Source organism: Arthrobacter sp. Bz4 (assembly GCF_003075455.1).
GTDB lineage: Bacteria > Actinomycetota > Actinomycetes > Actinomycetales > Micrococcaceae > Arthrobacter_D.
The window spans coordinates 1-56415 of record NZ_QDAE01000019.1; the positions used below are offsets into that span (position 1 = coordinate 1).

Genomic DNA, 56415 nt, shown 5'->3' on the forward strand with positions numbered 1-56415 from the left:
TGTTAACGCCGGCCGAAAGTAGGGCCAGGAACGCCAACTGAAAATAGGGCCACCGACCATGATGGAAGGTGATCAATTTGGATGATTGGGCGAAGATACGCCACCTGTTTTCGACGGGTCAGCACTCGAAGCGTGAGATTGGCAGGATCGTGGGGGTTTCCCGCGGAACAGTGGATCGGGCGTTGGCATCGGATCGGGTGCCGAAGTATCAGCGGGCGTCTGGGGCGTCGAGTTTCGACGCTTTCGCTCCGAGGGTGCGCGAGTTGTTGGTGAAAACCCCGACAATGCCAGCGGCGACACTGGCGGAGCGGGTGGGCTGGTCTGGATCGGCGTCACTGTTCCGGGCCAAGGTCGCCGCAATCCGGCCCGAGTACGCGCCGCCGGACCCGGCGGATCGTCTGGTCCATGAGCCGGGGTTCCAGGTCCAGTGTGATTTGTGGTTCCCGCATGAGCCGTTGCCCGTGGGCGAGGGCCAGCACGACACTCCGCCGGTGCTGGTGATGACGTCGGCGTTCTCGGGATTCATCCAGGCCCGGATGCTGCCCTCCCGGACGACCCCTGACTTACTTGGCGGAATGTGGGCCCTGATCCAGGACGCGCAGGCGGTCCCGGCGCGCCTGTTATGGGATAACGAATCCGGTATCGGCCGTCGCCGGCCTACGGAGCCGGTGGCTGCGTTCGCCGGGTCTCTGGGGTTGGAAGTTCGGTTACTTCCACCGAGGGACCCGGAGTCCAAGGGCATGGTGGAGCGGATGAACAGGTTCTTCCGGCAACGCTTCATGCCGGGCCGGAACTTCGCCTCACCAGCGGATTTCAACAACCAGCTCGATGAGTGGTTACCGACGGCTAATCACCGGTATTCACGTTCCCGCCATGGACGACCCGATGAGCTGATCATCCTGGACCGCCAGAAGATGCGCCCGTTACCGCCGGTGACCCCGGGCACGGTGTTCGCCAATACGGTCCGTCTGCCACGGGACTATTACGTACGGGTGTTCTCCAACGATTACTCCGTTGATCCCTCGTTCATTGGGCGGATCGTTGATGTCATCGCCGATCTGGACACGGTCACGGTCACCCATGAGGGCGTCGTCATCGCTTCGCATGCCCGGGTGTGGGCCCGGCACCTGGTGATCACCGATCCTGCCCATGTGGCCCGGGCCGCGGTGATGCGCCGGGACTTCCATACCCAACGAGCCCACAGAGTCCACCGCCCCGACATGGTGGAAGCCGGGGTGGTGGAGTCCGTGCAGGTCCGCGATCTCGGTGTCTATGACGAGATTTTTGGCACCGATCACGACCAGCAGCCAGCGCTGGCAGAGGTGGCCTCATGACCGGCACGCCAGCCCAGATCGAGTACTACGCCCGGGCGTTACGGGCCCCGCGGATCAGTGACGGGTTCCGCCGGCTCGGGGACCAAGCCAGGGACGCCGGGTGGTCTCACGAGGAATACCTCGCCGCGGTCCTCTCCCGTGAAGTCTCTGAACGCGAAGCGTCGGGTGCGGCGACCCGGATCAAAGCCGCGAGGTTCCCCGCGCATAAAAGCCTCGAGGAGTTCAACTTCGATCATCAGCCCTCCGCGGACCGGAACCTGATCGCGCACCTGGGCACCGGGGTGTTCCTCTCCGAGGCTAAGAACGTGGTCCTGCTCGGCCCGCCGGGGACCGGGAAAACCCACCTCGCGGTCGGTATCGGGATCAAAGCAGCCAAAGCAGGGCATCGGGTTCTTTTCGATTCCGCGACCGGGTGGGTCGCCCGGCTCCAGGAAGCTCATTCCCGCGGGAAACTACCCCAGGAAATGGCCAGGCTACGCCGCTACAGCCTCCTGATCATCGACGAGGTAGGTTATATCCCGTTCGATCAGGACGCAGCGAACTTGTTCTTCCAACTCGTCTCCAGCCGCTACGAACACGCCTCCCTGATTCTGACCTCGAACCTGCCCTTCGCCCGCTGGGGTGATGTTTTCGGGGACCTGACCATCGCCTCAGCCATGATCGACCGGATCGTTCACCACGCCGACGTCATCAGCCTCAAAGGCAACAGCTACCGGCTCTCAAAGCACCAGCCAACAACCAGTACGGCACAATAGAACGAACAACCAGTGGCCCTGTTTTCAATTGGCACTAATGGCCCTGTTTTGGGTTGGCGTTAACACGTGGCGTTGCACAGAACAACGGAGTTCGATAACAGCACGGCAAAGACCCGATGGCGCCGTATCGGGATGTGAAGAAGCACTTCCGGGATCTGGTCCTACAACACCCGAACGTTGTGCCCCTCTTGGTCACCCGACCGCTATCCACCCCTCTGGGCTTGCGCCCTCCCCGCGCGCTTCGCCCCATCGAACAGCTCCTGGCGCCATTCTGAAGGCCGGCTTCGACTCGCGTGGGGCTTTGCACGTATCCCGAGGGGGTCTTGAGAGCAGCCTCAGGAGAACGCTATAGCCTGATTCGCTTGAGGCTGGGCCGCAGGTGGACAAGCAAACAGGTCAGGGCCTTGATCGCGCCCAAGAATTTCATTGGTGAGAGCACAGGAAATCAGGCCGGGTATCTTCGGGAGCATCGGGTCTATGGTTAAGTCAGGACGGAAATCTGAGAGCAAGCTGGAGGAGATAGGGCTGTTATCTATGGGCGACCCACCATGCCACGGTGCGCTGCGCCGGAGGAGTCATGCCTGAGCTATATCCGGCGCTGGGTTCGGATAGTGCCCAGCTATGCGCTCCCTATCTTGAGTTATTGCCCATCACGGGTGCGTCAATCTCCGTGTTCGGTGGATCTATGCACGAGACCTTACTCCATGCCAGCGATGCGGTAGCGGCCAGATTAGACGAACTGCAATTCGATCTCGGAGAAGGTCCTCGGTGGGAGGCTCTTCGTACCCGCCTTCCGGTGCTTCTACCTGATCTACGGTTCGGGGATCAGCATTTATGGCCGGTCTTTGGGAAGGCTGTCGCCGAGACGGGCGTTGCGGCGATGTTTGTTTTCCCGCTGACCATCGGGGCAATCAATGTTGGTGTGGTGGAGCTGTATAGAACCTCACCTTGGACCCTGAGTCGTTCCGATCTAATGACTGCGTCATCGCTCGCAGAAAACACGTCGTGGACGGTCTTGCGCCAGTTACTGAATGACAACGCTGTTGACCATAACGGATCCGTTCCAGGAAGTTCCCTAATATCCCGGCGGGAAATCCATCAAGCCACCGGTATGGTTCTCGCCCAGGCAGCCCTGTCGGCAGCCGATGCACTGCTGCTTCTACGCGCTCATGCGTTCGCCAACGGCAGCACGCTAGCGGAAATCGCTCGAACTGTGGTTGCCCGTGAACTGGATTTCTCCCCGCCCGACGAAAGGAACGATCAGCATGTGCTGGAGTAGAGTGGGCGCATCGTGACTACATCGCGTTCGGAACAGGTCAGCGCCGCGTTTGTGAAACTGGCAGAGACACTTGTCGCCGACTATCACGTCCTGGATCTTCTGCAAACCCTCGTTGAGGAGACAGTCAGCCTGCTCGATGCCGCTGCCGTTGGCCTATTGTTGGCCGATCCACACGGAGAGCTGCAAGTGGTCGCCTCTACCAATGAGGAAAGCCGGCTCGTGGAAATGCTTCAGCTTCAGGCCGGTGCCGGTCCATGCGTCGAATGTTTCAAAACAGGCGTGGTGATAACCATCGACAGCATCGATTCCATGGGCCCACGCTGGCCCGAATTCCAGGCCGCGGCACTCAGCCAGGGGTTTCACTCAATACACGCGGTCCCGCTACGGGTGCGTGACCGAACCATCGGCGCTATGGGATTGTTCGGCCGGGATGTCGGTGCCCTGACTGCGGAGGACTCAGCCATTGGCCAGGCGTTGGCAGACGTAGCGACCATCGGCTTACTCCACGAGCGCACCATCCGTGAAGGCACCCTAATCAACGATCAACTACAACGTGCGCTAACCGGCCGGGTCCTCGTTGAACAGGCGAAGGGGGTGATCTCTCAAACCAAGAACGTGGACTTGGATGAGGCCTTCAACATGATCCGCCGATACTCGCGTTCACACCACCTTGGATTGCAAGACACGGCACGCAAAATCGTCAGTGGTTCTCTCACGCTTTAGGATCGCTGGATTGCTGGTCCCTACGGTCAAGTTCCTCAGTCAGCTCCTCCAGGCGCGTACTTGTTTCGGGGTCCGGCTCGGTATCGCGGACATATTCCATATCAAGTTGACGACCCGTTCTACTGTTGAGGACTTCTACCTGGAGAGTGTCTAAATCGGTTAAGTCCTCGGGGAACTGTTCCTCGGGTGCAAGCCGGCTCGGGGCCGAAGGCTCACTGCTGGCACCCACTCCTGCCAACGGGTCTGGCGCTGTTTCGGAAGCGGCACTGAGACCGGGCGATGCCGGGTAGGTGGCTTGCCAGTTTGAACCTGCAGACAGATGGGCTGCTCTCGAGTCCGGCCCAACCTCCCTGGCGGGCTGCGGGGGAGGCTCGATGACCGACCACGCAGGATAATTACCGAGCCTTTTCACGGCCTCCGGATCGACAGACCGCGCCCCGCTGAGATCGATACTCATGCTGAGATCCGGTGCCAGATAGCTCGTGCTCACAACCATTCGGATCAGGGCATCACTATTAGTCTGCGTCAGTGATCCGCGGACGACCACGGTCGCAAAGTTCAGGTCGGTATTGACCTGGATGAGTGCGCTCAGCCCCAATTCCGGCGCTAGGTGTCTAACCTCTTGCCCGGCGGACAGCCCTTTAGAAATCGCCATGATCTAACCCAACACTAGTAGATGTCCACATAGTCCATGCAGGCGTGCCGGGGTCCGGGGCAACACCCCAACAGTAACGCGCGCGAAGGTGTCAGTCCACCGGTTTCTGCTATCCAGGGCTGACTAGCACTGTTGATAATAAACCCAGCTGACCCAGGTCTTCGACCTTGCCTCGTGCAGCACAGTGAACGGGCGTGAGGCACTCAGCAACGCCGGGCAAAGGTATCCCGGATTGAGCAATCGAGACGCCTCATGTGAACCCAGTACGAGCCGTCCGCAACACCTCTTGTGTTCATATCATAAGCATGCTTACATTGAGTACCGGCGGTGGTTCCCAGAGACGTTCACCGAACGTAGATTTCAGGGACCACGCCAGCACTTGAGATTACCCAACACAAGGTTCCATCCGTATTTCAGGTTTCGATGGCCCAGACCCTGCTACGGAATATGTTTCCGCATCCCAGCGCCGTTTCTGCCACACCTACCCACACTTCAGTCTCAGACCATTTAGCCGCCATTCGATCCAGCGATAGATGGCCGGTGCCCGGGGCAGCAAAGGATGTCGCGCGGCCCGCCGGTAGCGAAGCTAGGAAGCACGCATCTCTCTCTAGGAGGAAAATCATGACCGCTCACAATCACCAGCTCGACAGCACCCGCGAGAAGACAACCATGCAGAAAGCCGCAATGGGCATGGGCGCCGTTTTTCTACTCGTCGGCATTCTCGGGTTCATTCCGGGGGTCACCAGCCAACACGATCAGATGGACATGGCAGGACCCGAATCTGAGGCGTTGTTGCTAGGCATTTTTCAGGTGTCGATCCTACACAACATCGTTCACCTTCTTTTCGGCGTCGCTGGCCTGGTCCTTGCCCGTAGCTACTCGAACGCCAAGAACTACCTCCTCATCGGAGGAGTTATTTACCTGGTGCTCTGGATTTACGGACTGGTCATTGATCAGGATTCCACCGCTAACTTCGTCCCACTGAATGATGCGGACAACTGGCTACATCTGTTCCTGGGCGTCGCGATGATTGCACTAGCGCTGATCCTTCGCCGGAAGCGGGACCACAACACAGGCAACCGCACCTAAAGAAAAAGCAACACCCTCCGACGGGGTCCTGCTCGCGGGCAGGACCCCGTCGGTTCCAGTACCGACCGTGGGGTCTCGTCCAGACAGGAACATCAATCATGAGCACTGAGGCCCCTACCCGTAGCGTGCGCGTTGCTAAGCCGAACGACGTCGTCGCCTCCTATGCGACGCTGCTGAAGCAGGTACGCAAAGAAGGTCTGCTGAACCGTCGCCGCCGCTTTTACGTTTCCGTCTTCGCTGCACTGGCGTTGACCATGGGTGCCGCCTGGACCGGTGTCGCCCTGCTGGGCGACACCTGGTTCCAGTTATTGATCGCCGCCGTGCTCGGCGTCGTCTTCACGCAGATCGCGTTCCTGGCCCACGAGGCCTCCCACCGGCAGATTTTCAAGACCCGCGGGGCCAACGACTGGTCCGGACGGATCCTGGCCGCCGGCGTCGTCGGCATCAGCTACCAGTGGTGGATGAATAAACACACCCGCCATCACAACGATCCCAACGTGGTGGGCAAAGACCCGGACATTGAGATCGATACCATTTCCTTCACTGAGGAAGACGCAGCCAAAGCCAAGGGACTCCACGCCTGGATCACCCGCCGCCAGGGCTACCTCTTCTTCCCGCTGCTGACCTTCGAAGGTTTGAACCTGCACGCCAAGTCGATCGGCACCCTGTTCCGGCCCGGGGCTGTCCAGGGCCGCTGGATCGAACTGGCCCTCCTCGCGATCCGGTTCGGCGCCTATCTCGGCGTCCTGTTCTGGTTCCTGCCCGTCGGCATGGCGTTCGCCTTCATCGGCGTTCAGATGGCCGTGTTCGGCATCTACATGGGAGCCTCCTTCGCCCCCAACCACAAGGGCATGCCGATCATCCCCAAGAACAGCAAACTGGACTTCTTCCAGAAACAGGTGCTCACCTCACGCAACATTCGCGGCGGCAACTTCATCAACAACGCCTTCGGCGGCCTGAACTTCCAGATCGAACACCACCTGTTCCCGGACATGCCCCGCCCACACCTCCGAGCAGCAGCACTGATCGTCCGCGAGCATTGCGAACGCCTCAAAGTCCCCTACACCGAGGTCGGCGTCGCAGCCTCCTACGGCGCAGTAGTGTCCTACCTCAACCGGGTAGGCCTCGCCGCACGCGACCCCTTCGACTGCCCCATGGTCAACAAATACCGGCACCAATAGCCCGAACGACTTCTTGAGGCACCATGACAAGGACCTATAGCCATGTCGGACCTGGATCAATGGCCAACCAGCCGACTCCTTCTCACCGCCACCCGACCAAATGAAAACGCCTGGAATAAGGAACTCGACGGCAGCGGAGTAAAACGACAGGAACTATCCGATGGATGACAGTGAAGCAAACCAAAGGTTCTCGCTCCTTCCCCATAGCGGAGGCTATATCGAAGTCCAGTGGGACCAAGGGGTAACTGTCTCGAAAAATGACGCCATGGAGCTCGTCAGAAGCCTTGCGAAAGTATCGCCAGCTCTGTGTCTACCAATGCTCGTCCACCTCAACAAAATGATCTCCCTCAGTAGACCGGCACTGTACGCCTTCGCGTCGGGGCTCAACGTTTCTGCACTAGCGATCGTCGGACCGACAGCCGTCGACCGCGCCATCACCACCTACTTCAAAGAAGTGCACGAACCGCCCTATCCCACCCAATACTCCGAGGAGGTCATCTCTGCTGAACGCTGGCTACTTGATCCGCACAGGAATCTGTCGGGTTGATGGACGCACGACAGGCCATTGGCGGAGTCGTTGGCGACTGCTCGGTAGATAGAGCAAAATGGGTGAATGCCCACGATTCATCCCCCAACCAGGCCAGTCCTCGAGGGGAAAACCATGATGGCGATTGTCACTACCGGGGTTGGTGGCTACGACCGGCTCGAGGTGAGTCGGGTTCCAGTCCCGGCGCCAGCCGAAGGTGAGGTATTAGTTCAGGTGTTGGCAGCCGGCGTCAACAATACCGAAATCAACACCAGACTCGGTTGGTACTCGTCATCGGTGGCGACAGGCACCAATGACGCAGCAGAGAACGTTTCCGGGCAGACGGTGACGCGGCCGGACGGGGGTTGGAACACGGCCACCCCGTTCCCCCTAATTCAGGGCGCAGACTGCTGCGGACGTATTGTCGCCGTCGGTCGCGGGGGCGACGAGTCCTCGGTTGGGGCTCGGGTACTGATCCGCGCATGTATGCGCACGCAGGGATTCTCCTCGATGGAAACCAGTTGGTTAGGGTCGGACCGGGACGGAGCGTTCGCTCAATTCGTTGCTGTCCCCGAACACGAGGTTTTCACTGTGGACTGCGACTGGAGCGACGCCGAATTAGCCACCATTCCTTGCGCCTACGGAACAGCGGAGAACATGGTCCGCCGTGCAGGTGTCACTTCGGGGTCGCGGGTAGTGGTGACGGGTGCCTCCGGTGGCGTTGGCTCGGCCGTCATACAACTCGCCAAGCGACGTGGCGCTCATACCATTGGCATCGCCAGTGAGGCCAAACAGGATCGGGTCCGGGCCCTGGGAGCGGATACAGTCCTCGGGCGGGACGAGGCGCTAAGCGTGCTGGGATCGGAAAGCGCCGACGTCGTGATCGACAACGTGGCCGGCACCGGTTTTCCCGCGATGCTCAGTCTCCTCCAGAGGGGAGGGACGTACGTATCCTCAGGCGCCATCGGCGGACCTCTTGTCGAACTGGATATGCGGACCTTTTATCTGAAGGATCTCACCTTGATCGGGTGCACAGCGTGGGACGACGCGGTATTCCCTAGCCTCATCTCCTACATCGAGCGTGGGGAGATTCGGCCTCTCCTAGCCAAGGTCTTCCCACTTGACCAGATCGCGGCCGCTCAACGTGAATTCCTCGATAAGGTACACGTGGGTAATTTCGTTCTTATTCCACCCGCTCCCCTGTAATTGAGGCGTATTCTGCCGATCGCCGACGTGCCGTAGCTATTATGATGAAATGTGCAATTACCACCCCAAGGTGAAGGGAAGCTTCGATGCCTACCGGCAGAATGCGCAGAAGCAGTGGTGTGGATAAAGGCTCCCGCGGGCCTGGCTCGGGGCTTGAACGGCGCGTCGTTCTCTCCGGTTTCCTTTTCGGGTGCGGGGTCGCGGCATCGATTATTGACTTGTTTATCTTCCATTTGGGTTTGCAGTGGCACCACTTCTATGACCTGTCCACCACCGAGGTCGCGCTGACCGCTGACGGTTTCTTTCACGCGTTCGGTTGGTTTATTACTATTTGGGGCCTGTTCGTTTTGGCTGACATTCGTCGCCGCGCCGAGGTGAATTGGAAGCGATGGACTGGGGCGCTCATTACCGGAGTTGGGTCTTTCCAACTTTTTGACGGCGTTATTGACCACAAGGTCCTGCGCATTCATCAGATTCGTTATGACGTGGATTTGCTGCCCTACGACGTGATCTGGATAGGGTCTGCCATCGTGCTGTTACTGGTCGGGGTGTTCATTCTGTGGCGGACTCGACCGCCACAGACATCGGACTGAAGGTTCAGCCAGTGGATCTGCAGCATCAACACGACCATAACTCTCCCAGCAGTTAAAACGACGACGTTTATGCTCTCGGATGGATAGCTTTCGATGCCCTGGTTGTGCTGCTCCTGGTTGCGGCCGCGGCGGGTTACGCCCTTGCCCTCTGGGCGGCGCGGGACCGTGGACGGTGGCCCATAGGTCGAGTTATGGCTTGGTACGCGGGTCTGCTCTGCATCGGGGTGGGACTAGTTGGGCCTATTGCCGCTGCTGCGCGCACCACTTTCACTGCTCATATGACTGGTCACCTACTCATCGGAATGGCTGCTCCGCTGCTACTGGTACTCGCGGCGCCCCTTACTCTGGCACTGCGCGCTCTGACGGTGAGACGGGCGCAGGTCCTCACCCGCTTTCTGAGGTCTCCGCCTCTCCGGTTCATCACCCACCCGACGGTCGCAGGCGGGCTCAATGCGGGAGGACTATGGGTTCTCTACACCACCGACTTGTACTCACTAATGCACACTTCGGTGCTGCTTCATGGAGCGGTACATATGCATATCTTTCTGGCAGGCTACCTTTTTGTTGCGGCCTGATAGGTCCCGATCCCAACCCACACCGGGCCTCGATCCAGATGCGCTCCGTAGTCCTCATCGTATTCATCGCCGCTCACTCCATCCTGGCTAAATGGCTCTACGTCCATCCTCCGGCCGGTGTCGAGATCTCCGATGGCCGGACAGGAGCGCAGCTGATGTACTACGGCGGTGACATCATCGATATCACCCTTATTGTTCTCCTTCTGGCTGGCTGGTTCCGAGCCACCCAACCACGGGTAGCTAGACCGGGTTAACTACTGAGGGCGGCCAGGGCCTTACGCAGGCGGCTGCTGGCGTCGTCGGCGACCTCTTTGACCGCTGGCGCATCACTGAGCTGAACCATGGTCTCCGGGTCGATGGCCTCGATTGTGGTGATGTCTGCGGCTTTGCTTCGACGGACCACGACGTTGCAGGGCAGGAGCGCGCCGATTTCGGGCTCGGCCGCAATGGCCCGGCTGGCCAGGGCCGGGTTGCAGGCACCGAGGATGGTGTAATCTCCCACGGCGTCCGCGGCTTCGGTGCCGAGCTTGGCTTCAAAGGTGGAACGAACATTAATCTCGGTGAGTATTCCGAAACCCTGAGCTGATAGTGCTTCCCGGGTAAGTTCCAGGGCTTCAGCCCAGGGAAGCGCAATGGTGGTGCTGAGTGTGTACGTCATGGTGCTCCTGGAGTGACTCGTTGACGGATTCGTCCGATAGGTCACCGGACAAGTTTTCCCACGTTCTTCTAGGGTATTCGACGACACATTCCGACCGCCGGTGATCCTTTAAGGTGATTCTATGTCCACCTCGTTTGTCCTGACCCTCTCTGCCGTCGCATCTCTGCTGCTAATTCTCCGTCTGGCGGTCCCGTTCCTCCCCCTAAAGCGGGTTACCCGACGGTTGACTCCGCTGGATCTGGCCCTGACGGTCGTGGGTGTGCTGGGGTTGATCCTGCATTGCGCGTCAATGTTTTTCCGCTCGGTAGTGGCCGCGATACCAGGCAGCGGAAGTGTGATCGACCAGATCAATTCCATGGGAACGGCGAGCATGATCTGGTACGCGGTCCCCGCCCTCATGGTTCTGATGGGATTGCGCCGCCAGCATTGGATCGCCCTGATTCTCCTGGCCGTATCACTCTTGGCTGTAGGCATCACCATGTACAACGGCACCGCGGTGTCGACCCATCTGGTCACCATCTTCGCCGCGGGTGTGACAATCGCCGCCACAGTCTTCCTCCTCAGCGCGCCGCCCTGGTCCCGGAAACCAACGCCGGACCTTCCCTATCCCCCGGGTTGAGTCCCGGGACGGACCGACCCCCCGAGGCTGACGAGAAGCCAATCAGATAGTCCCCCACGACAAACCCTGAGGAAACGGCAGTACACAGGGCGCCCCAGTTGAGAACCATCCGCATTATCGGTATCTTAATAAGAACGATAATCAATAATGGTGAGCTGGGGTGCGTGGTGAGTTTGGTCTTGCAGGATCTATCGATCCGTATTGCCTCCCAATACCTGGTCAAGGGCCTGTCGCTGACTATCTCCCGCGGTGAAGCGGTAGCCCTGGTGGGCCCCTCCGGGTCCGGTAAATCTCTGACCGCGGCAGCCCTGAGTGGGTCTCTTCCCGGAGGTGCGATGGTCCGGGGCGAGCTGGAGGTTGACGGACAAGCGGCACCTTTGGAAGACAGAACCCGTCCTGGTATCGCCGCTGTACGACAGGACTCGCTCACATCCCTGCACCCGTTGGTACGGATCGACCGCCAGCTCGTCCCTGTGCTTCTTCGGTCGAATGTAGCCACCACTCACGCGGCCGCATTGGCGCGGGCGGAATCGATGCTCGAAGAGGTAGGTTTTACCGATCCCAGACATGTGTTGCGCAGCTTCCCCATGGAACTGTCCGGAGGCCAGAGACAGCGGGTCTGCATCATTCAGGCGCTCGCATGTCGGGCGTCGTACCTGATCGCCGACGAACCAACCACAGCCCTCGATGTTGTCTCCCAGCAGCTTGTCCTGTCCGCTTTGCGCGCGGCAGCTGAAGCTGGCGCGGGAATTCTTTTCATCACCCACGACGTCGTCGCCGCGGTTTCCTTGTGTTCACGGGCCGCGATTATTGACGGCGGGTCGATCGTCGACCAGGGTTCTTTTTCCCACCTGGCCAGCGAAGCGGCCCATCCCGTCGCGGATGCGCTCACCCGGGCAGCTCGACAACCAGCCACATCAGACAAGCACACCACCGCATGACGGCCACTCTTTCGGCCAGGGATCTGCGGCTTTCGCTAGCACGGCCCGGGCAGGCGTTCCGCCGGAGCATGCCCACGAAGATACTTCATGGAGTATCTCTTGAGGTCTCCAGTGGGAGTAGCCTGGGGCTTGTCGGCAGCTCGGGTTCCGGTAAGTCAACGCTGCTCCGAACGCTCCTTGCTCTCGAGGAACCAGCCTCAGGTTCGGTCACCTTGCAGGGCAGACCTGTCCAACCGGGTTCGTTGAGGTCATTGCGTTGGTTCCGGCGCGAGGTGCAGTACGTGCCTCAGGATCCGGCGAGCAGCCTGGATCCTCGGATGACAGTGGGTCAGCTGCTCCGTGAACCTCTCGTTTGTCTGGGAATCGACGGACAGCACTCCACCATCATTCGTGAAGCGCTCGGGCGGGTGGCATTATCCGGGTCCACCGTTGGCAAGAGACCGTTCGAGTTATCCGGCGGGCAGAATCAACGTGTAGCGATCGCGCGTGCGCTAGTGGTACGGCCATCAATTCTTCTCGCAGACGAACCGGTGAGCGGACTGGATTTACCGCTGCGCAATCAGGTGCTGGAAGTCCTGCAGCTACTTGTCAACGAACAGGGCCTGGGAATGCTGTTCGTATCTCACGACCTCGACGCGGTCGCCGCCTTGTGCGCCGAGACTGCCGTCCTCGCCGATGGCCGAATCGTCGAATACGGACACACTGTTCACCTCCTCAACCGCCCCCGGCATGAGGCGACACGAGAACTCAATGCGGCACGGCTAGCGCGGAGCGTCACCGCACAATGATCGACGCCGCCCTTCCGAGGAATCCTGTCTCGGTGTCATTGGTCCTGCCCATCCAATTGGTCTTCAATATTGGCTTCTACGCGGTAGTACCGTTCCTGACACTCGTGATGACGGATGACCTGGGTCTCGGTGCTGCCGCCGTCGGGCTTGTCCTTGGCGCACGTACGTTCAGCCAGCAAGGAATGTTCCTCTTCGGCGGGGTGATCGCCGACCGCTGGGGGCCGCGCCGGAGTATCCTGACGGGTTGTGCTGTCCGCGCAGCGGGTTATTTGGGGCTCGCAACGTCTGAGAGCTTCTGGACTTTCCTTGGCAGCGCGGTGCTGACCGGCATCGGCGGCGCATTCTTTTCCCCAGCCGTTGAAGGACTAGTCGGTACATTGGATCGCGCCCAGTCTACGAATGGCAGCAGGCGCAACCTGTTCGCGTGGCTTGTCTTCGTTGGGGAAATTGGTGCCGTCGCCGGGCCTCTCATTGGGATCGGGCTGCTGCCCAACGGGTTCCCGGTTGTTGCCGGATCGGCTGCACTGCTCTTTCTCGGCGTCGGCATCGCGCTCTGGCTAATCCTGCCGAAACACGGTCCTGCCTCGATAGTCGGCGGCGAACCCCGCAGTCGCGCATCGGCATTACGCGGTGCGTTCGCCTGCCTGGGGGATCGCCGCTTCGTCTGTTTCGCCGGCTTCTTCAGCGTGAACCTCCTGGCCTACAACCAGTTGTACTTCGCGCTGCCACTTGAACTCGCCCACAGTGGAGCAGGCGGCGGCACTTTGGCTGTGTTGTTCACCCTGGCTTCTGTTCTGACTATCGCTCTCCAACTGCCGCTGTCGGATGTAGCTGCCAGGCTGGGGCCCGCAGCCACGCTAAGAACAGGATTTGCCTGTATTGCCGCGGCATTCGCGGTGATGGGCCTGCTTGGCACAACCGGCATGAATCTCCTTCCTGGACTTCCCGCAGCGAGCGGCCCCGTTTCCTTCGTTGTCCTCCTCTGCCTGGGCCACATGCTCGTCGGTCCGGCAGGGATGCAGCTCGTGCACCACTTCGCCGGACAGCGGCCGATGAGTGCCTACTACGGGCTCCTCGCCAGTTGCGGCGGCATCGCGGTACTCATCGGCAACACGCTGTTCGGAGCATTTCGTGATGTCGCCGGCGGCTTATCCAGTTGGGTCCTCCTCGTCGTTCTGGCCACCGTAAGCGCGTCCTTCCTCCCCCATGTTCTTCCCCTTCCCCAGCAGAAAGATCGCTCATGAACCGCCCCACGCCACTAACCGTTCTCGCCGTCTCGACCATCAGTTGCTTTGCGCTCACAGGCTGCTTCTCCCCCGGGCCCGATGGCTCGCCGCCGGCCTCCGGAGAAGATGGCGACGCGCGGATCTCGATTGCCATGCTGCAGCCACCCCGGTCGGGTCTCACCCCTTTGAGCGACGACGCCTTCAAACTCTCCCGCTGGTCCACGGCCGAAACCCTGGTGGTCCTGAACCACCTCGCGGAGGCACAACCTTCGCTAGCCACAGGGTGGCAGCAGACCACGCCGACCGAGTGGACCTTCACTCTCCGCGAGGATGTCACCTTCCACGATGGAACCCCGCTGACAGCCGACGACGTCGCCCGATCGCTCACGACAGCGGCGACCGCCTCACCAACCCCTCGCATCCTCGACGGCGTCGACCTGACCGCCGTCGCCAGCGACGACCTGACGGTGACTGTGACCACGGCGGTAGCCGATCCATTGGTGCCCCAACGGCTATCCAGCCCCCAGCTCTCGATCCTGGCTGCCAGCGCCTACGACGACGACGACGCAGTCGACCCGGTCGGCACTGGTACCGGGCCCTTCATCCTTACCGCCGTGGACGGGACCTCAGGCGCGACTCTGGACAGGAACAACGACTATTGGGGTGATCCCGCCGCTGCTGCAGGAATCGACGTCCAATTCGTGCCGGACGGCACCGCACGAGCTGCGGCACTGCGAACCGGAACGGCTGACGTCGTCGAGGCCATCCCGGTGGGCCAGGTGGCACAGATCGACGAGGATCTGATCTTCGAGGTGCCCATGCCACGAACCAATACTCTCTACCTCAACACAGAATCAGGTCCTTTCGCGGACCCCCAGGTCCGTGCCGCCGCTCGCGAAGCTATCGACCGGGCATCGATTGTCTCAGGGGTCTACGAGGGCCGGGCCGACGTGGCGGAAGGCCTTCTTGGACCTGCACTTCCGTGGGCTGCCGACGCACGCGCCGACGAGTATCGGGAGATTCTGGAGCAGCGTCCTGAACCGGCAACGGTCGACGGCGTCAGCATCAGTCTGGGAACCTTCACGGACCGGGCGGAACTCCCCGAGGTCGCGGTACAACTTGAACAGCAGCTCGAAGCCGCTGGCTTCATCGTTGAACAGGATGTGCGCGAGTACCAGTTCATCGAGGCGGATGCCCTCGACGGCACTTTCGATGCCTTCATCCTGTCCAGGGCGACAGTGCTGGACTCCGGCGATCCAGTGGCCTATCTGTATAGCGACTTCGGCTGCGACGGTTCCTTCAACCTCTCCCAGTTCTGCGATCCGGCGGTTGACGAGGCCCTGCGGGTCGCGGCCGCGCTGCCCGCCGGGCCGGACCGCCGCGAGGCCATTATGGCGGCTGAAGCCGAGATCCTCAGTCGCGACGCAGCTATTCCGATGCTGCACGAAAGGGTCATCCAGGGTGAGGCAGCAGGGACCGAAGGGGCAGCGCGTGACCCGCGGGAGCGGCTGCTCATCACCGGTGACACCCGCGCCGACCGGTGAAGCGGTTTCCTACCAGCGGGCTCCTGGTAAGCCTCTCGCGAGGTGGAGCCCTGCTCGCCGTCGTCATGGTGATCGGTTTGCTGCCCTGGCTCTCCGACCAGAGTCCCGAGTACACCGTGCTGCGGGCCGGCTACGCGGATCTGGAGGTGACGCCTGAAGCGCTGAGCATGGTGCGGGACGAGCTGGGCCTGGACCGGGGTCCAATTCTGGTGTTCTTCACCTGGTTCGTTGGCGCCCTCTCGGGTGACTTCGGTCAATCCTGGATCTCCCATGCGCCGGTCCTCCCGGGCACCCTCGCCGCCCTGGCGGTATCCGTCACTCTGATGATTGGAGCCGGAGCAATTGCACTCCTGGTGGCCAGCATGTTCGCCCTACCCTCCCTTCTGCGCAGCGCTAGGGGCAAACATCGGCGGGGAGCGGGACTGCTTGCGACGACGGCGACATCCCTGCCAGAATTCCTTCTGGCCTCGCTATTCCTCGTTATTGGCGCTGTTTGGCTCGGCTGGTTCCCACCCTCCGGCTGGCTCGGGGTCCACTACGCCGTTCTACCCTCCCTGGCTATGGGCCTGCCCGCGGGAGGACTGATGGGCAAACTCCTCGCTGACGCCGTCAGCGCAGCCGGGGAAGAACAGTGGGTATCAGCATGGCTGTCTGCCGGATTCACACGCCGCCAGATCGCGCTCGGAATCCTGCGCCGAGCACTACCGAACGTCTCCAGTCAGGTAGCGCTCGTCGTCGTCGGCCTGACCGGTGGCGCGGTAGCTGTTGAACGCGTCTTCGCCATCCCTGGCCTCGGTAGGGCAACCCTCGGTGCCGCCACCGCACAGGACATCCCCGTCCTGCAGGCTGGCGTGCTCGCACTTCTGGTGTTGGCAGTTGTGGCGGGCGTCCTTGCGGCACTGACCCGGCGGGCCCTACTCGGTCCCGCCGGGCGGCTGGGGGTGGTGCCGGTCGCTGTTGTTCCACCGTCCTTCCGCCGCCGCGACCTGGCAGTGCCAATCGGGGCGGTATCGCTTCTGGCGGCCCTCGCGATCGCCGGTATGCTGCGCGATCCTTTCACCTCGGCCCACTCCCGGCTCGCCCCACCGAGCTGGCTGCTGCCCTTCGGAGCTGATGCCAGCGGGCGGGACCTGCTCGCCCGGGTGGGACACGGCACCGCCTCCACGGTGGGTACGGCGCTCGCCGTCGTTCTCCTATCACTTCTGATTGGAGTGCTGGTGGGTTTGTTACCGCGGCTGGGAACGGGTCCGCTGGAGGTGGCCAACGCAGCCCCTCCCGTCATCACCGGGATCATTGTTGCCGCGATTGCAGGCACGTCCGCTGGCGGCGCCGCACTCGCCGTAGCGCTCGTGAGCTGGGCGCCTTTAGCTGCGCACACTGCGGCGCTGACCCTCCAGACGAAAAGCCTGCCCTTCGTCGCGGTCCTGCCGGTCCTTGGCGTGGGTCGGGGCCGGATTATTGTTCGGCATATCCTGCCGCACATCGCCGGACCATTGTTCCGGCACGCGATGCTCCGGTTGCCGGGTACCGCCCTGGCTCTGGCAGCATTGGGTTTCCTCGGGCTCGGCGCGAACCCGCCGAGCCCCGATTGGGGCCTGATCCTGGCCGAGGGAATGGCCTATGTCGAACGCGCACCCTGGACCGTGTTCGCCCCGGCCTCGGCCTTGATCCTTTCCTCTGTCCTAGCGGTGTCGGCCTCAAGTATTGCCTTTCCTACCCTTGAACGCAGGCGGAAGCGTACGACGACGAATATCAGTCCAGCTGGATGATCGGCACTGACCTATTGCATAAACGCATGCAGACATGTTTATATATTATTATGGCGGATGACGAGCAGCTGGAACAGGTTGCCGAGCTGTTCAAAGCGCTGGGGGCTGTGTCACGATTGCGAATTCTGACTGCCCTGTCCGACAGAGAGGGGTCAGTGAGTGCGCTGGTAGCGACCACTGGCCTCTCCCAGCCACTCGTGTCACAACATCTGCGGCTCTTGCGAAGTATGAACCTCGTGACCGTGAGCAGATCGGGGCGCGAAGCCGTCTACGCATTGACCGACGAGCATGTTGCCCATGTCATCGAGGACGCGATCGCCCACACGGTCGAAGCGTCCCCGACACCCAGTCACAGCCACTGAATCTGAAACTGCGGGAACTCCCGCACCAAGGAGATACCGATGACCACCGAAACGCACTCAGAACACACAATTCACGAGCACGATCACAAACACGGCTCGTCTGATTGCACCCATGAAACCGTCGAGCACGGCGACCATACCGATTACCTTCATGACGGGCACCGCCACGCGGAACACGGCGATCACTACGACGAGCACTAACGGTCGCTAGACCGAACGGCGCCGCCCCCCACGGGTCGGCGCCGTTCGTTTTAACGACGTTCTAGGCTGGGTTAGTCGCCACGCGGACGGGTGCGCCGGTTCCGAGCACCGCCCCGGAAAGCTTGCCGGGTATCGCACTGGGTCGACCATCCTGTGGATGCCAGCGCTCAACCCAGGCGGCGAGGGTTTTTAGCCGCCCGGGGGCTTCGAGGCCGCCCAGCCAGATTGACGGCCCAGTCAGTTCACTCGTTGGAGCGCGAATGGCAACAGCGGCGACGGCTCCGTGGGCACATTGTTGCAGGCAGGATGCCGAGATAATCACCCCGCCCGACGACCGGGCGACTGCCGCGGCCAGCTCGCCGTCATCGCTAGCTTTAACAAGGGCAGCGCACCGGTGACCCGCGCACAGCGCCACCACGATCCCCGTTGAACCCTTTGTATTTTTGACCATGGCGTCAGCCTTGGCGGGCCTTCATACGCGGATTCTTCTTATTGATGACAAAAGTTTTGCCTCTGCGGCGGACGATCTGGGCTCCCGGGACTTTTTTCATTGCGCGGAGGGAATTGCGTACCTTCATGGTTCTCCTTCAGGGGTTTCTGTTTGTCTTTATCGGCTGGTTTTGTTGGGTGCATAAACAAGGGGCGACCGCAGTTCCTCATCCGTCAGTGCGCAGGCTGCCAGCAGGGTGGTCACCTCGAAGTCATCGATGTCATCGCCGGTCAGAGCGAGGTGAGTGCCGCGGCGCCACTGCCCCTGTGGATCGCTGGCCCAGGGGCCGCCGTTGCTGAGGGCTATGCGCGGGCCAACACCGAACACTGCTACTTCGGTCTCCAGCAGACCGGCAATCCAGACACCGCCCCGAACAAAGCAGCAACCCTCGGAGATGGCACCCAATGCTGATCGAAAGCGATCGGGATGCAGTAAAAGGTCCGTGCGGTATTCGAAAGTGCGGAAGGGCCCGGACGACGTCGACGGCACCGCGACCGCTCCGGGACAACTTCGGGCGCGGGCTGCTTCGTCGTCGTGCGCGCCAAGGTGGGCCGCGATCGCCCCCCGGGCGGGCAGCATCCGCACATGCGGGGCAAGCTGTCCGATGAGCTGAACACCCCTGAGACTCAGTTCCTGATCCGATGGCAGCAGATCACTGACAGTGGTGAGCACCGTGTCAGCAAAGAGCAACTCCCCCATCAGGAATTCGCCAGGGGTCCTGCCATCCTCGGGAACAGCCGTGTAACCAGACTCAAACAACGTGTGGTGGTCCCACAGTTGGTTCTCCACGTCCTCAGGCTGTGCGGCCAACGCTACCGAATCCACAGTAAAATCCCCCCGGGCGATGGCATGAATCCCGTCAATCGCGTTCTCGGCCGTGGTGCCCGGCGGCAGCCCGACGATCGCCAGAGAGGTGCCGGCAGCGGCCAGGCGTATCAGGACGGGGACCAGATCGAACCGGACGGTGCAGCTCAGACAACCGTGTTCTAGGACAGACGACTCTCGTTCCACCAGTTGGTCATTCTGATGGATGCGGCGCGTCACCACTCCATCGTCGAGCAGGTCGTGCAGCACCACTGGAACTTCCGGAGATAGCGCGGCCAACTGAGATGTGGCGTTGTTGCGACTAAGTGCGTCCAGCGAAGTAATGATGATCAAGTGCATTCCACCATCTTATGAGAATCATTCTCAAAAAGAAAGTGGGCGGTCCATTCGGCCCTCCCTCGCGGCACGCAAGACGCACCTAGATCGAAGCGAGAGCCGTCAGAGCCCTCAGTTTCTCCTCCCCTATGGGTTCCTCGGGCAACAACGGAATAAGGGCCACTCGCTCGGTCAAGGCGCGTACCTTTGCCATCTGTTCGATTTCGCTCGCGGCGCGCGCCCGCAGAAACGGCGTCTGCGGGTGTGCGGCGGCAATCGAGCTATTGATCACCCAGGCCCACGGGTGGATTCCTGCCCGTTCCAGATCACTTTTCAACTCTTCGGCTTCGAGGACAGGTGTCGTTTCGGCCAGCGTGACAAGAATTACCTTGGTCTGCGCAGGATCCTGCAGCCGCATCAGGGGCGTCACGAAGCCCATGGTATCTCCAGCCTGGCGGGCAATTTCCCGGTGGTATGAACCGGTCGCATCCAGGAGTAACAGCGTGTGACCGGTCGGCGCGGTATCGATCACCACGAAGCGCCGCCGGGATTCCTGGACCGCCTTGGAAAACTGCCGGAAGACAGCCACCTCGTCAGTGCATGGGGACATCAGGTCCTCAGCTAGGGCGGCACGACCATCATCGTCCAGGTTCCGGCCCTTGGCTTCCATCACGTGGCTCCGGTACTCCTGAATTGCCGCTACCGGATCGATACGAGATACCGTCAATCCAGGGACTGAACCGTGCAGTGTTTCGGTGAGGTGCGCTGCAGGATCCGTCGTGGTGAGGTGGACCGCGTGCCCCCTGCCGGCGAGTGCGACCGCAATGGCGGCAGCGACGGTGGTTTTCCCCACCCCGCCCTTCCCCATACACATCACAAGGCCACGGCTGTCCGATTCGATCTCGTCAACCAAGGCTGCCAGTGGCGCGTCCTCGACCTCCGGTGTCTGTGTCGTCTCGTCAAGGATGGCCGGTCTGGACCCAGTTGCGAACAGAGACCTAAGCGCCGGCACGCCGACCATGTTGCCTGGCTTGAGGCCCAGCACATCGAGGGGCAGCGCGGCGACCGCTTCAGGAATGGCCGCGATGGCGGCAGCTTCCCTGGACCGCAGGGCCACGGCTAATCTCTCGTCGCCGGCGGCTTCCGGCAGGACACCGTTAATGACCACGTACCCGCTCCTGATTCCGATCTGGTTGAGCTCGAGATAGGTACGCTCGATCTCAGCCAGGGACGACGTCTGCGCCCGGCTAACCAGGACAAGCCGGGTCCTGGCGGGGTCCGTGAGTGCCTGCACTGCTTTGGCATACACCTGCTTGTGTTTCTCGAGCCCTGACAAAGGGCCCAGGCATGACGGGTCTCCTTTGCCAGTCTCGAGGAAATCGGTCCATGAACCCGGCAATTGAAGAAGGCGGATCGTATGGCCCGTAGGAGCTGTATCAAAGATGATGTGGTCGTACTCCCCATAGGAGCTCTCGTCTGCGAGCAGGTTGGTGAACTCGTCGAAAGAGGCGATTTCCGTGGTGCACGACCCTGAAAGGCTCTCGGCGATGCTGGCCAACTCAGTCTCGGGCAGGAGGCCCCGAACGGGTGCGATGATCCGTTCCCGGTACGCCTCGACGGCCTGCTCCGGGTCGATCTCCAGCGCGGAGAGACCCGGAACATCCTGAATCGCGGTGACGGTATTGCCGATGACCATACCGAACACTTGGCCAACGTTTGAGGCTGGGTCGGTGCTCACCAGCAGAACTTTCTGACTGGCATTGGCGAGTGTAAGAGCCGCGGCGCAGGCTACGGATGTCTTACCCACGCCACCTTTGCCAGTAAAGAACAAGAATCGTGGTGCGTTCTCGAGAAACTTCATCCCCGGACCTAGCCGCAACTCGTTGAGCCGCCGCAGCAGCCGCCGGACTTTGCGCTCAGGCCAAGTGCCGGTCGTGTGCGCGACTCAACTCCGAGGCTTTGGAGATGACGCACGTCGGCGGTGACGTCCACCAGGGACTGGTCCACATCGGGGCCACACACACCCGTGTCGCGACAAAGCGTAGTTTCGTAAATTCGGATCACAGACATGTGGTTCTCCCTGGCTTCCACAAAGGTTCGATTCGATACCGAACCAACGAGCCCCAGTCACCCCGGCCGTCGCCCGGAAGAGGCCGACCAGCGCAATTGCGGTTCCTCACTATGATATCGATATTCATCGATGTAGAGCCATCACCTTGTCGCCGGACCGTTCAAAGGCCTGACCTACTTATCTGGTGCAGGTGAGATCGGATGCACCGGTCACCAGCCTCGCTTTGAGCTCGTCACCCTGAGGGAGCGCCGCGGGTAGCGGCTGGCCGGGCGCTCCCCAGGCTTCCTCACCGAGTCGCCGTATTGCAGCTTTAGCCGTCCAGTCTCCGAACCAGCGGCTACTCCTGATTGACTCGGATGTCCGTGAAGGACTGCCCGTTGTCATCGGAGACCTGGACACCGGTTTCGGTCGCGACCCATATTCGCAGGGTCAGATCCCCGACCAGGTGCGTGGCTATCGCGGCTGCCTGACCGGGGATCGTTCCTTGCTCGACCCAGGTCAGGCCAGCGTCACGGCTGGTGTAGATCTGGCCCTCGGGTGTAATCCCAGCAGCGGCACCTTCCGAAAGGGCCGTGAACATCAGCAGGGGTGCACCGGGCACGGCATTCCAGGTTTCGCCGTTGTCCGTGGAGCGTTGCAGGCCGTCCTCTGTGGTCGCCAGAACAATACTGTCCCGTGGCGTTGCGGCCAGGTTGAACACCGGAATTTGTTCTGCCACGGATTCCCAGGTGGTCCCGTCGCTACTCACTTGCAACTGGCCGTCAAAACCGACTATCCCGTTGTCGGTTGAGGCGAGGGCATGGAAATCGGACTCCCCTTGCCGGGACAGCGGCTGCCACGTGTGCCCCTCGTCGGTGGACCGAATTAGCCCCACCGGGTCGGGAAGATCAGATCCCGGACCAGGATGTCCGGATGCATAAAACTCGCCGTCCCCTGCTGAGGTGAAACCCATCAGATCGATGGTTGGGCCGATCTTGATGGCCGGTGACTCTGAGACGTCGAACAGGCCATCGTGGGTGGCGAGGAAAACCCGGTCCGTGCCAGGGTCCACGCTCATGCCGTGGACGTGACCCGTTGGGTAACCTTCTGCACTGGCTGACGGGGCAGCGGTAGCGGCCCTGTTGGCTCCCTGCGGGGGTTGTGGCGAGCAAGCGGTAAGTGCCAGAATCGCTGCAATCATGACTGCCGTCGGGGCGGCCCGTGGTGGGTGGGGTAAAGAAAAGTGGAGGAATTTCACGTCAATAGTCCTTGAGTCAAGATGGGTACGGGTAGGGAGGGCAATGGTGCCCTCCCTACCCAGAGCCTGTGGCGGGTTAGAGTTCGGCGAGCAGCTGTTCCATTTCCTGGATTTCGGCGAGCTGGGTTTCCATGATGGTCTCGGCGAGAGCAATTGCCGCAGGATACTCCCCGTTATCGATTTCCTCCTGGGCCATCTCCACCGCCCCGTCGTGGTGTTCAATCATGGATTCCAGGAACAACCCGACCGCGTCGTCACCCTCAGCCGCTTCCAGATCAGCCATCTGATCTTCATCCAGCATGCCGTCCATCCCACCCATCCCGCCCATCTCGTGCCCAGCCATGCCACCGTCGGGCATGACCGGTCGGTCCCACGCTTCGAGCCAGCCGGTCATGATATCGATCTCAGGACCCTGCGCAGCCTTGATCCTGGTGGCGAGATCGGTAATCTCAGGGCTGACGTCGTCTTTGGCAAGCATCATCTCGCTCATCTCCACCGCCTGCTGGTGGTGAGGAATCATCATCTGGGCGAACATGGCATCCGCGGGATTGTGCTCGGCGGACACCACAGCACTGGATTCGGTGGGGGAAGCAGTTCCCTGGGTGGAAGCCGTTGGCTCGGCCACCGGGGTAGTCGTGTCGTTGTCGCTTACGCAGCCCGCGAGTGTGATGACGGCTGCGACGCTCAGCCCTGCGATGGGGAGGTAACGCTTCATAGTGATCTGATCCTTTGTGAATTCATCTGATGAATAGTCTGCAGTGGTGCCCTCGACGGGCATGCATGCCTTTGGCTGGAAGCCTTTGCGCTCACCAGAAAGGCAGGTGCCGGTGTTTTATGTCCGGCTGATACAGAGTTGGATCACTGAAGGAACGGGGATCGATAGGGGTCGTAAACGGATCAGTGGCGGACCGCGGAGGAGCACCGACCCGGGAACGAACCGGCCGGATCGGACCAGGAACCCCAGAATGGCGACGACGATGATCGCCAGGAGACACATTCCCAGGACTGCGCTCTCGTTGCCGCATGACACCACGCAGCCCTGCCCTGATTCGCCGGAGTTCCCGTCCGTAGAAGCGGCGGGGGCAGCATTCGCCTGGACGTGGTGCGACCCGCTCATAGCCGTCGCGGATTCGGTGTCCAATGTCATAGGACTAGCAGAGAACACAGCACCATCAGCCGCGTCGTTCCACGTTGAAGCTCCGTGCGTGGACGGGCCGTGACCGCCCATCCACACATGCATTGCGAGGATCGCGACAATGATGGCGGCAAACCCCAAAGAGGTTAGGGCTGTTCGCGACAGATCGAGCATCGCCCTTAGCCTGATCCTGCCTGACACCGCCATTGCCCTTTCATTTTTCGTTGACTGCTTCCAGTTTAGTGAACTTCACGCAGAGCCGGAGGTCAGGCTGTGCATTGACATGCGGAGCAGCGCTGGCTAGGTTTTGATATTGGTAAACTTTTTCCACCTTACGAGAATCTAAGGGGCGGGCATTATGCCGAACTATTTGGAGATCAACGGCCTCAGCGTCGCCGAGGAGCTTTATGACTTCGTCCGGGACGAAGCTTTGCCTGGAACGGGGATTGAAGAGGGAGCTTTTTGGGCTGGCGCGGCCGCGGTCATCACCGATTTCTCGCCCCAGGTGGGGGAACTGCTAGCCATCCGGGACCGGATGCAGCAGCAAATTGACGAGTTTCACCGCTCGCAAGGGGCGGAACCCGTGCAGGAGGAAGCCTACGAGACGTTTCTCCGCTCAATCGGTTACCTGGTCGACGAGCCCGGAGACTTCGCTATCACGACCGACCGGGTGGACCCCGAGATCGCAACCGTGTCCGGGCCTCAATTGGTAGTCCCGCTCCTGAATGCCCGGTTCGCTGCCAACGCAGCAAACGCTCGATGGGGCTCACTCTATGACGCGCTCTACGGCACGGATGCAGTTGACGACGGCGATGGTCGCGAACAGACAGGTGCCTATAACCCAGTCCGTGGCGCCGCCGTCGTGGCACGCGGGCGGCAGTTCCTGGATGAGTACCTTGGTCTGGCGGGCGGATCCCACGCTGACGTCAACGCCTACCGAATTGCAGACGGCGCTCTCGTCGCGGAGACACCAGATGGTTCGCTGGGGCTGGCCGACCCAGGGCAACTGGTGGGCTATCAGGGAAGCGCGGACGCCCCCGAATCAGTATTGCTGGTACACCACGGACTTCACGTCGAAATCCTGATCGACCGCACCCACACCATCGGTTCTGGGGACCCTGCTGGGGTGAAGGACCTTGTGTTGGAGTCAGCGATCACAACCATCATGGACCTCGAAGACTCCGTAGCAGCGGTCGACGCCGGGGATAAGGTCTTGGGCTACCGCAATTGGCTGCAATTGATGCAGGGCACCCTGACTGCCGAGATTGCGCAAAAGGGAGGCACACATACCCGGCGGCTCAACTCCGACCGCACCTACACAGCATCCGACGGCTCGGAGCTGACTCTGCCCGGGCGCTCGCTGCTTCTCATCCGCCAGGTAGGCCACCTGATGACCAGTGATGCTGTCCTCGACTCTTCCGGAGCGCCGGTGCCCGAGGAGATCCTCGACGCCCTATTCACTGGACTTGGCTCCGTACACGATCTGCGGGGCCCACACGCCGGGCGCAACTCGCGGGCCGGATCGGTGTACATCGTCAAGCCGAAGATGCACGGTCCGGGTGAAGTCGCAGTGGCCTGCGCACTGTTGGCGGCCGTAGAGCCCGTGTTGGGCCTTGAACCGCTTACCCTGAAAATCGGCATCATGGACGAAGAACGCCGTACGTCGACCAACCTGAAGGCTTGCATCTGGGAGGCGCGGGACCGTGTCGCGTTCATCAACACCGGATTCCTTGATCGCACCGGCGACGAAATCCATACCTCGATGATCGCTGGCCCCATGGTCCGCAAAGCCGACATGCGTAACTCCAGCTGGATCGCGGCCTATGAGGACGCGAATGTTGATATAGGCCTGGAGTGCGGGTTCAGCGGGCGGGCCCAAATCGGTAAGGGCATGTGGGCGGCCCCTGACAATATGGGCGACATGCTGAGGCAAAAGGTTGCGCACCCGCTTGCCGGCGCGGACTGCGCCTGGGTCCCCTCCCCGACCGCCGCGACCCTGCACGTTATGCATTACCATCAAGTCGATGTGGATGCCCGGCAGGCTGAACTAGCCGGGAAGCGTCGCTCGACCCTGCGTCAACTGCTCACCATTCCGGTCGGTAACCCCTCTGACTGGAATGCGGATGACCGACGTAGCGAGCTGGATAACAACATTCAGAGCACCCTGGGATACGTCGTGCGCTGGGTGAACGACGGCGTCGGGTGCTCCAAGGTTCCCGACATCCATGGCACAGCATTGATGGAAGACCGCGCAACCTGCCGCATCAGCTCCCAGCACGTCTCGAACTGGGTGCTGCACGGCATCGTAACCGAGGAAGAGGTCGACGCTTCCCTGCAACGAATGGCTGTGGTCGTCGACGAGCAGAACGCCTCGGACCCCGCCTACGTGCCAATGTCCCCGGCGTTCAATACCGAGGCGTTCCTGGCAGCCCGCGAACTCGTTCTAGAGGGCGCCGCTCAACCATCGGGATACACCGAACCCATTCTGCATCGCCGCCGTGCCCTGCATAAGCAAGCCGACAATCGAACGAGGTCATCATGAGCCTGACACTGACAACCGCCCAATCCATCATCGCCGACGCCCTCGCGGCAGGTCAGCAGCAGAACTTCAAGCCGCTGACCGTCGTCGTGCTCGACGCCGGCGGCCACGTCATCGCCGCTGCGCGCCAGGATGGTGCCTCGAATAATCGCTTTGAGATCGCCCAGGGTAAGGCGTACGGAGCGCTGGCCCTCGGAATGGGTTCGCGGGCAATTATGGAGCGCGCCGAGCAACAGGCCTACTTCATTGCCGCAGCGACAGCCACTCTGGGTGGCCGACTCATCCCAGTGCCCGGTGGTGTCCTGGTGCGCGACAATGACGGCACCATCCAGGGAGCGGTCGGCATCAGTGGGGACAGCTCAGACAACGACGAAGCCGCCGCGTCGACCGCAATCAAGGCTGCTGGCCTGACGGCGCAAATTGACTGAAACCACCGTTGCCGGGTGGTAGGTGGCTTACGCTCGTAACCACTCTCTGGGACCGTCAAGGCGCTCGAACGCCTTGACGGTCCTTTCGGTAGGATGCCCTTCCTGTCCCCCATGCTTTCCCGGTTGACTGCCGTAAGAGGCCTTCGGCATAACCGGTGCCCTCATCTTCGGCACCTTGGGAGAATAGAGTGATGGAGTTCAACCGGCTGTTACAGATCCGTCGCATCTATGCCCAACCCGCCGCATTGGAGTTGCCACGAGGGAAAGAGATTGTCCAACGATGGCCGGCAGCCGAAGTTGTGCTTGTCGACAACCACTGGAACATACCGGACCTCCACGGTGATGAGACCAACGTTCCCCGCTGGTCCAGGATCAAGACGGAAGCGCTGGTACTCGGGGTCAAGAAATCGTTGGCCGTAAAGCCGAACGGCCGGTCAGCGGATTTCATTGCGCCCTCAACGGCCAACGGTTGCGCCATGGCATGCGCTTACTGCTACGTACCCCGACACAAGGGATACAGCAATCCGGTAACCGTGTTCGCGAACATCTCGCAGATCGCAGGAGCGCTTGATCGGCACGCCGCACGACAGGGCATGAAATTGGAGCCCAACCAGTGCGACCCGGAACTTTGGGTCTACGACATCGGCGAGAACAGCGACTGTTCAGTCGACGCGCTGATCAGCGATAACGTGGAGGACCTCGTCACGCTCTTCCGCGATGTGCCGAACGCGAAGCTGTCCTTCGCCACCAAGTACGTTAACCCAGCGATGCTCGGGTGGGACCACGGCGGTCATACCAGGATCCGCTTTTCCCTCATGCCCGCGGAGCTGGCGAAATCGATTGACGTCCGAACCTCGCCTGTGGCCGAACGGATGGCTGCGATCAATGACTTCGTGGAGGCCGGGTATGAGGTACACGTCAACTTCTCCCCCGTCATCATCACGGACACCTGGCTCAGCGATTGGGAGGAACTGTTGCGCCAGCTTGATGCCAAGCTAACGCCCGCCGCTAAAGCGCAACTGGCGGCGGAAGTCATTTTCCTGACCCACAACGAGCGGCTACACGAGGTGAATTTGGGGTGGCATCCGCAGGCCGAGAAGGCGCTGTGGCGCCCAGACCTGCAGGAATCGAAGGTTTCGTCCAACGGCTTCACCAACGTCCGCTACCGCTCAGGGACCAAGGCTGGCTATGTTCGACAACTGCTTGCCCTGATTCGGGATATCGCGCCGTACTGCCGCATCCGCTACGCGTTCTGAGCCTGGACGAACGACACATCACTCTGGGAGACCCTGCTTCGGTAGTCGGCTTTCGGTCAATCAGTACCGCGGATCACGTGGTCACGTCCGACGAGCAAACCCGTCCCAGCGAGAACCGCCATGATGCCAGCGGTGACAATGAGTGGAAGCGTCCAACCCCCGCTCACATCGCGAAGGCCGCCGAACATCACCGGCCCGACTGCACCCAGACCGTAACCGACAGACTGCGCCATGCCCGACAGGGAGGCCGCCTGCAGGTGATTGACGGTCCGGAGGCTGAACAGCGACAGAGCAATAACAATGAGGCTCCCGCACCCGATTGCTCCCAGAAGGATCCACAACAAGATGAGGTCCGGCACCAGTGCCAGACCGAGAAACGTCACGAACATGAGAGCCCCACTCATGAAGGATACGAACCGTTGGTCCACGCCTCGATGAATGATCCCTCCTGCGGCAAGACTGGCGAACACGCTGATGAGCAAAAATACTGACAGGTGAACTCCCGCGGTGGTGGCAGGGATTCCGCGACTTTGCTCGATGGAGGGGAGCCACGCCATCAAAACGTAAAAGCCAATAGACTGCAAGCCCATGAAAATCGTCACCTGCCAACCCAAGGCTGAGGCCCATGGCGACCGGTGAGGGGCCTCCGGCATGGTGGCGTGCGGAGTATCCAACCTGTGCCGGCGCAGCCACGGCAAGAGCACCGCCATCGCTATCAGAGCCAGTCCCACCCAGATTCCAAGGGCAAACCGCCATCCCGCCGGAGACATTTGTGCCACAGGCACGACGACGGCGGCCCCGACCGCAGCGAACGCAGCCTGTGTGGCGGTGTAGCTTCCGGTAACCTGGCTGACCCGCAGTGGAAAGTCCCGCTTCACAAGCGACGGCACCAAGACATTGAGAAACGCAATAGCCAAGCCGATCAGCACGGTGCCCAGCCAGATGAAACCGGGCACGGGTAACGAGCGAAGCACGATACCGACGGCGAGGATCAGCAGTGATAGCCACAGCGTACGATCAAGACCCAAACGAGACGCGATACGGGGCGCGACGGGTGAGAAAACTGCAAAAACGATGAGCGGAAGACCAGTAAGGAATCCTGCCGCAGCACTGGATAACTGGAGATCGCCGCTGATGTTCTCCAGCACCGGGCCCACGCTGACAAAGGACACCCGAAGGTTAACTGCGATGAGCAGAACGCCGATGAATGCGAACCCGAACCTAACAGTGCGGTCCTGCGAGTTCCGAGCAGTAGCCAGCATAGACTCTTCTTCTATCCTTCAAGAGGTGTGGGGCGCCATCGCCCTCGGACTCGCATCATACGGGACCGGTCCCGGCCACCACATCCACCCTCCAACAAACAATGGGGGCGCTGCGGCCGGAATCCGTTCAAGGTGGCAAGCCCCGGTGCTCCCTGCCGTCCCTGGGATGTACTCCTTAGAAAATACATCCTGGGGGTGGCTTCTGGTGAGGTAGCGCCAATAGGTAGGAATGGAATTCGTAGGTGTCAAACATTTGCGAAGTGTCTGCAGTCATGTGGAGGCGGGTATCGTCGTCACAGGGCCATTACTGTCCCAAACCAACTCGTCGACGAGCCAGGAAGGGTCATCCCTATGCGCACAACACCGGCAGTTCTGGTCTTTGACGTCAATGAGACTTTGTCTGACATGACGCCGATGAAAAATGCGTTCACAGAATCTGGGTTACACGAGACCCTCTCACGTGTATGGTTCGCCGAATTACTCCGCGACGGGTTCGCGCTCACTACAACCGGCGAAAACCCGGCCTTCCTGGACATCGCATCCGACAGTCTTCACCGGCTCCTCACCCAAACCTTAGGACCGGGCAACTATCAGAACCAGACCAATCACATCATGGGCGTGTTCAAGAACCTCCCTCTGCACCCCGATGTGGCACCCGGCATCAGGAAACTGAACACCATCACTCAACTGGTCACGCTTAGCAACGGTTCTCCTTCAGTAGCGGAATCTCTAACCTCCAGGGGCGGCATCCGGGACAAGTTCTCCCGATTGCTCAGCGTCCAAGATGCGCCATGCTGGAAACCGGCCGCAGAGGCCTACCGCTACGTTTCACGCCAGACCGGCCATGCGCCCGGCGATCTCATGCTGGTAGCGGTCCACCCGTGGGACATCCACGGCGCAAAAACCGCCGGTTTGCAGACCGCCTGGATAAACCGCTCGGCTACTGCCTACCCCTCCTACTACGCCCAGCCCGATGTAGAAGCTCAGGACATTATTGAACTAGCGAGAACACTCCAAACGACCTGATCTCGCCTCTTCTCCTTAACAGCCCACCGAGTTGTAAAACCAAATGGTCCTGGATGCCCTTGGGGTGGTCTTGCTCCGACTCGTCTGGTCACGGACACTCCAATCTGGATCATTTAGGTAGTAGACGAGGAACGCCGCTGGGAGGACAATGGCTCTCCTCCGGCGCACATCAGGTGCACCTTCGGAGGCGATGAAGGAATAACGATGACTGAAACTATTCTCGTCTACGGGGCAACGGGTACCCAAGGGACTCCGGTCGAGGCCCAGCTCCTCACACAGGGGCGGACCACTCGCGTCGTAACTCGTGACGCAAACCGCGCCGCGCACTGGAGCGCTCGGGGCGCTGAGGTCGCAGTGGCCGACTTGGGCGACCCGGACAGCCTCGCAAAGGCGAACGCCGACATCGATCGTGTGGTCCTCCAACTCCCCCTGCAGTATGACTTCGAATTGCATGAGGCATATGGCCGCAATGCCGTCGACGCCGCCCGTGCAGCCGGAGTGAAGCTGGTCGTGTTCAATACCAGCGCGCACGTCATTCCCGGCGAAAACGTTCATGCTTATGAGGCGCGTCAGGAGGTGGTCGATTACCTCCACGCCAGTGGGATCCCGAGCGTCGTGATTCGCCCGACCTTTTACTATGAAATATTTTTGGGTCCATGGATTAGGCCAGGGATCGTCGACTCAGGTGTCGTAGCGTTCCCGCTGCCTGCGCAGTTCCCGATGTCCTGGATTTCTGCGGCGGAAACGGCCGCGTACGCAGTGGCCGCTCTAGACCGGCCTGACCTGGCGGGGAGGGGATTCGACGTCGGCGGACCAGAAGCGCTTACCGGCGTCGACATCGCCGGTCGGTTCGCTGACGTTACCGGACGTCCGATGACCTACGTGTCTATCGACCCCGACGATTACGAGCTTGCGCTGGCGCCCATTTTCGGCGAAACGGTAGCGTTTGAGGTGGCAGCTCAGGTGAGATGCATGATCCGCCGCGGGAGTGGTGCAATAGACATGACGGCGACCAGCGCAGACTTTGGGGTTGAGGCGTTACCGCTTGCACGGTGGTTGAATGGGCATGACTGGGGCGTAGCCTGACGGCCTCCACTCAATTTTTGGCGGCAGAAATTCAGCACTACTTCGAGGGATTTGACGGCACCCACTGTTGCTGGCGAATGCACGCCGATCCCGCCTCCGATAAGACCCAGCGGTCTCCCTTGTTCAGCAGTTTCATGCTCATTAGTGGCAACTCTCCAACCGACCCGTGACACCGACGAAATAGCAGTTCTGATGGTCCGCCCGAGCCCTCGCATGGACACGGCCCCGACCCGTGACATCCGGACCGCGCTTTGCGTTGTCTGGCGCGAAGCTTCCTGCGGCTATGGTCGCGGTGGCTGGGCTGTCCGCGAGGGATTTGCCAACCTCCACCTGCCCAGATGTGATGCTGAATCTGACATGCACCTTGCGAGACCGAACATATGCCGACCTGTGCAGGGGATGACAATCCCGCTGGCAGACAGCGGTGTTTCCGGTGCCGACTGCCACAGCGCGCTGAGAAGCTCGCGCGAGAACAAGCCTGTGGAGTGAGTCCACTACGCCCGCTTACGTCCTCTGGAACTAAGCAGGTTTGGCATATGCGGCTGCGCTCAGAATTTCGTAGCCCACAAATGTTTCATCGTTTTCGACCCAGGCATCATGGCCAGGGGGGATTGAATAGGCTTCGCCGACGCGAATTGTGGCGCGGGTTCCATCTTCCATCTCAACTGTCAGCGTTCCGGCAATACAAAACCCCAAATGACTATTTTGGCAGCTCTCGGTCTGCACCACGGTTTTGACGGTCTCGGACCACCTCCAGCCGGGCTCGAAAGTGAACCTGCCTAAGGTAGTGTCGCCAAGGTTGACCACATCAACTTCGGTCTTAGGCGGACGGCGTTTTTCATCGGGTTCGTTGAATGACTTTGATTCCAGAGCCTTGACACTTATCGCGGACATCTCGTCCTCCCCACTAAGCCTTGCCCAACTGGTTTGACCCGGAGGAGAGATGCTCCGGGATGAGGGTCCGGAGACCTCTGAAGCGTGGCCTTTTCAGGGCTAAACCGGACATTTGCGACCAACGGCTACAGTGTGCTCTCAGCTGTGGCCTATGTCAACAGCTTTCATCGGCATCCTGAAGCCCGGTTCCAAAGTCGCTTCCTCCCTGCTCATCGATGTGATTGTTGGGAAGACTTAGCCCGGCTCGACCGCCGTTTGCCATCCAGTTATTTCACTCAGCAATCACCAAGTCATCCTGATAGCAGAATGGCAGACTAGGAGACGGCTGAGTAGGAAGGAACGATTTCGGGGGTCTCCCCCGCCTGCTTGATGTTTAATAGCTCCTGCCTTGGACTGTGATGTGAGTGTGTACTGTGCGCCGGTCAACCGTGTCGCTGAGTGCGCCTCGCAGGCGCTGATTGCGGCGGTTATCGTTCAACTGGGCAGCTAGGGGCAACTCTTAGGCATTGGCGAGCCAGAGGTCGGATCCGAATACTTCATAGTGGATGCGGTCAGCCGGGACGCCTGATTTTAGTGCCTGCGATCGGATTGAGCGCATGAAGGGTAGCGGTCCGCAAAGGTAAACGGACGCGTTATCCGGGATGGTTATTGCGTCCAGGGACATGAATCCCTCACGCGAATCGCTGGTTGGCGTTTCCAGCCAGAGCTCGAGTCCGGCGGACTCGAGGCTTGCCGCGTCGTTGCTCATCTGTTCCCGAAGCGCCCAGCGGTCGAGGCTGGCTTCAGCATGCAGGACGAGTACCTCTCGACGGGATTCTTGTTGAGCCAGGGACCGCAGAATCGAGGCTGTGGGGGTGCAGCCGATCCCGGCAGACGCCAGAACGAGCGGGTGATCACCGTCAGCCAAGGTGACGTCTCCACAGGGGTTTGAGAGCATTAACTGGTCGCCGACCTGGACGCTGTTGTGAAGCACCGGAGTTACTTCGCCCTCCGTGTCGAGTCGGGCGGTGAATACCCGCACGGCTGTCCCGTCGTCTGCGGCCAGCGAGTATTGGCGTACCTGGTGAACGCCGTCTGGCATCCTTACCTTCACGCCAACGTACTGTCCCGGCTGGGATGGTGTCACCGGGGTCTCATCGGCAGGAACGAGAGTGAAGGTCACGGCGTCGCTGCCCGCAGCTTCTTTTTTGCTCACCGTCCATGGTGCCCAGGGCTTGTCATTGGCGGCTGAGGCATATAGTCCCTTTTCCATTTTGATCAGGGTGTGGGCCATCAGCCAGTAGACCTCAGTCCATGCTCCAGCTATTTCGGCGGTAATTACATCGCTGAGTTCCTCGGCAATAGCGTCGAAGAGATGCTTGTAAACGACGTCGTACTGCTCCGGCACAATGCCGAGGGACACGTGCTTGTGGGCGATACGGGCAAGCAGAATTTCCGGGGCACTGTCTGGGTTATTGACCATGTGAGTGGCAAATCCCGCAATGCTTCCCGCCAAGGCCTGCTGCTGTGTCCCATTTTTCTGATTTGATCGGCTAAAGAGGCCATCAAACAACTCCGGATGCGCAGTGAAGAGCCTGGCGTAGAAGTTCTTGGCAATTTCGGGCATTTTCTCGCCCACCAAGGGAAGAGTCGCCTCGATGATGGGATGGGACTGGGTCGAAAGCATGCCGTCTCCTAGATTTGAGGCTCATTTGCCTACCCTAAAAGTAGCATCTCATATGCTGGTTTAACTATTTGAGCTATGACAAGCGCACCGCTGCGGCACCACCTATTGGCTGCTTATTGTGCTCAAAGCAACGAAGACAGGACCCGTCCCACGGGGATCGGCCAGCCCTGCTATGACAACGTCGTCGAGCTCCGAGTAAAAAGCTTCCCGGGCGCGGCGCAATGCCGTACGCAAACCGCAACCGTGAATGAGCGGGCAATCACCGGCCGGTGTGCGGCAATCCGCGAGATCCTCCCGGGTGTCCAAAGCCCGCAGCAAAGAGCCGACACTCGCACGGCGGCCCTCCTCACTGATCCTTAGCCCACCGGAGCGCCCACGGACGACATCGACAAGACCAAGATCGCGGAGCCGTATTACGGCTTTGCTGACATGGTTGTAGGGGATGCCAATTTCCTCGGCGATAACTCGGGAAGTTTTCAGCTCCGCCGCTGGAGCAAGGATCATCATCACGCGCAGGCAGACATCCGAAAAGGCGTTGATCCTCATGTATCAACAGTAGGCCGAGAAAAGGTACCCGGCGGAATTTGGCCTACGGGTTCCCTTCACAGGTGAACTTTCGCCTTTCCACTGATCAATCTCTGGGCCTACCTGCGAAACGCGGCCGGACACCGGCTGTCAGGAGACTGGCACTTCGACATCAACGATGCCGACGAACCGACTTCCGATTCCCTCGTACTCGCTGCGGACCAGACTCGGCATTACCGGCGGGAGGTCCTCAAGGGTGTGGTGCGCGCAGTAGACATAGGTGAACGGCGGCCACCACTTCTTAGGCCGTGCGGCTTCCGAGAAACCACAGACCGCGCAGGTCAGTTGAACCCAAACGGGGCGCTTACCCGTCCGGTTGTTCCTGGACTGAACGAGCCAGCCCGGTGGACTGTCCATGAGCTCGGATAGCTCGGTGTCCGTCAGCCTTGCAGGGATACCGTGACGGTGCGCCATTTCCAGGGAAATATCGAGGATTTGAGCTGCTTCACGTCGTGTAACCATCAGACAACGATACGGGATGCGGGCCCCTCCCTGCTCACGGATCCGCGTAGGACGCCGATACCCACCAGCACCTCCGACGCCCTTCACAACTGCCGGTTAAAGCCTATTTGGACGTGTCGGCAGTGGACTCCGTCCTCCCATCGACCTCAGAATGCTCGGCCAGCTCGTGTGGACGTACGGCGTCTACCGGTATGCCGTTTACCAGTACCTGCTCGTCCATGTCCTCGGCGCTGCGGGTCTTGAGTAGACTCGCGACGGTCGCTACAACGACGGTGGCTGCGATGAAGAGCAGCGAGAACCAGATGGGGATCTCGGGTACCCAAAGAAGTGGCTCCCCGCCGTTGACGAAGGGGAGCTCGTTGACGTGCAGGGCGTGGAAGACGAGCTTCACTCCGATGAAGCCGAGGATGACGGCCAGACCCTGGGCGAGGTAGACCAAGCGCTCGAGCAGCCCTCCGATGAGGAAGAACAACTGCCGCAGACCCATCAACGCGAAGGCGTTGGCGGTGAAAACGATGTAGGCCTCGTTGGTCAGACCGTAGATTGCGGGGATTGAATCGACAGCGAAGATGACGTCCACAAAGCCAATCGCGATGATTGTCAGCAACATGGGCGTGACGTAGCGCTTCCCGCCCTGCTTCACAGTGAGTTTGTCCTGGTGATACTCATCGGTGACGGGCAGGACCCGGCGGACCAGTGTCATAAACCTACCGTTAGCCGGATTGGACTCGTGGCTGCTGAACGCTTGCCGGTAGGCCAGAACGAGCAGTAGGGCGCCGAAGATGTAAAAGACCCACGAAAAGTTCTCGATCAGGGTCGCTCCGATAGCGATAAACCCGCCACGCAGGATGAGGGCGATGATGATCCCGATCATCAGCACCTTCTGCTGATACTTTTTCGGGACGGCGAATCCGGCCATCACGATGAGGAAAACGAATAGGTTGTCGATCGACAGAGCCTTCTCGGTGAGATAGCCAGCAAAGTATTCACCGCCGAACTTCCATCCCGACACCACCCCGATCCCCACCCCAAACAACAGTGCCAGTCCGATATAGAAGGCCGACCAGCGCGCCGATTCTGCGATGGACGGCTCGTGTGGTTTACGAACGTGGGCGAAGAACTCGTAGACAAAGAAGAGGATCGTCACAGCGATCGTGATGAGCCAGATCAGGGGTGTGACCTGCATAAGATTGCTCCCAAGGGGTAGGCGTTGAACAGATACGCCAAGGTCTCCTCCGCCCCGGACAACACCGGAACCGACGACCCGAGATGCTTCAGTGCATCCGTATTGACGGGCCAATCACAGACGGGAGTACTCCCCTTGATAAAAGAATCCTAACCCACCCGAAACCGGCAGACCAACCGGCATCCACTCAGCGGGACTTATGCTGGGCGGAATCCTTCTTCTTGCCCTTCGGCGCTTTTTTAGATTTCCCGATCTCGTAGCGCTGTGGAACGAACCGCTGGCGATCCAACGGCGGTCGGTCGTAGATCCGGTTCTGGCGCTCGGGCAACTCGATGTCCGGAAACTCCCGGCGCTCGTAAGGCAGTAGCGATAGCAGATGGGCCATCAGGTTAAGCCGGGCCTCCTTCTTGTTGTCGGCGTCGACCACCCACCACGGGCTGCGCTCGGTGTCACTGAACTCAAACATCTTGTCCTTGGCCTCGGCGTAGTCAACCCACCGGGCTTGCGCCTCAAGGTCCAGGGTGCTCAGTTTCCAACGCTTAGCCGGGTTATCGATGCGGCCCTGGAATCGTCGGCGCTGCTCGGAGTCAGAAAGACTCAACCAGTACTTCACCAGGACGATCCCATCGGAGATCAATGCCTCTTCAAGCATGGGCACCGCCTCGACGAAGTCGGCATACTGTTCATCGGTGCAATAGCCCATCACCCGCTCCACCCCGGCCCGGTTGTACCAAGACCGGTCGAACAGCACAATTTCCCCAGCCGCTGGTAGATGGGCGATGTAGCGTTGAAAGTACCACTGTGACCGCTCGCGCTCAGTGGGCGCCGGGAGTGCAACAACCCTGCAGAAGCGCGGGTTGAGCGCCCCGCTAATGCGTTGGATCGTTCCGCCCTTACCGGCGGTGTCGCGTCCTTCGAAAATAACGACCAACCGCGTGCCGGTTGCGCGCACCCACTCCTGCAAGGCGACCAGTTCCTCCTGCAACCGCAGCAATTCCTTGTCGTAGTCCTTCTTGGACAGGACCTGGGGGCTCGCCTCATCAGACGTTTTCTTGACCACACCTCATATTCTGCCCCAGAGCAGAGCATTTCAGGGAGGTACTTCCACTGTTCGGGCCGAGGGCCACGAGAACCGGCCTTCTCCGAGAACCGTTGGCGCTGATACTCGGACCTTCCTGCTCTTGATGTTCATGCACCGCAAGTCGGTGACGGTCGGCGTCTGAGCCGCCGTAATGGCTTGGCGCCCAGCACCGTGGAAGATGTCACAGGCGGGTTTCACACTGGACCAGAACCTCACCATGCCCCGTGCGGCGCCCCCTCGGTTGGTACGGGCAATCCACTGCAGGGCTTCATCGCGGGTTCTCAATGGAGATCTGTTCCAGGTGTTCAGGCATCCGGGCCCGCCAGCCCAGTTCCCGTTTAATACGGATGCGGAGGGCATCCGATGCAACGGGTTCGCCATGCGTAATGTAGGTCATGCGGGGTTCGGTTTCTGCTGCTTTCATCCACGCGATGAGCCCGTCGGAATCGGCGTGGGCAGACAGGCTTTGCATCTGGATAACTTCGGCGCGGATCAAAACGTCCCCACCATAGATGCGGAGCACACGTTCCCCGGCGGCGAGGACCGCACCCCGGGTACCGCTGGCCTGGTAGCCGCTGAGGACGATGGCGTTTTTCGAATCCGGTCCATACGCTGCGATGTGATGCAGGATCCTGCCGCCGGTCAGCATGCCGCTGGCTGAAATGATGATCATCGGTCCGCCTCGCAGGTTCAGCAGCTTGGACTCATCCGCGGTGCGGGTGAGCCTGGCCAGCCTATACATGCCTTCGTAGTCGTCCTGCTTGAGATGGTGTTCCTCGCGGTACCGCTGGTACATCCGGGAAGCGTCGATCGCCATGGGGCTGTTCAGGTACACCGGGATGTCCGGAATCGCGTTCTTCCTGCGGAGCTTGGACAGATACAGCATCAGCGTCTCAGCCCGGCCTACGGCGAACGCTGCAATCATGATCACCCCGCCGCGTTTCGCCACCCGATTAATGATCTCCCCAAGTTGTTTCTGCGGGTCCATGCCTGAGTGTTTCCGGTTGCCGTACGTTGACTCGGTTACCAGCACCCCGACACGGCCAAGCGCCCGCGGCGGGTACATGAAAGGATCATCGGCTCGGCCCAGATCCCCGGTGAAATGCACGGAGTGTGAGCCGATCCGGATATGGACCTGCGCGGCGCCCAGGATGTGACCGGCGGGCAGGAACGTCAGTTCCATGCCTCCGCCAAGCGGCAAGGGGGTGTCGAACCCGTGGGTTTTGAAACTGTTGAGGGACTTCACGGCATCGGCCGCCGTGTAGAGCGGAAGCGGCGGCCTGTGTTGGGACGATCCGCGGTGGGATGCGTACCTGGCCTCTTCTTCCTGTAAGTGTCCGCTGTCCGGGAGGATCAGCTTGCAGAGGTCGAAGGTGCCCTCTGTGGCGTAGACAGGTCCGGCGAAGCCGTCCCTGACGAGCGCGGGTACGTATCCGGTGTGGTCCAGGTGCGCATGAGTCAGGACCACGGCGTCGATGGAATGCGGCGGGACGGGAAAGGGTGCGCGGTTGCGTTCGCGGCTGCGCTTGTAGCCCTGGAAAAGTCCGCAGTCGACCAGCACACGCTTGCCACCGGCCTCAATCAGGTATCGGGAACCGGTAACGGTATCGGTGGCTCCAAGGAACCGGAGGGTCGGCTGCTGGTGTTTCATAATTTCCCGTTCCCGTTGATTTTCCCATACTCTGCCGCCGGATACCGCATTCAGCTATGACCGGCGAGGTAACCAACGAGGCCGTCAACCGTTGCCACCGCCGGATAGTCGCGTTCCGGAATGTCCACACCGGTGGTCTTTGCGATGGTCTCCACGAGATGAAGAAAGTCCAGCGAGTCAAGTTCCAGGTCCTGGCGCAACCGGGCACAGCCTTCGAGATCATCAGGTTCAACATCGGGGGCCACCTGGCTGATTGCTGCCTGCACTGCCTGTCTGGCGTCCTGTTCCTTCATAACTCCTCCGGTCTCTGCAGTAATTCATCGATGCGGGAAAGGAAACGGCCGCCGCGGAGCCCGTCGCTGACGCGATGGTCTGCCGATAGCGTTGCGGCGACAGTGTGGCGGATGCCGAGCATTCCGTTGTGCGCCCACGGCTGCTCAAGGACTTTGCCGAAGCCCACCATGGCCACCTGGGGTGGATAGATTACGCCGTAGACGCTGTCCACGCCGAGGTCGCCCAGGTTGGTCACGGTGATGGTGGGGTCGGTCATCTCGGCGCGCTGCAGCCGGCCCGCCCGGGCTCGGCTGACGAGGCCGCGCAACTTGTCCATAAGTTCATCGAGGGTCAGCGTTTGGGCATCGTGCAGGGCGGGAGCCACCAGACCTCCGTGGCGCAGGGCCACAGCGACGCCAAGATGGACGCTGGCGCTCGGGTGAAACGTCCCACGGGTAAAGAACCCGTTCATCTCCGGCGTTTCCTTTGCGGCCAATGCCGTCGCCTTCAGCAGCAGGGCCGAGGGAACCAGGCGGGATGAGACCGGCCGCTGTTGGTTCTGCGATTGCATCCACGCCATCGCCGTTGCCAGGTCAAGAGTGTTGGCCAAGTAGTAGTGCGGAATTTCCTTCTTCGAACGGGACATGAGGGAGCCGATGGCCTGCCTGAGGGTGGCGGCCTTATCCCCGCCGATCTCTTTCCGGCTCCGCGGTGCAGCGTCGACTGCAGGCTCCGCTTGCCGTGGAGGCTCGGATGCCATCGCCTCCACCCGTTTTCCGGTGGCCGCGCCCGCGGCGCGACGGACATCGGACTCGGTGATGGCGCCGTCGGGCCCGGTACCGACCACTTCTTGAAGGTCGACCCCAACCTGGGTCGCCAGCCGCCGGGCACGCGGGGAGGACCGCATCCTGCGCTGGTACGCCGGGCCGTTTTGGGCTCCGGGAGCTGCCGGCACTCCCCTGGCCGTACTCTCGGCGGCAGCACTTTCGACGTCGGCACGGGTCACCTCGCCATTCAGGCCGCTGCCACGGATCGAGCCGACGTCGACCCCGAGGGAGTGGGCCAGATGCCGGACCGGCGGCGAGATTTTGCTGCCGTGTTTGACCGCCGGAGGTGAAGGGACTTTGGGCTCCACAACGGCTGGTGCCGGCCGGGGTTCGCCAGCCGACGCCACGGTGGGGGTTGGTTCTGACGGGGCCGGGCTTCGGTCGGCGGGTGTCGGAGTGAACCGGGCGATGGGTGTCCCTACGTTCACGGTGTCGCCGATGTCCACAAGGAACTCGGCGACCACGCCTTCCTCGAATGACTCGATGTCCATGACGGTCTTGTCGGTGTCCACAGCGGCCACGATGTCACCCTTGTGGACATAGTCACCGGGCTTGACCAGCCACTCCACCACCTTGCCGTGCTCCATATCGGCGCCCAGGGACGGCATTCGAAACTCAGCCACGGTTTCCCACGGCCTTCCGCACGGCAGCCACGACCCTCTCAACCGACGGCAGCGCGGCCAGCTCCATGTGCTTGGCGTACGGCACGGGCACTTCTTCACTGCAGACCCGTTCCACCGGGGCGTCGAGGTCGAAAAAGGCGTGCTCGCCGATCCTGGCGGCGATCTCGGCGGAGAGGCTGCCGCTCCGCCAGCCTTCATCCACGACCACTGCCCGGTGGGTCTTGCCGACGCTGTTGAAGATGGTCCCGTCGTCGAGCGGCCGGAGGGTGCGCAGGTCAAGGACCTCAGCGTCAATGCCGTCCCCGGCCAAGCGGTCCGCGGCCTCCAGCACGAGGGGAAGGGTACCGCCGTAGGTGATAAGGGTGACGGCGTTTCCGCGGCGCCGGATGGCAGCTTTGTCGATGTCCACAGGCCCGGCGCCGTCCTCCAGCTCCCCCGCGACGTTGTACAGCGACCCGTGCTCGAAGATCAGCACCGGGTCCGCGTCCTGGAGCGCGGTCCATAACATCCCGCGGGCGTCGGCGAGGGTGGCGGGGGCCAGGATGCGCAGGCCCGGAATGTGCGCATACCACCCTTCCAGGCTGTGCGAGTGCTGTGCGCCGAGCTGGCGGCCCGCCCCTGTGGTCATCCGGATCACTATTGGCACGTTGAATTGGCCGCCGGACATGTGCAGCAGGGTCGCTGCGTTGTTGATGATCTGGTCCAGGGCAAGCAGGCTGAAGTTGACTGTCATGATTTCGACGACGGGACGCATTCCGCCCAGGGCCGCTCCGATTCCCGCCCCGACAAAGCCGGATTCGGACAGCGGAGTATCGCGGATGCGCTCCGGGCCGAATTCCTCAAGAAGGCCCAGGCTGACGGCGAAGCTGCCGCCGTAGCGGCCCACGTCCTCGCCCATCAGGAACACCCGCTCGTCGCGCTGCAGGGCGTCCCGGAGGGCTGCCCTGACCGCTTCCCGGTAAGTGGTTTTCATGCTGCCGGCCCCCCTTCGGCTACGTCGTTTCGCTCGCTGTAGACAAACCGGGTGAGGTCCTCCACCGGTTCGAGTGTGCCCGCCTCTGCGAATTCGACGCCGGCAGCCACCTCCGCGTCGACGTCGGCCTGCAGCGCGGCCCACTGCTCGTCCGACAGCTCACCTGCCGCCTCCAGCGCGGATTTGATCAGGACGATGGGATCCCGTTCCATCCACCGGGCCACCTCGGATTTCTCCCGGTACAGCTCAGGGTCGAACATCGAGTGGGCGCGGAAGCGGTAGGTACGCAGCTCCAGGAAATGCGGGCCTCCGCCGGAGCGCACGGCATCAACGGCCCGCCGGGCAGCTTCCTCGACCGCGAGCACGTCCATCCCGTCGACGGCCCAGGCGGGTATCTCATAGCCGGCGGCCTTGAGGGCCATGTCGGTTTGTGACTCCGAACGGAACAGTGCCGTGCCCATGGCGTACAGGTTGTTCTCGCAGCAGAAGAGCACCGGAAGCTGCCACAGCGCTGCAAGGTTCAGGCTTTCGTGGAACTCGCCTTCAGCTACCGCACCTTCCCCAAAGAAGCAGGCGGTCACCCGGCGCCGGCCGGCCATTTTGTCGGCCAAGGCTAGGCCGACGGCGAGCGGCAACCCGCCGGCCACAATCGCGTTTCCACCGTAGAAGCGGGTGGCGGCATCGAAGAGGTGCATGGAGCCGCCCCGGCCGCGGCAGCATCCTTCAAGACGCCCATACATCTCGGCCAGGATGGAGCCGGCGGACAACCCCCGCAGGAGCGCATGGCCGTGCTCCCGGTAGGTGGCCACCACGGCGTCCTCCGGCGCCAGCGTTTCCAGCACCCCGGCGGCCACGGCTTCTTCACCGATGTAGACATGCAGGAAACCGCGGATCTTAGCGGCGCTGTAAAGTTCAATGCACTTTTCCTCGAGGGTGCGCACACGCAGCATCTGCCGCAAGAGATGCCGGGCGTGGCCAGCATCAGGGATGGCCTGCTCCCGCCGCTCGTTCATGGCCGCAGCCCGGCCTGTTCCAGCGTTGACAGGTCGCCCTCGGGCAGGCTCAGCTCGCGCGCCTTGAGCAGCCGGCGGAGAATCTTGCCGCTACGGGTCTTGGGCAGGTCGGTGGTGAACTCGAGGACCCTGGGGGCGACCGCGGCGCCCAAGCGTTTGCGGGCGAATCCGATAATTTGCAGCCGGAGTTCCTCGGAGGGTTCCTGGCCTCGCTGCAGTTCGACAAAGGCCTTGACCACTTCTCCGGCCACCGGGTCGGGGACACCGATGACCCCGGCCTCCGCCACTGCCGGGTGCTCCATCAGGCAGCTTTCCACTTCGAAGGGGCCGATCAGGTGACCTGATGACTTGATGACATCGTCCCCGCGGCCCACGAACCAGAAGTACCCGTCGCCGTCGCGCCTTGCCAGGTCGCCGGTGAGATACCAGCCACCGGCGAAACAGTGGCGGTACCTCTCGTCCTCGTTGAGGTAGCCGCGGAACATGGAAGGCCATCCGGGCCGGAGCGCCAGTTCCCCCATGGTGTCCGGTTCGGTGACGAGCGTGGCCTTTCCGTCCTGGATGATGGGCTCACCGTGGGCGTCCCGCGCTACCAGCGCAGCTTCGATTCCCGGCAGCGCCCGCCCCATGGAGCCGGGGCGGATGGGCATGGAAGGATAGTTGGAAATCATGATGCCCCCGGTCTCGGTCTGCCACCAGTTGTCATGAATCGGCAGGCCCAGGACCTCCTGTCCCCACACCACGGCTTCGGGATTCAACGGCTCGCCAACACTCGCGACGAAGCGCAGGGCAGACAAGTCGTGGCCAGCAGCCCTCTCCGCCCCCGCCTTCATCAGCATGCGCAGCGCCGTCGGAGCCGTGTACCAGACCGTGATGTGCTGTTCGGCGAGAATCCTGTACCACCGGTCAATGTCGAGTTCTTCCTCATCCACCACCACAGTGACCCCATGGACCAGAGGTGCGATGATCCCGTAGGAGGTCCCGGTAACCCAACCCGGATCGGCTGTGCACCAGTAGATGTCATCCGGATGGAGGTCCAGGGCGTAGCGGCCGGTGGCATAGTGGGCGACCACTGCCTCATGGACGTGGATCGCACCTTTGGGGGTGCCTGTGGTTCCGCTGGTGAAGTGCAGCAGGGCCATGTCCTCGGGCTGCGTGACCGCAATGTCCTGGTCCGGCGAGGCTTTGGCCAGGAGCTCGGTGAGGTCCAGGGTGTCCGGTTCAGGGTGGCCGTCAGCATCGGCCAGCAGGACGAAGCGCAGCTCGGGAAGGCTCTCCCTGATGGGTGCGACCTTCTTCCGGTACAACGCCCTGCTGGTCACCAGCACACGGCCCGCCCCGAGACGCAGTCTTTGCTGCACCGGTTCGGGACCAAAGGCCGGAAAGAGCGGGCAGAAGACACTGGCATTTTTAAACGTGCCCAGGACCGCCACGTAAAGGTCCGGGCTGCGGCCCAGGAGGGAGAAGACCCGTTCGCCCCTCCCGACCCCGAGTTCCCGCAGGACCGCGGCAAACCGGCTGGTCTGGCTGGCCAGCTGCGCATAACTCAGTGAGCGGGTGCCGCCGTCTGACCGGATGAAGCGCAGCGCTTCAATGCCGGACCGGTCACCTGTGGCGTGCCGGTCTACTGCCTCGTAGGCGATGTTCAGACCCCGGCCCCCGGGTAGCCCGGATAGCTCTCGCCGCGCCTGGTCCCATGTGAAGGACTTCCGAACTTCCTCGTACTCGCCGAGATTGGGCGGCACGCGAAACGATGCCGGGTCCTTCGCGATGACAGGCCACCGGGTGGGACGTGCGGTTGCTGCTTTCATGGTTCCATCACTCCTATCCGTTAGAAGCCCATGGGCTCGGTTTCGAGCTCAGGTTCAACCGGCAGGTCCTCGTAGTGCAGCGGGCCCTGCACCAGCCCTGTTCGAGAACCCGAACACCGCGGTCCTCATCAGGTTGTCTCTTCCTCGTCCAGGGGAGCAGCATTCGAAGGACTCCACGACATCCTGAGGATGAAATGCGCGTCCCCACTGCTGCGGGCGATCAGCGCCCCCGCATCCCCAGCCAGTTTCACGCCGAATTCGATCTCCACCTTTTCAGGGGTCAGCTCTGCCATGGCCTCCAACGCTGCCCGGGCTGCTGGGCGGATGCTCGCGAGAGCATCCTCCAGACGCCTGCCGACATCCAGGATCCCCTGTTCGTTGCGGGCCGGGTGGTTCACGCCGTAGCTGTTATCTTCAGTCTCGACGAGCACCGTCCCGGAGCCCACTTCATACCGCATTACCTCAGTCATGGCAGCTTTCCTCCGCTATTGGGACGTGCGCATGTTGTGCTGAGCCTGGGTGAAGGACAAGGGCCCCAACCGCCCCCGATACGACTTATCCACGCGATTCCCTCTCTATCCGGTGCGGAAGCGTTCCACTTTCCGTCCCGCTTGTACTTTCAGCCCGCAGTTCAAGTCAACGCTGCCCAAAATCCGCCCGCTAGGGTAGAAAGGCCTGCCCTCCGATGTCATGAACCGCTAGGAAACTGTTCGCACTATTTGTGTCTCGGGCATTTCCGTCGACCCCTGCCCAGCGGACAACCGGGTTGCTCAGGAAGGTGGGACCTTCGGCTCTTCGGGTGCGTTTCCTACCCTGACATTGTTGAGTCCGATGATGTAGGAGGTCTCGGTGCTCGCTTGGTGGGTGGACCAACCCGGTCCCATGAATACCCGACCCATGGTCAAGGGGGTCCGTGGAACCCCTGAACCCGGCCCCAATGAACTCCTGGTGGATGTGAAAGTCTGCGGTGTGTGCCGTACCGATCTCCATCTGGCCGAGGGTGACCTCCAGCCGCGTCGCCCTGCCGTCATCCCCGGTCACGAGGCAGTGGGCACAGTGGTAGCGAGCGGCCCAGGCAGTTCCAGGTTCGCGCCGGGCGACAGGGTTGGCGTTGCCTGGCTGGGCGGCGTCTGCGGTACGTGCCCCTACTGTCGCCGGGGTGATGAGAATCTGTGCGCGGCACCCGTCCTCACTGGATGGGACAAGGACGGCGGTTACGCCGAGCAACTCACCGTCTCCCAGGACTTCGCCTATCTCATTCCGGAGGCTTTCACGGATGAGCAAGCCGCACCACTGCTGTGTTCCGGCATTATTGGTTACCGTTCGCTGAAACGGGCAAATGTGCCATCTGGTGGACGCCTAGGCATCTATGGTTTCGGCAGTTCCGCGCACTTGACCGCGCAGATGGCGATGTACCAAGGCGCATCCGTCTACGTCATGACCCGTTCCGAGGAGGCCCGCGCCTTAGCCAGAAAGCTTGGGGCAGAGTATGTCGGCGATGCCTACGACGAACCGCCCGTACCTCTTGATTCCGCCATTCTCTTTGCTCCGGTGGGCGAGCTGGTGCCAGTGGCGCTGGCTGCCCTGGACCATGGCGGCACGCTGGCGATTGCCGGTATCCATCTCAGTGACATACCGCCCCTGAACTACAACGCCCATCTGTTCTACGAACGTCAAGTGCGCAGCGTGACAGCCAATACCCGTGCCGATGGACGGGAATTTCTAGCGCTCGCAGCCCAGATTCCGTTGGCTCCTTCCATCAGCGTCTACCCGTTTGATGCGGCAGATACAGCCCTGGCTGATCTCGCCGCAGACAGGGTCACCGGTTCCGCTGTCCTTCGCGTGCGCCCCTCAGGATCAACCGGGCAGGGTTGAGGCTCCAAGTCGTTACAGTTTCAACGCCGGCTACCCCTACGGCGGTATCTTCGGTGCCCAGATTTTACTCGGCAGCCGCTAAGGGGAGGCCGTGGGGTGGATTTCCGCTGCCTTCACGTCTTTATTGCGTCCTTGCCTTCGATTACGATGCCACCGTGGAAACTTCGCTGAAGAAGTACGATCCCTACCTCCCGCAGACCCCACCGATGGCCGGGGACGACCCGGTCGTGCAATGGCTGCTCCAAGGCGATCCAGCGATCCGTTGGCAGGTGTTGCACGACCTCCTCGATGCCCCACAGGATGAGGTGGAAGTTGAACGGGCGCGGGTGGCACACGAAGGGTGGGGCGCTGGGCTACTCGCGCTGCGAGCCCCTGACGGACATTGGGCGGGCGGGGCATGCTTCCCGAATACCGCGGCGTTCGCCGAAAGTACCGCGCGGGCCCTGGCTGCCGGCGGGCCACCTCCACCGTTCCCGACCCCCGACGCGGAACCGACCGAGACGCCAGGTGAGCCACCCGGCGAGGAACCGGAGCAACCATGGATCGCTACCTATCCGGTGTTGCTCGACCTGTGCCACCTGGGCGTACCGCCGGGCAGCGCGGTGATGCGGGAGACAGCGCAACTGGTCGCCCACAACTGCCGGTGGGAGTATGAGGGGTTGCCGTTCTTCGCCGGGGAAGTCGACTGCTGCATCAACGCTGGCACTATTCTGATCGGCACCTACCTGGGCATCGACGTCGACCCGGTGGTGCAGCGGATCGTGGCCGATCAGCTGCCTGACGGTGGCTGGAACTGCTGGGCCGAGGCGCGTTCGGCAGCGGGATCGTTCGCCAGCACTCTTGACGTGGTTGACGCCTTGCTGAGGTGGGAGCGACACACCGGTGGATCCGACGAAGTCCGCCGGGCGCGCCACGAGGGCGAAGAGTATCTGCTTCGACGCAGCCTGTTCCGTTCGTTGCGCACCGGGGAACTGGTGAACCCCCGATGGCTGCAATTCTCCTACCCTCCACGCTGGCACTATGACCTGCTCAAGGCGACGAGCTACTTCGCCCTGCGTGGCGGCCCGGCCGATCCGCGGCTGGTTGAGGCGATTGAACAAGTTCGCGCCAAGCGTCAGCCAAACGGATGTTGGCTGCTGGAGGGCACTCACCCTGGGGCGGTTCACTTTCGATTCGAAGGACCCGATGGCACCTCGAGTCGGTGGAACACCCTCAGGGCTCTCCGTGTTCTGCGCTGGTACGACGCAGCAAGTCCTTCCAACGAAGCATGCGTGACACCGTGACAAGGGCGCGGACATGCCGCGTCGCAGTTGGCAGCTGACGCCCCGCAACGTGATGCTCGGGAATGCCTTGGGCATCTCGACTGGCATCTCCGGCACCCCGCTCCAGCCTCAGGTGCGGCCGGTCTCATGAGCCCACATGGCGAGCTCGACCCGATTACGCGCGCCGAGCCACCGTGAGGAGCACTTGCTCCTCACGGGAGGTGAGCGGTGCTATCGGCTGCGCGGATCCACATGCCCCATGTATGGCATCAAGAGTCATATGGAACCTGATTGAAGAAGCACATATTTGGAACCGATGGTTCACAGGCGGCTGCGGGCTGATGTAACGCGCTAGGGGATTCTCGTGTGGGACGGTTCGTTGGCGCAAATCTAGACTTATGGGATGAAGCCGTTCGAAGTCACTATCGATGATGAGCTGTTCCGGATCAGTGAGAGAAGGCAGCCAGATGGAGGCCTCAGCTATGATTTCGCGTGGCTCAACGGCCCAGCAGGGGGAGCCTACGGGTTCACCGTAGGTAAGTTCGCGGCCGGGTCGGCAGGGCATACACCAGATGACACGGCGCGTATGACCGAAGACGAACTGCTCGATGAAGTACGAGGGTTCGTGGAGTCATTCCACGAACTTGGCGGGATAGGAGAAGAAGACTTCCCCGAACACATCCCGGCGAGGATCAGCGGACAACTCGAGCAGTAGAGATCCATCTACGCCTCGCGAAGCACCTGCCCCGCAGGAGGATCTCCCACCGCAACACACCTCGTTGAGGTCCGGCGAGATGAGAGAAAGCGCTAAACCCGATTCGCGGAGGTGCAGAGGGAATTATTACGCGCTGAACTATGGCTGTAGCGGACGTTGAGTGTCCTGATCTGTTGCCTACTGCACCGCAACCTATGGGTTAGAAGTGTGGCTAGTTTGAGAATGTTCAAGCGACGGGGCAAAGGCGCGGATCACAATAGCAGCACCGATCAGCGTTGTCCCCATCGGTATCATCGCCCACCGAACTAAGGTGAGGACGATTTCTACTGCCCCAACTCCAATAGCCGCCGTTTGGCCCACGGTTTGCGCGAGAAGGCCGATCAACAACGGGAGCAGAAGCAGCACAAATCCACCGCCGATGATTAGTACGACACCCCATTGAATGCACTTCTTTGCGGTTGACTCCATTGTTCCCCCAATTTCGAGCGACTACGTGTCAGCGAGTCTAATCACTGAGGGCATTAAAAGAACTACCCTCAGCTCTTTTGCGGAAATCCGTACCGCTCCAACGCAGCGGATAGGCGTCCCTAAGTCGGTCCACTACCGCAACCCCCTGGGTCCATCGCAGTGCAGCGTCGGAGCATCGACCCATGAGACGGATACGCCTTTGGCTGGAGCAAGAGATCGGAGACAGGCTCTGTTGCAAGGCGAGACCGGACGCTAAGCTCCCCATATGGGGGAACAAACTACGCCGCTGGCAAGCGCCTTTTTCAGGATGGTCATCTTCGGGGGCATGGTCGGCATCGCGACCAGCCTCGCCCTGCACATCCTGGGCTCCTTAACATCAGGTTTTCCGCACCTGATGACCGTGTTCGGGCAGTCCGGATTGGCGTTCCTGACCGGCTTGCCGGTCGCCGCGTCGGCAGCCGCACCGGCCCTCGGAATGCATAAGTTGGTTGAAGCCAAAAAGTCCGGACTTCGAATCCCTGCCGCCGCCCTCGGTGCTGTGCTGGGCCCGTTGGCCGCGGTCAGCCTGCTTACGGGCGGTCCACCCTTCCAAGCGCCGATACCAGCGCTCGGATGGGTCTTGTTCCTCCCCGCCGCCGCATTGGCCGCTATCCACTTCACCAAACCCCTTCGGCGAAGTCAGGTACCGCCAGATATTGTGATCCCCCCTGCCGCATTGAACCCGCCGGCGAAAGTGTCCGCTGAGGGATCGGTCAGCGGGACGGTCGAAGCATGCGATTGATGCAGTACCCGATCACAACGGTACTGACGATCGCCAAGAGAACACTTCCTGGCCAACCAAGCGCTGGTTCCATCGAGCAGGTGGACGTTGCCTCGGACTCCGGTATGTAGTCAGTGCATCGGCCTGACTGAAGTGCATAATTCAACGCGTTCAGCATGATAATCAGCCCGCAGAGCAGAGCCCATGAGACCCTGGCTCTGGGATTCTCCTCGGCATTCATAATGCGAAGCCTATGGTGTTAGCTCGACAATCACCTTGGGCGAGGTCGGATTGGGGTCGGATCGCAACCTTCGATGGCACATTCGTATGGCAATGGGACCGGCATTCGAAATGCTACGGGCTTTAGGCTTACGGCATGGGCCAAACAGTTTGGATTGTCTGTCAGGACGAAACTCCTCACAATACTGTTCTCGGTGTGTTCGAGTGAACCGCCCTGGGTTTCGATTCAGGCGTGTCCGTAAGCCAGCGCCACCGGGCAGCCACCGGCTGCGTTCAGACGGGAGACGGCGGAAGCTGAAAGATGAACCGGTCATCGGGGGGCCAAGTGTGCTCGTCGTCGCACTGGTAGCCGCGAAGCCACGCTTGGCCGTCTACGACGCGCAGATAGAAGCCTTTCGGATACTCGTCGTCCTCACTAAGCGCTTCAGCGGCCACCGTGAGGGCACCATCGGGCGCGCTCCCCGACGACATCACCGAATCGCGAGACGCTGCCTGCTCATTGAGAGCCATCCGTAAAAAGGGTGCAGTATCCACCGGGCACAGCAACAGGCCCTGTTGATGCGCACTGTCGAAAATCTGCGCGAGCGTCGCCCCATGCGGAAGCCCTAGTTCAGCGACAGTACGCTCTGTGACCACGACCCGCCGAGATGCCTGGTTGCCGAAAATGACGTCCCCAATCAGCGTCTCCGCGTGACCATTAACCAAGATGCCATGCGCGCTCAGGCTGTCCATAAGTTGCCGCCGGGAAAGCCCTCCGACGCGGACTTCGAGTCGTCCGACCGGAGATCTGTCTGACATGAGTCTCCTAGAGATAAGCGTTTGCTACAGGCTGGCACCCAACGCCAAGCTAGACCGGATCGCCGGGCGCAATGAAGCTTATCCAACGGGGTCGCTCAGTTACACGCCGACGCACCCTTTTGCCGATCGCTTATCGGAACGTTGACGACAGCTCAGAAAGCGGGGTCTAAGTGTCGATCCAGTAACGGAGCTTTGCTGTCGTAGCAGTATCAGCCGCCAGAGGCGCCTCACGGACACCGCCGCAGTTCTCAATTGTGGACCTGGACGCGTGATTGTCGGCCTCGCACGTCACCAGAACCTGATCAATTCCGAGTCGCTTTGCTTCAAGAAGGGCGAGCTTTAGTATTTGATGAGCGTATCCGCGCCTCCTGAACTGGGGGCGAACGGCATATCCAATGTGTCCACCGACCGTCCGAAGAAACGTATTCAGATTATGGCGGATCGAAACCCGTCCGACGATGCTCCCGTCAACTTCCGCGATGAGGAAGGTAGCCGGGACACGCCCGACAGAGAGATCTCGACCCTGTCGAATTGCTTCAAGGTCGACCAGGAAGTCCGTCCAGTCGTCCCCGGGGTCATAACTCAAGAGGAAGTCGAATTGGTCTACAGCAAGTTCCTTCTGGGCGAGTAGCGCCTGATCCATATCGGATTCGGAAAGAGAACGTAATTCCATGAGTTCCGACGATACAGACGACGCACCGTCCAGGCCACCCGTTAACCTGCGCAGCACGAAGCTGCGTGGTCCCCGTCTAGCTCACCGGAACGTCATTGAAGCGCCCGTGAGCCGGTCTTGTACCGCGAGACGCTCTCCGGGCAAAAGACTCCCCCGCGCAGGTGTTGCCTCGACCAACAAATCCGGGGTAGCTCAACCGCTACAGAGCGCCGAGCCGGCCGTGGAACCATAATAAAAACCCTCACCGAAGTCATGTACCTTCCTCGTCACTCCCCACGAGAGCATTTCTGGAGGGCCAGTGCAGCCAGTTGAGCACGACCATCGCCCAAGTCGCGAAGCCGAACAGGACGAACAGTGCGCCGGTAAAGCACCCCAGCCCACCGTCGCTAGACGCAGCGAAACTTGGAGAAAAGTGGCCGAGCACGTTGGCGAGCACCCAGGTCACAACCACAGCGAACACCGTAGCCGCGCAGATGATGACAAACCCGCGCAGCGGCCTGAGGGATACGGTCGAATCCCCAGAACTGGGTGTTGAAGCCGAAAAAGACGATGAACAGAATCGCCCAGAACAATGCCGCATTGAACGGCAGCGGATAAAACGCCCAGGGACTCGTAGTCGGGTCTGCAAGCAGATACCACGACGCGAGCGCCAACACCACCACAACACCCAGGTTCGAGATACCGAACAGGAACCACCGTGTTCGCGTCGTGTCTGGAACTCTGTCAATTGGAACCTCAGCGTCGGCATCCCTGCCGACCGTCGTCGAAAAATCCATCTTCACGCCTCATCTCACGTTGCTTTCGTCTTTGAACGCACCGGGAGGCTACGGGTGGACCAGAATCTTCACCGCGGTGTCATTGTGGTTGATCAAGGTATCGAACCCCTTGTCGACCAGGTCTTCCAGCGCGATCCTGCCGGTGATGAATGGCTTGAGGTCCACCTTGCCGTCCTGGACCAGCCTGATCGCCTCGGCGTGGTCGCGCACGTAGGCGATTGTGCCCCGCAAATCGATCTCCTTCAGCACGATTTTCTGCATATCCACCGTCGCCGGATGACCCCAGATGGACACGTTCACCACCACACCGGCGGGCTTTACGGCACTGAGTAACGTATCCAGCACGGCATTGACGCCGGCACATTCGAAGGCCACATCCGCGCCGACGCTATCCGTGATTTCCTGTACCCGTGTCTGGACGTCTTCCTGACTCGGATCGATCACGTAGTCCGCGACCCCGCTGGAGCGTGCCTTTTCCTTGCGGGCCGCGCTGAGCTCGCTGATGATTGTAGTGACACCCCTACTTTTCAAAACGGCCGCCGTCAGCAGCCCGATGGGTCCGGAACCGCCGATCAGTGCGACGTCGCCTGTCTTGGCACCGCTGCGGGTCACCGCGTGGTGGGCAACCGACAGCGGCTCGATCAACGCGGCCTCATCCAACGGAATGTCACCGATTTTATGAACCCACCTCGTGTCCACAACAATTCTCTCGCCGAGACCGCCGCCCCCGCCGGACAAGCCAATGAAGCCCATCTTCGTGCACAGATGATAGTTGCCTGCCTTGCAGGGTGCGCACACGTCGCACACGAAATAGGGTTCGACGACGACATTGTCGCCGACTGCTAGTTCGTCAACACCTTCCCCGACCTCCACAATCGTCCCGGAGAATTCGTGTCCCAGAGTGACTGGGGCTTCTTCTCCGGAGAGAGGATGGGGGTGTCCGGGCGATGGGACAAAGATGGGGCCTTCCAGGAACTCGTGGAGATCGGTTCCGCAGATGCCGCACCACGCAACCTGGATTTTTACTGTCCGGGCCCGCACCTCCGGCTCCGGAACATCCTCGATCCGAAGATCATTGCGGGCGTAAAACCGTGCTGCTTTCATCTTTTCTTCTTCCTTTGTATTGATGTCTGATTCGTCGGGCTCAGCTATACAGGATGCCGCCGTCTACGATCAGCGTTTGTCCGGTGACATAGTCCGAATCCGGGCTGGCGAAGAAGGAGACTACCTTCGCGACGTCGTCGGGCGTCTCGATGCGGCCCAGGGCGATGGCTTTGACGTTCTCACTCAGGTTCTGACCGGCCGGCTTACCGTTGATCTTGCTCAGTTCCCGGTCGATCAACTCCCACATTCCCGTGCCCACAATGCCCGGCGCATAGGCATTTACGGTGATGCCTTTCGGCGCCAGCTCCTGCGCCGCGGCCTGGGTGATGCCCCGGACCGCGAACTTGGATGCCGAGTACGCCCCTAGAATCGGAAAGCCCTTCACGGCCGCAATCGAAGCGGCTGAGATGATCCTGCCACCGTGTTGAAGTTCATCGAACTTTGCAGCGGCCGCCTGGATGCCCCAGATCACGGAGTTCAGGTTAATCCGGAAGACCTGCTCCAGATCCTCCTCCGTGATCTCCAGCACCGGCCGAACCTGGGCGATGCCCGCGTTGTTGACGATTACGTCAAAGCCGCCGAGCTGCTGGCTGGCCGTCTCGACTGCGCCCACAACATCGGCCCGCCGCCCGACGTCGGCGGCGATGAAGACCGCCCGCCCCCCGCCGGCCTCAATTTCGGCAACTACGGCCTCGCCCTTCTCCTGCTGGGAATCAAGATCCGCCACGGCAACGTTGAATCCGTCCCGGGCCAATCTCAGCGCTATACCCCGGCCGATCCCTTGGCCGGCGCCGGTGACGAGGGCTACTTTGTTTTGAACAGTCATGTGGTTAGCATCCTTTCAGGCATGGCGACGGCTGCGCCATGTCGGCGCAGTCGTCGCCTGAATGGGGGGTTATCAGCGGGTGTGGTGCGAAGCCTGAAGCTCAAACACCGGTGTGGGCAGCCCCTCCAGCCGAGCCTTGATCTGCAGTGCCAGGTAGTTGGAATAGTGCCGGCTCTGGTGCAGGTTGCCGCCATGGATCCAGAGGTTCTCCACGTTGGTGGGCTTCCACATATTCCGCAGCTCGCCCTCCCAGGGGCCGGGGTCCTTGGGGGTTTCGGAGCCGAAGCCCCAGCACTTGCCCACCCTGTCCGCCACCTCGGGTGAGACGAGGTCGGCGAGCCAGCCGTTCATGGAGCCGTAGCCGGTGGCGTAGATGATCACGTCGGCTTCCAGCTCGGCACCGCTGTCCATGACCACGGCGTTGCCGGTGATCTTACTGACCTGGCCGTTGGCGAGTTTCACCCGGCCGTCGATAATGAGCTGGGAGGCGCCGACATCGATGTAGTAGCCGGAGCCACGCCGCAAGTACTTCAGGAACAACCCCGAGCCGTCCACACCGAAGTCCAGCTCGAACCCCGCGGCCTCAAGCTGTGAGTAAAAGCCAGCGTCGCGCTTTGCCATCTCCTGGTAGACCGGGATCTGGGCTTCCGGGAGGATCCGGTACGGCAGCGAGGCGAACAGGAGGTCGGCCTTCTCCGTGGTGACGCCGTTGGCCAGCGCCTTCTCCGAATAGAGATCACCAAGCGCCAGGTCCATGAGGGACTCGCTGCGGGCGATGTGGGTGGACGAGCGCTGGATCATGGTGACGTCGGCGCCGTGTTCCCAGAGGTCGGCGCAGATGTCGTGGGCCGAGTTGTTTGACCCGATCACCACGGCCTTCTTGCCCGTCCAGTCGCCGCCACCCGGGTGTTTGGAGGAGTGGTACTGCTCCCCCAGGAAACTCTCGGCGCCGTCGAACGTGGGCACGTTGGGGTAACCCGAGACGCCCAGGGCGAAGACGAGCTGCTTGGGACGCAAGGTGACCGGCTCGCCGTCGCGGATGACCTGGACGATCCATTCCTGGGCGTCCTCGTCGTAGCGGGCGTTGGTGCATTCGGTGCTGGACCAGTAGTTCAGCTCCATGATGCGGGTGTAATTCTCCAGCCAGTCGCCGATCTTGTCCTTGGCCGCGAACACAGGCCAGTCTTCCGGGAACTTCAAGTACGGCAGGTGGTCGTACCAGACGGGGTCGTGCAGGTGCAGGGACTTGTAGCGGTTCCGCCAGGAGTCGCCCGGCTTCTCATTCTTCTCGATGATGATGGTGGGCACGCCGAGCCGGCGCAGCCGGGCACCGAGGCCGATGCCGCCCTGCCCGCCGCCGATGATCACCGTGTATGGCTGGTCCTGGTAGCCGAGCCTGGCTTCCTGCTCTTCCTTCAGTTCCAGCCAGGACTTGCGGCCCTTGCTGATGTGGTGGGCCACGCCCTTCTCACGGTTGGCACCCTTCTTCTCCTCGAAACCCTTCAGCTCCTGCATGGTGGTGAGCAGGGTCCAGCATTTGCCGTTGCGCAGGCGCAGGTGTGCGTAACCTCGGGCTTGTGAGGTCTCGAAGTTGACCCATGCTTCGGTGTTCGCGGCGTCCCCGGTGGCATCTTCGGCGAGGGTCCAGTTGGCCGGCTGGATATTCTCGAGCGTGGCGTCCAGCATGCTCCTGATCTGGTCCTTGCCCTCGAGGGTCTTGAGGTTCCAGGTGAAGGATACGAAGTCGCGCCAATACGATTCGTCCTCGAACAATTCCAGTGCGGCCCCGGTGTTGTGGCTGCGCAGCGCCTCGTCAAACTGCGCCAGCCAAGCCTCGGCTATGCCGTTTGCGGTCTCAGGCATGTTTCCTCTTTCCTTTGCTGACGATGAGTCATTTCCCGGTTCCGTAATAGCCGGGCTGATGGTGACTTTCATCACAAGTAAATGTCGCGGGGGGTTACAATCGGGTTACACGGGCCTCTCCCCTTTTTGCTGTGGGGTTGTCGGGCGGATCGATTCGACGGCGAGTTGGGAGTAGACACATGGGGCACGCGTTGGCGCCCGATCCTGGGCTCCGCTTCTCCTCTCCACTGGAATACGCCATGACGCTCCGCAGTGCCTGGGAGGCTACGCTGGCCGGCTCGCCGGATCCGGCATTCTCGCCGTCGTTGCTGGAGTC

General features: G+C 61.2%; 58 protein-coding genes and 1 pseudogene (1 of these 59 only partly in view). 28 read left to right on the forward strand and 31 right to left on the reverse strand.

Annotated features, from left to right (window positions below; genetic code table 11):
* The first annotated feature begins 68 nt into the window (after positions 1–68).
* From istA to DDA93_RS12880, 4 genes are all read left to right on the forward strand, one after another.
* Positions 69–1334 (forward strand): IS21 family transposase, encoded by a 1266-nt coding sequence (gene istA / locus DDA93_RS12860; RefSeq protein ID WP_116778966.1) that lies wholly within the window; start codon positions 69–71, stop codon positions 1332–1334.
* The gene (istB, locus tag DDA93_RS12865) at positions 1331–2089 is read left to right on the forward strand and encodes an IS21-like element helper ATPase IstB (protein ID WP_116778967.1); all 759 of its coding nucleotides are present in this window, start codon (positions 1331–1333) and stop codon (positions 2087–2089) included. Before istA ends, istB begins: the two co-directional genes overlap by 4 nt.
* Positions 2090–2666: 577 nt before the next feature.
* On the forward strand, positions 2667–3368 hold the full coding sequence (locus DDA93_RS12875) for a GAF domain-containing protein (protein WP_116778968.1): 702 nt from the start codon (positions 2667–2669) through the stop codon (positions 3366–3368).
* Between the two features lie 9 nt (positions 3369–3377).
* The gene (locus tag DDA93_RS12880) at positions 3378–4091 is read left to right on the forward strand and encodes a GAF and ANTAR domain-containing protein (protein ID WP_165802638.1); all 714 of its coding nucleotides are present in this window, start codon (positions 3378–3380) and stop codon (positions 4089–4091) included.
* On the opposite strand, the gene DDA93_RS16865 is transcribed toward DDA93_RS12880, so the two are convergent.
* The gene (locus tag DDA93_RS16865; protein ID WP_243400624.1) at positions 4081–4746 is read right to left on the reverse strand and encodes a hypothetical protein; all 666 of its coding nucleotides are present in this window, start codon (positions 4744–4746) and stop codon (positions 4081–4083) included. The two genes, DDA93_RS12880 and DDA93_RS16865, sit on opposite strands and share 11 nt — an antisense overlap.
* A gap of 621 nt (positions 4747–5367) precedes the next feature.
* Between DDA93_RS16865 and DDA93_RS12890 the strand changes: the two genes are divergently transcribed.
* The 6 genes and pseudogenes from DDA93_RS12890 (at position 5368) to DDA93_RS12915 (ending at position 10170) form a co-directional block, all read left to right on the forward strand.
* Positions 5368–5835: a DUF4383 domain-containing protein gene (locus DDA93_RS12890; protein ID WP_207771344.1), complete on the forward strand. Its 468-nt coding sequence runs from the start codon at positions 5368–5370 to the stop codon at positions 5833–5835.
* Positions 5836–5933: 98 nt separating this feature from the next.
* Positions 5934–7016, forward strand: coding sequence for an acyl-CoA desaturase (locus DDA93_RS12895; RefSeq protein ID WP_116778970.1), 1083 nt, complete (start codon positions 5934–5936; stop codon positions 7014–7016).
* 316 nt (positions 7017–7332) lie between these two features.
* Entirely contained in the window at positions 7333–7563 is a 231-nt protein-coding gene (locus DDA93_RS12900; RefSeq protein ID WP_116778971.1) for an STAS/SEC14 domain-containing protein, read from the forward strand.
* A 66-nt stretch (positions 7564–7629) separates the two neighbouring features.
* A complete protein-coding gene (locus DDA93_RS12905) occupies positions 7630–8748 on the forward strand; it encodes an alcohol dehydrogenase family protein (RefSeq protein ID WP_243400625.1) in 1119 nt (372 codons plus the stop codon).
* 101 nt (positions 8749–8849) lie between these two features.
* Complete coding sequence (locus DDA93_RS12910; RefSeq protein WP_116779004.1) at positions 8850–9341, forward strand: DUF2243 domain-containing protein; 492 nt, start codon at positions 8850–8852, stop codon at positions 9339–9341.
* A gap of 104 nt (positions 9342–9445) precedes the next feature.
* Positions 9446–10170: pseudogene (locus tag DDA93_RS12915) on the forward strand (cytochrome c oxidase assembly protein).
* Here DDA93_RS12915 and DDA93_RS12920 read toward each other — a convergent pair.
* Positions 10167–10574 (reverse strand): DUF302 domain-containing protein, encoded by a 408-nt coding sequence (locus DDA93_RS12920; RefSeq protein WP_019481457.1) that lies wholly within the window; start codon positions 10572–10574, stop codon positions 10167–10169. The pseudogene DDA93_RS12915 and the gene DDA93_RS12920 sit on opposite strands and share 4 nt — an antisense overlap.
* A gap of 121 nt (positions 10575–10695) precedes the next feature.
* Here DDA93_RS12920 and DDA93_RS12925 point away from each other — a divergent pair, with 121 nt between their 5' ends.
* The 8 genes from DDA93_RS12925 to DDA93_RS12960 all read left to right on the forward strand — a co-directional run bounded on the left by DDA93_RS12925 (position 10696) and on the right by DDA93_RS12960 (position 18024).
* Entirely contained in the window at positions 10696–11193 is a 498-nt protein-coding gene (locus tag DDA93_RS12925; protein WP_019481456.1) for a hypothetical protein, read from the forward strand.
* Between the two features lie 179 nt (positions 11194–11372).
* Entirely contained in the window at positions 11373–12134 is a 762-nt protein-coding gene (locus tag DDA93_RS12930) for an ATP-binding cassette domain-containing protein (protein WP_207771345.1), read from the forward strand.
* Positions 12135–12202: 68 nt separating this feature from the next.
* On the forward strand, positions 12203–12922 hold the full coding sequence (locus DDA93_RS12935; protein ID WP_165802634.1) for a dipeptide/oligopeptide/nickel ABC transporter ATP-binding protein: 720 nt from the start codon (positions 12203–12205) through the stop codon (positions 12920–12922).
* A gap of 32 nt (positions 12923–12954) precedes the next feature.
* Complete coding sequence (locus tag DDA93_RS12940; protein ID WP_165802635.1) at positions 12955–14166, forward strand: MFS transporter; 1212 nt, start codon at positions 12955–12957, stop codon at positions 14164–14166.
* Positions 14163–15692, forward strand: coding sequence for an ABC transporter substrate-binding protein (locus DDA93_RS12945; RefSeq protein ID WP_116778976.1), 1530 nt, complete (start codon positions 14163–14165; stop codon positions 15690–15692). The genes DDA93_RS12940 and DDA93_RS12945 overlap by 4 nt, the downstream gene beginning before the upstream one ends.
* Positions 15689–17461, forward strand: coding sequence for an ABC transporter permease subunit (locus tag DDA93_RS12950; RefSeq protein ID WP_116778977.1), 1773 nt, complete (start codon positions 15689–15691; stop codon positions 17459–17461). Before DDA93_RS12945 ends, DDA93_RS12950 begins: the two co-directional genes overlap by 4 nt.
* Positions 17462–17511: 50 nt before the next feature.
* Positions 17512–17823, forward strand: coding sequence for a metalloregulator ArsR/SmtB family transcription factor (locus DDA93_RS12955; protein WP_116779005.1), 312 nt, complete (start codon positions 17512–17514; stop codon positions 17821–17823).
* 39 nt (positions 17824–17862) lie between these two features.
* Complete coding sequence (locus DDA93_RS12960; RefSeq protein ID WP_165802636.1) at positions 17863–18024, forward strand: zinc transporter permease; 162 nt, start codon at positions 17863–17865, stop codon at positions 18022–18024.
* Positions 18025–18085: 61 nt separating this feature from the next.
* Here DDA93_RS12960 and DDA93_RS12965 read toward each other — a convergent pair whose 3' ends face one another.
* The 8 genes from DDA93_RS12965 to DDA93_RS16195 form a co-directional block, all read right to left on the reverse strand.
* The gene (locus DDA93_RS12965; protein WP_116778979.1) at positions 18086–18475 is read right to left on the reverse strand and encodes a hypothetical protein; all 390 of its coding nucleotides are present in this window, start codon (positions 18473–18475) and stop codon (positions 18086–18088) included.
* Positions 18476–18479: 4 nt separating this feature from the next.
* Entirely contained in the window at positions 18480–18602 is a 123-nt protein-coding gene (gene ykgO / locus DDA93_RS12970; protein ID WP_116778980.1) for a type B 50S ribosomal protein L36, read from the reverse strand.
* Positions 18603–18631: 29 nt separating this feature from the next.
* Positions 18632–19678: a GTP-binding protein gene (locus DDA93_RS12975; protein ID WP_116778981.1), complete on the reverse strand. Its 1047-nt coding sequence runs from the start codon at positions 19676–19678 to the stop codon at positions 18632–18634.
* Positions 19679–19757: 79 nt separating this feature from the next.
* A complete protein-coding gene (gene arsA / locus DDA93_RS12980; RefSeq protein WP_116778982.1) occupies positions 19758–21515 on the reverse strand; it encodes an arsenical pump-driving ATPase in 1758 nt (585 codons plus the stop codon).
* A gap of 8 nt (positions 21516–21523) precedes the next feature.
* Positions 21524–21724 carry an arsenic metallochaperone ArsD family protein gene (locus DDA93_RS12985; RefSeq protein ID WP_083850803.1) on the reverse strand — a complete coding sequence of 67 codons (201 nt, stop codon included), beginning with the start codon at positions 21722–21724 and terminating at the stop codon, positions 21524–21526.
* 338 nt (positions 21725–22062) lie between these two features.
* On the reverse strand, positions 22063–22905 hold the full coding sequence (locus DDA93_RS12990) for a F510_1955 family glycosylhydrolase (protein ID WP_116778983.1): 843 nt from the start codon (positions 22903–22905) through the stop codon (positions 22063–22065).
* Between the two features lie 133 nt (positions 22906–23038).
* Positions 23039–23677, reverse strand: a complete 639-nt coding sequence (locus DDA93_RS12995) for a DUF305 domain-containing protein (protein WP_116779006.1) — start codon at positions 23675–23677, stop codon at positions 23039–23041.
* 117 nt (positions 23678–23794) lie between these two features.
* Positions 23795–24271, reverse strand: a complete 477-nt coding sequence (locus DDA93_RS16195) for a hypothetical protein (protein WP_165802637.1) — start codon at positions 24269–24271, stop codon at positions 23795–23797.
* A gap of 184 nt (positions 24272–24455) precedes the next feature.
* Here DDA93_RS16195 and DDA93_RS13005 point away from each other — a divergent pair, with 184 nt between their 5' ends.
* The 3 genes from DDA93_RS13005 (at position 24456) to DDA93_RS13015 (ending at position 28320) form a co-directional block, all read left to right on the forward strand.
* A complete protein-coding gene (locus DDA93_RS13005; RefSeq protein ID WP_116778985.1) occupies positions 24456–26639 on the forward strand; it encodes a malate synthase G in 2184 nt (727 codons plus the stop codon).
* Positions 26636–27064, forward strand: a complete 429-nt coding sequence (locus DDA93_RS13010; protein ID WP_019481279.1) for a heme-binding protein — start codon at positions 26636–26638, stop codon at positions 27062–27064. The genes DDA93_RS13005 and DDA93_RS13010 overlap by 4 nt, the downstream gene beginning before the upstream one ends.
* 191 nt (positions 27065–27255) lie before the next feature.
* Positions 27256–28320 (forward strand): spore photoproduct lyase family protein, encoded by a 1065-nt coding sequence (locus DDA93_RS13015; RefSeq protein WP_024477383.1) that lies wholly within the window; start codon positions 27256–27258, stop codon positions 28318–28320.
* 56 nt (positions 28321–28376) lie between these two features.
* Here DDA93_RS13015 and DDA93_RS13020 read toward each other — a convergent pair whose 3' ends face one another.
* A complete protein-coding gene (locus tag DDA93_RS13020) occupies positions 28377–29582 on the reverse strand; it encodes an MFS transporter (RefSeq protein ID WP_116778986.1) in 1206 nt (401 codons plus the stop codon).
* Positions 29583–29933: 351 nt separating this feature from the next.
* Here DDA93_RS13020 and DDA93_RS13025 point away from each other — a divergent pair, with 351 nt between their 5' ends.
* Positions 29934–30608: a haloacid dehalogenase type II gene (locus tag DDA93_RS13025; RefSeq protein ID WP_035748479.1), complete on the forward strand. Its 675-nt coding sequence runs from the start codon at positions 29934–29936 to the stop codon at positions 30606–30608.
* Between the two features lie 204 nt (positions 30609–30812).
* Positions 30813–31694 (forward strand): NmrA family NAD(P)-binding protein, encoded by an 882-nt coding sequence (locus DDA93_RS13030; RefSeq protein ID WP_116778987.1) that lies wholly within the window; start codon positions 30813–30815, stop codon positions 31692–31694.
* A gap of 519 nt (positions 31695–32213) precedes the next feature.
* On the opposite strand, the gene DDA93_RS13035 is transcribed toward DDA93_RS13030, so the two are convergent.
* The 13 genes from DDA93_RS13035 to DDA93_RS13095 all read right to left on the reverse strand — a co-directional run bounded on the left by DDA93_RS13035 (position 32214) and on the right by DDA93_RS13095 (position 45209).
* Positions 32214–32588, reverse strand: a complete 375-nt coding sequence (locus DDA93_RS13035) for a cupin domain-containing protein (protein ID WP_024477387.1) — start codon at positions 32586–32588, stop codon at positions 32214–32216.
* 499 nt (positions 32589–33087) lie between these two features.
* Positions 33088–34254 (reverse strand): globin domain-containing protein, encoded by a 1167-nt coding sequence (locus DDA93_RS13040; protein ID WP_116778988.1) that lies wholly within the window; start codon positions 34252–34254, stop codon positions 33088–33090.
* A 102-nt stretch (positions 34255–34356) separates the two neighbouring features.
* Positions 34357–34800: an Rrf2 family transcriptional regulator gene (locus DDA93_RS13045; RefSeq protein ID WP_024477389.1), complete on the reverse strand. Its 444-nt coding sequence runs from the start codon at positions 34798–34800 to the stop codon at positions 34357–34359.
* A 129-nt stretch (positions 34801–34929) separates the two neighbouring features.
* The gene (locus DDA93_RS13050; RefSeq protein WP_024477390.1) at positions 34930–35301 is read right to left on the reverse strand and encodes a hypothetical protein; all 372 of its coding nucleotides are present in this window, start codon (positions 35299–35301) and stop codon (positions 34930–34932) included.
* 103 nt (positions 35302–35404) lie between these two features.
* Positions 35405–36487, reverse strand: a complete 1083-nt coding sequence (locus DDA93_RS13055) for a TerC family protein (RefSeq protein ID WP_024477391.1) — start codon at positions 36485–36487, stop codon at positions 35405–35407.
* Between the two features lie 187 nt (positions 36488–36674).
* A complete protein-coding gene (gene ppk2, locus DDA93_RS13060; RefSeq protein WP_024477392.1) occupies positions 36675–37547 on the reverse strand; it encodes a polyphosphate kinase 2 in 873 nt (290 codons plus the stop codon).
* 289 nt (positions 37548–37836) lie between these two features.
* Positions 37837–39219: an MBL fold metallo-hydrolase gene (locus DDA93_RS13065; RefSeq protein ID WP_035748498.1), complete on the reverse strand. Its 1383-nt coding sequence runs from the start codon at positions 39217–39219 to the stop codon at positions 37837–37839.
* A gap of 50 nt (positions 39220–39269) precedes the next feature.
* Positions 39270–39512 carry a phosphopantetheine-binding protein gene (locus DDA93_RS13070; RefSeq protein ID WP_024477394.1) on the reverse strand — a complete coding sequence of 81 codons (243 nt, stop codon included), beginning with the start codon at positions 39510–39512 and terminating at the stop codon, positions 39270–39272.
* Positions 39509–40942 carry a 2-oxo acid dehydrogenase subunit E2 gene (locus DDA93_RS13075; protein WP_116778989.1) on the reverse strand — a complete coding sequence of 478 codons (1434 nt, stop codon included), beginning with the start codon at positions 40940–40942 and terminating at the stop codon, positions 39509–39511. Before DDA93_RS13075 ends, DDA93_RS13070 begins: the two co-directional genes overlap by 4 nt.
* Positions 40935–41915 carry an alpha-ketoacid dehydrogenase subunit beta gene (locus tag DDA93_RS13080; RefSeq protein WP_024477396.1) on the reverse strand — a complete coding sequence of 327 codons (981 nt, stop codon included), beginning with the start codon at positions 41913–41915 and terminating at the stop codon, positions 40935–40937. The genes DDA93_RS13075 and DDA93_RS13080 overlap by 8 nt, the downstream gene beginning before the upstream one ends.
* On the reverse strand, positions 41912–42928 hold the full coding sequence (gene pdhA, locus DDA93_RS13085) for a pyruvate dehydrogenase (acetyl-transferring) E1 component subunit alpha (RefSeq protein ID WP_024477397.1): 1017 nt from the start codon (positions 42926–42928) through the stop codon (positions 41912–41914). The genes DDA93_RS13080 and pdhA overlap by 4 nt, the downstream gene beginning before the upstream one ends.
* Positions 42925–44739, reverse strand: coding sequence for an acetate--CoA ligase (gene acsA, locus DDA93_RS13090; protein ID WP_024477398.1), 1815 nt, complete (start codon positions 44737–44739; stop codon positions 42925–42927). Before acsA ends, pdhA begins: the two co-directional genes overlap by 4 nt.
* A gap of 128 nt (positions 44740–44867) precedes the next feature.
* On the reverse strand, positions 44868–45209 hold the full coding sequence (locus DDA93_RS13095) for a CU044_2847 family protein (RefSeq protein ID WP_024477399.1): 342 nt from the start codon (positions 45207–45209) through the stop codon (positions 44868–44870).
* Positions 45210–45603: 394 nt separating this feature from the next.
* Here DDA93_RS13095 and DDA93_RS13100 point away from each other — a divergent pair, with 394 nt between their 5' ends.
* The 3 genes from DDA93_RS13100 to DDA93_RS13115 all read left to right on the forward strand — a co-directional run bounded on the left by DDA93_RS13100 (position 45604) and on the right by DDA93_RS13115 (position 48591).
* Complete coding sequence (locus DDA93_RS13100) at positions 45604–46614, forward strand: zinc-dependent alcohol dehydrogenase family protein (protein ID WP_347693729.1); 1011 nt, start codon at positions 45604–45606, stop codon at positions 46612–46614.
* 155 nt (positions 46615–46769) lie between these two features.
* A complete protein-coding gene (locus tag DDA93_RS13105) occupies positions 46770–47897 on the forward strand; it encodes a hypothetical protein (RefSeq protein WP_243400627.1) in 1128 nt (375 codons plus the stop codon).
* Positions 47898–48279: 382 nt separating this feature from the next.
* Positions 48280–48591 (forward strand): hypothetical protein, encoded by a 312-nt coding sequence (locus tag DDA93_RS13115; RefSeq protein WP_116778992.1) that lies wholly within the window; start codon positions 48280–48282, stop codon positions 48589–48591.
* Between the two features lie 192 nt (positions 48592–48783).
* Here the strand turns inward: DDA93_RS13115 and DDA93_RS13120 are convergent, their stop codons facing one another.
* Entirely contained in the window at positions 48784–49059 is a 276-nt protein-coding gene (locus DDA93_RS13120; RefSeq protein ID WP_116778993.1) for a hypothetical protein, read from the reverse strand.
* Between the two features lie 265 nt (positions 49060–49324).
* Between DDA93_RS13120 and DDA93_RS13125 the strand changes: the two genes are divergently transcribed.
* A complete protein-coding gene (locus DDA93_RS13125) occupies positions 49325–49840 on the forward strand; it encodes a hypothetical protein (protein WP_133185523.1) in 516 nt (171 codons plus the stop codon).
* A 492-nt stretch (positions 49841–50332) separates the two neighbouring features.
* Here DDA93_RS13125 and DDA93_RS13130 read toward each other — a convergent pair whose 3' ends face one another.
* From DDA93_RS13130 to DDA93_RS13155, 6 genes are all read right to left on the reverse strand, one after another.
* Positions 50333–50857, reverse strand: coding sequence for a hypothetical protein (locus DDA93_RS13130; RefSeq protein ID WP_116778995.1), 525 nt, complete (start codon positions 50855–50857; stop codon positions 50333–50335).
* Between the two features lie 166 nt (positions 50858–51023).
* Entirely contained in the window at positions 51024–51530 is a 507-nt protein-coding gene (locus tag DDA93_RS13135; RefSeq protein ID WP_116778996.1) for a GNAT family N-acetyltransferase, read from the reverse strand.
* Between the two features lie 386 nt (positions 51531–51916).
* On the reverse strand, positions 51917–52306 hold the full coding sequence (locus DDA93_RS13140) for a hypothetical protein (protein WP_207771346.1): 390 nt from the start codon (positions 52304–52306) through the stop codon (positions 51917–51919).
* A gap of 48 nt (positions 52307–52354) precedes the next feature.
* Positions 52355–53410 (reverse strand): 2,3-butanediol dehydrogenase, encoded by a 1056-nt coding sequence (locus DDA93_RS13145; RefSeq protein WP_116778997.1) that lies wholly within the window; start codon positions 53408–53410, stop codon positions 52355–52357.
* A gap of 40 nt (positions 53411–53450) precedes the next feature.
* Positions 53451–54236: an acetoin reductase gene (locus tag DDA93_RS13150; protein WP_116778998.1), complete on the reverse strand. Its 786-nt coding sequence runs from the start codon at positions 54234–54236 to the stop codon at positions 53451–53453.
* A gap of 72 nt (positions 54237–54308) precedes the next feature.
* Positions 54309–56099, reverse strand: coding sequence for an NAD(P)/FAD-dependent oxidoreductase (locus DDA93_RS13155; RefSeq protein ID WP_116778999.1), 1791 nt, complete (start codon positions 56097–56099; stop codon positions 54309–54311).
* A 179-nt stretch (positions 56100–56278) separates the two neighbouring features.
* Between DDA93_RS13155 and DDA93_RS13160 the strand changes: the two genes are divergently transcribed.
* Positions 56279–56415: the 5' end (the start) of a helix-turn-helix domain-containing protein gene (locus tag DDA93_RS13160; RefSeq protein WP_116779000.1), read on the forward strand. It continues 1171 nt past the right edge of the window; only the first 137 of its 1308 coding nucleotides appear in the window; it begins with the start codon at positions 56279–56281; its stop codon lies beyond the right edge, outside the window.

Bases quoted from the DNA above. Each gene is read 5' to 3' on its own strand.
- DDA93_RS13150 (WP_116778998.1), bottom strand. From the start codon at position 54,236: ATGACTGTTCAAAACAAAGTAGCCCTCGTCACCGGCGCCGGCCAAGGG.
- DDA93_RS13030 (WP_116778987.1), top strand. From the start codon at position 30,813: ATGACTGAAACTATTCTCGTCTACGGGGCAACGGGTACCCAAGGGACT.
- DDA93_RS13005 (WP_116778985.1), top strand. From the start codon at position 24,456: ATGCCGAACTATTTGGAGATCAACGGCCTCAGCGTCGCCGAGGAGCTT.
- DDA93_RS12985 (WP_083850803.1), bottom strand. From the start codon at position 21,724: ATGTCTGTGATCCGAATTTACGAAACTACGCTTTGTCGCGACACGGGT.
- DDA93_RS13080 (WP_024477396.1), bottom strand. From the start codon at position 41,915: ATGAAAACCACTTACCGGGAAGCGGTCAGGGCAGCCCTCCGGGACGCC.
- DDA93_RS12890 (WP_207771344.1), top strand. From the start codon at position 5,368: ATGACCGCTCACAATCACCAGCTCGACAGCACCCGCGAGAAGACAACC.
- DDA93_RS12990 (WP_116778983.1), bottom strand. From the start codon at position 22,905: ATGATTGCAGCGATTCTGGCACTTACCGCTTGCTCGCCACAACCCCCG.
- DDA93_RS13020 (WP_116778986.1), bottom strand. From the start codon at position 29,582: ATGCTGGCTACTGCTCGGAACTCGCAGGACCGCACTGTTAGGTTCGGG.
- DDA93_RS13125 (WP_133185523.1), top strand. From the start codon at position 49,325: ATGGGGGAACAAACTACGCCGCTGGCAAGCGCCTTTTTCAGGATGGTC.
- DDA93_RS12910 (WP_116779004.1), top strand. From the start codon at position 8,850: ATGCGCAGAAGCAGTGGTGTGGATAAAGGCTCCCGCGGGCCTGGCTCG.
- DDA93_RS12995 (WP_116779006.1), bottom strand. From the start codon at position 23,677: ATGAAGCGTTACCTCCCCATCGCAGGGCTGAGCGTCGCAGCCGTCATC.
- DDA93_RS13095 (WP_024477399.1), bottom strand. From the start codon at position 45,209: ATGACTGAGGTAATGCGGTATGAAGTGGGCTCCGGGACGGTGCTCGTC.
- DDA93_RS13035 (WP_024477387.1), bottom strand. From the start codon at position 32,588: ATGTCCGCGATAAGTGTCAAGGCTCTGGAATCAAAGTCATTCAACGAA.
- DDA93_RS13010 (WP_019481279.1), top strand. From the start codon at position 26,636: ATGAGCCTGACACTGACAACCGCCCAATCCATCATCGCCGACGCCCTC.
- DDA93_RS12935 (WP_165802634.1), top strand. From the start codon at position 12,203: ATGCCCACGAAGATACTTCATGGAGTATCTCTTGAGGTCTCCAGTGGG.
- DDA93_RS12900 (WP_116778971.1), top strand. From the start codon at position 7,333: ATGCTCGTCCACCTCAACAAAATGATCTCCCTCAGTAGACCGGCACTG.
- DDA93_RS13120 (WP_116778993.1), bottom strand. From the start codon at position 49,059: ATGGAGTCAACCGCAAAGAAGTGCATTCAATGGGGTGTCGTACTAATC.
- DDA93_RS12925 (WP_019481456.1), top strand. From the start codon at position 10,696: ATGTCCACCTCGTTTGTCCTGACCCTCTCTGCCGTCGCATCTCTGCTG.
- DDA93_RS13135 (WP_116778996.1), bottom strand. From the start codon at position 51,530: ATGGAATTACGTTCTCTTTCCGAATCCGATATGGATCAGGCGCTACTC.
- DDA93_RS13140 (WP_207771346.1), bottom strand. From the start codon at position 52,306: ATGGATTTTTCGACGACGGTCGGCAGGGATGCCGACGCTGAGGTTCCA.
- DDA93_RS12955 (WP_116779005.1), top strand. From the start codon at position 17,512: ATGGCGGATGACGAGCAGCTGGAACAGGTTGCCGAGCTGTTCAAAGCG.
- DDA93_RS13040 (WP_116778988.1), bottom strand. From the start codon at position 34,254: ATGCTTTCGACCCAGTCCCATCCCATCATCGAGGCGACTCTTCCCTTG.
- acsA (WP_024477398.1), bottom strand. From the start codon at position 44,739: ATGAAAGCAGCAACCGCACGTCCCACCCGGTGGCCTGTCATCGCGAAG.
- DDA93_RS13155 (WP_116778999.1), bottom strand. From the start codon at position 56,099: ATGCCTGAGACCGCAAACGGCATAGCCGAGGCTTGGCTGGCGCAGTTT.
- DDA93_RS12975 (WP_116778981.1), bottom strand. From the start codon at position 19,678: ATGCACTTGATCATCATTACTTCGCTGGACGCACTTAGTCGCAACAAC.
- DDA93_RS12895 (WP_116778970.1), top strand. From the start codon at position 5,934: ATGAGCACTGAGGCCCCTACCCGTAGCGTGCGCGTTGCTAAGCCGAAC.
- DDA93_RS12965 (WP_116778979.1), bottom strand. From the start codon at position 18,475: ATGGTCAAAAATACAAAGGGTTCAACGGGGATCGTGGTGGCGCTGTGC.
- DDA93_RS13065 (WP_035748498.1), bottom strand. From the start codon at position 39,219: ATGAAACACCAGCAGCCGACCCTCCGGTTCCTTGGAGCCACCGATACC.
- DDA93_RS13045 (WP_024477389.1), bottom strand. From the start codon at position 34,800: ATGAGGATCAACGCCTTTTCGGATGTCTGCCTGCGCGTGATGATGATC.
- DDA93_RS13070 (WP_024477394.1), bottom strand. From the start codon at position 39,512: ATGAAGGAACAGGACGCCAGACAGGCAGTGCAGGCAGCAATCAGCCAG.
- ykgO (WP_116778980.1), bottom strand. From the start codon at position 18,602: ATGAAGGTACGCAATTCCCTCCGCGCAATGAAAAAAGTCCCGGGAGCC.
- DDA93_RS13025 (WP_035748479.1), top strand. From the start codon at position 29,934: ATGCGCACAACACCGGCAGTTCTGGTCTTTGACGTCAATGAGACTTTG.
- DDA93_RS13055 (WP_024477391.1), bottom strand. From the start codon at position 36,487: ATGCAGGTCACACCCCTGATCTGGCTCATCACGATCGCTGTGACGATC.
- DDA93_RS12920 (WP_019481457.1), bottom strand. From the start codon at position 10,574: ATGACGTACACACTCAGCACCACCATTGCGCTTCCCTGGGCTGAAGCC.
- istB (WP_116778967.1), top strand. From the start codon at position 1,331: ATGACCGGCACGCCAGCCCAGATCGAGTACTACGCCCGGGCGTTACGG.
- DDA93_RS16865 (WP_243400624.1), bottom strand. From the start codon at position 4,746: ATGGCGATTTCTAAAGGGCTGTCCGCCGGGCAAGAGGTTAGACACCTA.
- DDA93_RS13015 (WP_024477383.1), top strand. From the start codon at position 27,256: ATGGAGTTCAACCGGCTGTTACAGATCCGTCGCATCTATGCCCAACCC.
- DDA93_RS13050 (WP_024477390.1), bottom strand. From the start codon at position 35,301: ATGGTTACACGACGTGAAGCAGCTCAAATCCTCGATATTTCCCTGGAA.
- DDA93_RS12945 (WP_116778976.1), top strand. From the start codon at position 14,163: ATGAACCGCCCCACGCCACTAACCGTTCTCGCCGTCTCGACCATCAGT.
- DDA93_RS16195 (WP_165802637.1), bottom strand. From the start codon at position 24,271: ATGCTCGATCTGTCGCGAACAGCCCTAACCTCTTTGGGGTTTGCCGCC.
- DDA93_RS12905 (WP_243400625.1), top strand. From the start codon at position 7,630: ATGCCCACGATTCATCCCCCAACCAGGCCAGTCCTCGAGGGGAAAACC.
- DDA93_RS13145 (WP_116778997.1), bottom strand. From the start codon at position 53,410: ATGAAAGCAGCACGGTTTTACGCCCGCAATGATCTTCGGATCGAGGAT.
- DDA93_RS13130 (WP_116778995.1), bottom strand. From the start codon at position 50,857: ATGTCAGACAGATCTCCGGTCGGACGACTCGAAGTCCGCGTCGGAGGG.
- DDA93_RS12960 (WP_165802636.1), top strand. From the start codon at position 17,863: ATGACCACCGAAACGCACTCAGAACACACAATTCACGAGCACGATCAC.
- DDA93_RS13115 (WP_116778992.1), top strand. From the start codon at position 48,280: ATGAAGCCGTTCGAAGTCACTATCGATGATGAGCTGTTCCGGATCAGT.
- pdhA (WP_024477397.1), bottom strand. From the start codon at position 42,928: ATGAACGAGCGGCGGGAGCAGGCCATCCCTGATGCTGGCCACGCCCGG.
- DDA93_RS12875 (WP_116778968.1), top strand. From the start codon at position 2,667: ATGCCTGAGCTATATCCGGCGCTGGGTTCGGATAGTGCCCAGCTATGC.
- arsA (WP_116778982.1), bottom strand. From the start codon at position 21,515: ATGAAGTTTCTCGAGAACGCACCACGATTCTTGTTCTTTACTGGCAAA.